Here is a 57,671-nt window from a genome sequence, read left to right as displayed (position 1 = left end):
TCTCGGACATACGAACTCCTCAGAGCGTGTGGGCGATGCTGCGGATAAGGTCCCGCGATTCCGTCTCGTTCATGCAGCGATCGTCCATCCAGGTCAAATGGGCTCGGTATTTGGCGAGTTGGGCCTCCGCGTGGACGAAGTCGGCCCCGTGTGCCGTGTCCACCTGCGCAGTGTCGAGTTGCCTCACCGGCCCCTCGGCGTAGAGCAGTGCGTGGCCCGCGCCGGGAAACACCCCTGCACTGAATGGGATGACGCGCACAGTCACGTTTTCGCGCTCGGAAGCGGCGCACAGGTGGTCGAGCTGCGTATGCATGGCCTTCGTACCGCCGAACTGCATCCGCAGCGCGGCCTCGTGGACGAAGCTCACGTTGGACTTGGCTGTTTCGTCATCGAGCACGCGTTGCCGGCGCATGCGGTGCTGCACCCGCAGTTCGACCTCAAGTCGTGGGAGCGTGGGCAGAACGGCGTCGAAGACGGAGCGTGCGTAGTCCTCCGTCTGCAGCAGCCCCGGCACGTGGACGGCTTGCACGGTGAGAAGGCGCCGGGCGTGCCACTCAAGTTCGGCGATGTCCAGCAGCCCCGAGGGCAGGGCGCCTCGGTACTCCTCCCACCACCCGCGCTCCTGAGTCGCCATCGCGACCAGCGCTTCCACGTAAGCATCGTCTTCGCAAACGTAGTTGCTGGCCAGGGTGCGGACTCGTTCGGCGTTGATCTGCCGGATGCCGGACTCCATGTTGGCGATCCGCGTGCGATCCATGTCCAGCAGGCCGGCTGCGTAGTCCGTGGTTCTGTCTGCGGCGACACGCAGCTTGCGTAGTTCGGCACCAAGGCGCCTCTGGCGCTGCGTTGGTGTGCGTCGGGTCGGCATGGGGTCCCTTCCTGCTGTCGGGCCACAGTCTGCCGTGTCCGCGAATTTTGGTCCAACTCTTAGGGGGTAAATATCTCATCCAAGTGGAGACAAGTGGCTACGCATCCGCTAGCTTTGCGTGACGTGGAAGATACACACCGCAATGCCGGAAGCGCACCGCGCGAGCCTGCCCGTCTGCCTTGGAACGGGTGTGTCCGCGACCAGGGCGGCATGCCACCGGCGACTTCAACCGCACACCACCGCAACGGAGTTCGCTATGCCTGAAATCCCCCGCATCCCCGCCTGCTGGCGGTTCCCCGCCCACCCGTCGTCCGTGCCGCGCGCCCGGCACGCCGTGGCCGAGGCGCTGCCCTACGCGCTGCGGCCCCATCTGCGTGACGAACTCGGCCTGTTGACGTCCGAGCTGGTCACCAACGCCGTGCGGCACGGGGCGCGGGCCGACGAGAGCGATCTCGTCGAGCTCGTCCTGTGGCCCGCCGAGGGACACTACTGGCTCGCCGTTTCCGATCCCGGCACCGGGACGCCCTGCCGTACGGCCACACCCGTCGTGGCGCGCCCGGCAGCCTACGGCGAGTCGGGGCGGGGGCTGCTGCTGGTCGACCAGGTCGCCGCCGCCTGGACCGTCCGGCCGCGCGCGACGCGCGGCACGTCCGTCATCGCCGGTGTGACCGTGCACGGCGGCGGGTGACAGCCGCGCCGGTCCGCCGTACGGGCGGTCCCGGCCCGGCGTTCCGCGCCCACGGTGGCGCCGCCGTGTAGAAGTGGGCCCATGAGCCGTTCCGCGGGACGAGGGAGTAGGTGAGCATGGCCGCTGCCGAGAGCGCTGCCGCGCGTATCTGGTACCAGAGTTTCACCGACCCTGAGGTGGACGCGCCGTACTTCAGCCGGCTGACCAGCCATCTCTCCGGCCTTCTCGGGCCCGGCTACGAGGTCGTGGTCCATGGCTTGCAGCCAGGGGACCGCTATCTGCACCCCTTGAGTGAGCTGCGCTGCAGGGTCCAGGCCGTCCGTAACGCGATCACCGCCGAGCGGGAGGGGTACGCGGCGTTCGTAATCGGCCACTTCCCGGACCCGGGGCTCGCGGAGATCCGCGCCGCTGTGGACATCCCGGTGATCGGTCTCGGCGAGTCCACGATGCTGCACGCCTGCACGCTGGGCCAAAGGATCGGACTGGTGACCATCAGTCCGGTCTTCATCCCCATCCACCAGGAGCAGATCCTGCGGTACGGGCTGCAGCAGCGCGTCGTGGCCGTACGCGCTGTGGAGACGCAGGTCGCCGACTACAACAGGTCGTTCACGGACCGGGAGTCGTATGAACAGGTGAGGGACGACTTCCGCAGGCAGATCGCGCCGCTGCTCGATCTCGGCGTGGACGTGATCGTTCCCGCCGGTGGGTATCCGATGATGCTGTTCTGCCGGGAACCGGGCTTCTCGGTCGAAGGGGCCGTCGTGCTGAACGGCCTGTCCGTGGCCGTACTGGCGGCCGAGACGGCGATCAGGCTGCGGCGGTTGAACGGCACACACGCAAGCCGCACACCCGGGTACACGCTCCCCACCGGCGAGGCGTTGGATGAGTTCCTGGACTGCACCAGCAGCCACCGGTGACGTGCTCTGATCCGGGTCGTCTCGCAGCGGCCCGTCAGCCCTGCTGTCGCGGGACCAGCTCTCCGAGGTCCAGGGCGATCTCGAACGGCACCGGGCGCCGCAGGGACGCTACGGAAGATGCCCGCGAGTACGACCGTGTCGGCTCGTCCAGCTCGTACACGTGGACGACGGGCTCGCCCTCGTCCTCCTCGACACACCAGTAGTGCGGGACGCCGGCCTCGGCGTATTTGCGGAGCTTGACCGTGCGGTCGCGGTGCGCGGACTCGGGGGAGGCGATCTCGATGACGAGAGGCACAGCGTCCGGGGCATACCAGGTGCGGTCCTTGTGGCTTGGCGCCGGTCCCGCTGAGGAGATCGGGCTGCGGCAGGAGTGCTGCGGGCGTGTCACGGGGGTGTACCGGTAGGGTTCGTGCGCAACTGACCGCCGCCCCGTGTGCCTCCATCAACACCGAAGGGTCCGCACCGAGTGGGCCGACGTTCGACCGATGGAGAAGCAATGCGCAGCAGCAAGAGGCTCTCGGCTCTCGCCGTCATCGTCGCGGCCGCCGGGCTGTCCCTGACCGCCTGCGGTCCCGACTCCTCCAGCGCCTCCGGAGCTTCCACCGCGTCCGGTGCCTCCGGCACGCCGCTGTCCGGCGGGTCCGGTGCGACCCCGTCGTCCAGCCCGTCGTCGTCCAGCCCCAACTCGTCGTCCGGCGCGTCCGGCAGCTCGTCCGGCGCGGGGGCGGCACCCGGTGCCGCGAGCGGTCAGGGCAGTGGCTCTTCCGGCAGCGGCGGCGGCAGCGGCAGCAGCGGGTCCGGTGGCGGTGCCGCGTCCGGGAGCATGTGCAGGACCTCCAACCTCACCATCACCGCCCAGCACGGCATATCGGGCGAAGGTATGGAGATCGTCAACCTCAAGAACAGCGGCTCCTCTTCCTGCACGATGCGCGGCTACCCGGGCGTGGACCTGAGGGGCAAGGGCGACACCACGGGCATCAGCGCCACCCGCTACGGCAAGGGCGAACTGCCCACCGTCAAGCTGGCGCCCGGGCAGTCGACCCAATTCGTCCTCTACTACCCGTACAACAACAGCGGAGGCACCGGCTACACCTTCACCACCCTGGTCATCACGCCCCCCAACGAGACCTACTCCAAGACCGTGAGCGCGTCCATCAACGTCCCCGTCGACAACCCCGACCAGGACACCAAGGGTCCCGGCATCGTCGTCCACGCGGTCGGTACGGGGAAGTAGCTCAACGCGAACATGGCGTCCCGCCCTTCATGAGCAGGCGGCGCAACCGGTCTCCCCGGGGCGCTCGGTGATCACCTGCCAGAGATTCGAGCTGCTGTTTCAAGCCATCTTTATGACAGAAAGAGCACAGGTCGTTCACAGATCTTCACAGTTGGCATGGTCGCGTCGTAGCGTGATCCGGCCGCGGTCGCCGACCCGGTGGCGGGCTTGGGGTACGCGGCCATTGGCACTGCCCCTGCCCTGCGTGGGGTGTGGGTGGGGATCCTTTTCATGGTCGAGCGGTTCAGGCGTCGTTGGCGAGGCGCGCCGACGCGTTTGCGCGCGATGGGGTGGGGGGCCGGCCTTGCGGCCGCGATCCTGCTGGTCACAGGTGGGGCGTATGCGCTGCCGAAGCTCGGCACGGCAGCGTCCGGGGCCCAGACACAGGCGAATCTGGATTCTGCTGCCCCAGCCGCCACGAAGCGGCTGTCGTTGTTCGGCAGGAAGTCGGACGGCATCCTCTACGACTATGAGCCGAAGTCCGGCGCGGGGTGGGAACGGGCGGTCAAGCTGGGTGGTGGGTACGGCGAGGCGGACCAGTTCGTGCAAGCGGCCCAGTCGGCCCCCGGTGCGGCGGATCTGTATTTCCGCATGGGTTCCACCCTCTACTACACGGCGGAGCGCGGCAACGACACGAAGGTCATCGGCGGCGGCTGGAACATCTACAACCTGTTGATGTCCCCGGGTGACCTGGGCGGTAGCTCGTACGACGATCTGGTGGGCCGGCACACGGACGGCTCGCTGTGGTTCTACCAGGGCAGCGCGAGCGGCACGTTGGCGACGAAGGTTCGTATCGGCACCTCCGGGTGGAACGGGATGAACGCGCTGACCGGGCGTGGGGACTACACGGGTGACGGGCACAACGACCTGATCGCCCGGTCCACGTCCGGGACGCTCTACATCTATCCCGGTTCCGGCAACGCCGCTTCGGGCAGCGCCTTCCACTCCCGCATCACGGTCGGAACGGGCTGGGACGCGTACAAGCGCTTGGTGTCGACGGGGGATCAGGACGGGGACGGGAAGCCGGATTTGATCGCGGTCGACGCGGCGGGAGCCCTGTGGTTGTTTCCCGGAACCGGTGAGGCATCCGCGCCCTTCGCGGGCCGCGTGAAGATCGGCACCGGCGGCTGGTCCGCGTTCAACGTCCTGTTCTGAACCCCTGGGGCGCTCGCTCCGTCACAGATCGGCTCACACCACTCATGCGTACCCGCGCACTGTCCGGGCGCCGTCGCGCCCTGAGCAGATGGCCCTCCCTGCTGCTCGGCGGCACGGCCCTGCTCGCCACGATCACCACCACGGCGTCCGGTAGCGGGCTCGCCCCGCTCACACCGCGCTTGTCCACGGTCGCCGACGCGCCCACCGTGGACGGCGGCGCCGACGCGCCCTTCGACCTGGACGCGGCGCAGAAGATCCGCGATGCCCAGTGCCTGCTCGGCGCGGTCCTGCGCAAGGGCGGCCCTGCGATGAAGAAGGTCGCCCGCGCGGGCCTGGACGGCACCGACGACCAACTGCTGGCCGCGGCCGCGCCCGACTACTGGGACGGGACGCCGCTGGATGTCGCGTTCGAGAAGGACCGGGCATGGTCCACGGCGAAGGGCGACGAGCTGAGTGGCCGCAACGACGCGTGGCAGGCCTCCCTGGATGTCACGCAGGAGCCCCCGGGCTACACATACACGGGCTTTCGGTGGCCGCCGAGTGATCCGGACCTGTGGGTGCAGACCGGTGTCCGTACCTGGGTGGAGGACCGGTTCTGGCAAGACGAGGACGCGTTCTACGACGACCAGTCCCCCCTGGCGAGCAAGGACTCCGTCGACGCGGTGACGAAGATCGCCACGACGCGCTACTCGGAAAACAAGCCCGAGGACTACGAAGACTGGTCCGCGTGGACCTTCGACATGCAGCTCATGCACCCCATGTACGCGGACGACGCACGCATCTTCCTGGAGAACGGCGGGTTCCCGACCACTGCGCCCGAGCCAGGATCGATGGGGTTCCGGGTGGACGTGGAGAACCTGAAGTCCAGGTTCGCCTCGTGCACGACCACCAACCCACAGGATCCGCACCACGTCCTGACGGACGAGTTGACGGTGGCGGCGCAGGAGTGGCAGGCCGAGATCAAGGGCCAGCGCGATCAGCGCGATGCGATCCTCGCGGCCGAGCAGCAGGCGTCGGCGGACCTCCAGGTCGCCGCGCAGGCGATGACGGAGTCGCTGGGGCAGTCGCTGATCACCTCCCGGCTGACGGACTGGCAGAACTACTTCCTCAAACTGCCCGCCGACGATCTCGACCACCCCACCAAGGCCGAAGCGGACCAGGTCAACACGTGGATAGCGCAGGCGAGGGCGCGCGCTTCCGGCCGCATGTTCGTGGCGTCGCGTGCGGCTCTGGACGCGCGGAAGCAGGCCGACAAGGTCACCGCCGCGCAGAACGCGGCCTACGCCATCGCCGACCAGGCCGGCCTGCCGCGTGGCCGTGGCCTGCTCTACGGGCAGCAGGCCGCCCAGGTCACCAAAGCGTCGGCCGCAGCCGCGCAGGCCGCCTCGCAGGCCACGGACACCGCGGTCCAGGCGACGCGGGCGTCCGCGTCCGACAGCAAGGCACTCAACTCGCTGGCGCAGACGCAGGCGCACGCCACGAAGGCGGAGTTCCGGCGCGAGGCGGCCGAGGAAGCGCAGGCACAGGCCAAGGCCGCGGCGCTGGGTGCGGCCGAGCAGGCGAAGCAGGCCGCGGCGAACGCGACCACGGCGAAGAACGCGCAGGCCAAGGCGGAGGACGCGGAAGCGACCGCGAAGAACGCGGCGGCGGACGCCAAGGCGAAGCGTCAGACGGCGGAGAGCGAGCGGGACACCGCCAAGGCACAGAAGGAACTGGCGGACTCGGAGCGGGCGAAGGCGGCGGACGCCGAGTCGCGCGCCAAGTCGCAGCGCCAGGTCGCGGCGGACAAGCTCGCCGCCGCGCAGAGTGCAGGAGCCACCGCAGCGGCGAGGAAGGACGACGCGGTCGCGGCGGAGAGCAAGGCCGTCGCGGCGCGCGACAAGGCGATCGACGCCGAGAGCGACCGCGACGTGGCCCTGGCCAGAGCGAGCGCGGCCGAGGCAAAGGCAGATGCCGACGAAGGCACCTCCGCAGCCTCCGCATCCCGAGCTGCGGCCACTCAGGCACGGGCCGACGCGGACGCCGCGACCGCTGCGGCCACCAGTGCACGCTCCGCCGCCAACGAGGCGACCACGGCGGCGACGAACGCACGTGCCGCGGCCACCAGGGCTCAGGGCGCGGCCAAGCGCGCTCAGGCCGCCGCCGACGCCGCCAAGGCCGACGTGGCGGTCACAGAGGTCGCCGTCACCAAGGCGCACGCCGCGGCCGCGGAGGCCATCGACGCCTCCGAGACGGCGAAGTGGAACGCCGCCAACGCCAAGGCACTCGCGAGCGAGGCGCAGGCCAAGGCGGCCAAGGCGAAGGTCGACGCGGCCGCCTCGCAGAAGGAGGCCGTCGCCGCCGGGGCGGACGCGGTGCGCACCGCGGGCTACGCGTACGCCACCGCGCAGGCGGCCACCGCCGCGCGCGACTCGGCGGCCCAGGTCGTCAAGCCGGCCAACGACGCAATCGAGTTGGGCGCGCCGTACGCGCAGACGGACGCCTCCGCGGGCCTCGCCGTGCTGACCGGGCAGGCCGCGAAGACGCAGGCACAGAAGCAGCAGGCCGTCGCGCAGGCGAAGTCCGCGCAGGCCAAGCAGGCTGCTGCGGAGGCGAAGGCGCTGGCGGACAAGGCGGGCGCCGACGCGAAGGCAGCCGCCACCGCCGCGGCGTCGGCAGCGGACTGGGCATCGCAAGCCGTGCAGTCATCGCAAGACGCGCAGGCCTCGGCGAAACAGGCGGAGACCGCGGCCGACGCGGCGAAGAAGGCCGAGACGCAGACCGTCGCCTACAACACGGCCGCTGTAGCCGACGCGAATGCCGCACAGGGCGCCGCGACCACCGCAGCCGGCTACGCGGACCAGGCGGACGCCTCCGCGACAGCGGCCGAGACCGACGCGTCCTCGGCACGCGACGCCGCGACCGCGGCGGAGACCGACGCCTCCACCGCACGAGGAGTCGCCGACCAGGCCGAAGCCGACGCCACGACCGCCGAAGCGGCGGCGGCCAACGCCCAGCAAGCCGCGCAGGAAGCACAGGACGCCGCGACGCGGGCCGAACAGGCGGCGGCGAACGACACCCTGAACAAGGGCGGCGCCACCGGCATCGGCCAGATGTTCACCAAACAGAAGATCACGCCGATCGGAAACCCGAAACCGCTCAACGACTGCGTACTCGGCATGGGCAACAGCGGATGTGACGTCACGTTCCGCCTGAACTTCACACTCACCGTGGACTTCTACCTGTGCACCTCCGACTCGGCATCTGACGTGCCCGCCGCCTCATGCCCTGCGGAGTCAATAGTCTTCCTCGGCAGCCAGACGAGCGACGAGACCACTGATATCAAAAAGCACTTCAGCAACTGGGACATCTCCATGATTGTCGACAAGGCCTTTCTCAAGGGGCTTTGGGACGGTCTGACTGAAGATTTCATCAAGTGCTCCAAGGGCAGCCTCAACAACTGCGCATGGGCGGCGTCCTGGTTCATTCCGAACACCACCATAGCTAAGGCTGTTGATCTCGTTCGCTCCCTCGATGTGGCACTGCGTACCGGAGTCGGCGTCGGTGACGCTTACAAGGCCCTTCAAGCACTCCATCTCGACGCCGAAGTGATGGCAAACATCGAGAGAGAAATGCATCGGGTCGAAGAGGGGCTCACAAGCTGCGTAAATAGCTTCCCTGCTGGCACGCAAGTACTCATGGCCGACGGATCGAAAAGGGCAATCAAGGCTCTTGGGCCTGGAGACGAGATTCTGGCCACTGACCCAGCGACTGGACAACAACACGCAGAACCCATCACCGCAGCATTTAACCACCTCGCCGACCATCTGGTAACAGTCACTCTTACCGATGGGGCTCACTTCACCAGTACTCCGGGACACCGCATCTACAGTCCGGGGAGAGGCTGGACATTGGCTGGTGACCTTGCCCCTGGTGAGCGCCTTCGTGCCCCCAATGGTTCACTGCGAATTGTCAGTACAGTGCGAGGAGTCGCGATCACCACGCCTCATCGCGTGTACGACCTGACCGTGGCCAACCTGCACACGTATTATGTACTGGCGGGTCCGGAACCAGTCCTAGTGCACAACGCGGGAATCTGCGGCGTAACCGCCCTGAAGCAAGGCGATTGGCAGCATATCCTTGATCGTCACAGACCGGGTGGAAGCCTGGTCGACGATGCATCCAGTATTTTCACAGGTAAAGAAAAGGTGGTACGTCAGAGGATTGCAGACACTATAAACCGAGGAACCCCGAAACCCAATACACCCGACCCTGTTACAGGCACTCCGCGTCCCGGACAGATATATGAATGGGACTTCGGGGTGACGGTCGGAGTCGCCGGGCCTGTTAATGGAGGAGGGGAGCTCAAGAGCATCCGCGTGATCGTGAATGAGGGAAAGGTTGTCACTGCTTTTCCGTTCTAGTAACCCGCACACAGGGAGAATCGATGCATCTTTCTTTTTCTGTTCCTAGTCAAGAATCTCCGTGGATCAAGACCTGGGAATCCATTCAGCCCCAAAATGCGGCAGAGGTGTCCGAGATGGATCTCCGCTACAAGTATTTTGGCGTTGCTGTTGAGATGTCTGCCGGCGGCGTGGACTTCATCTCGAAAAATAAATACGTGACACTCATGGACCTTGGCCTCTCTTTCCGTGATGTGATCGCCAAGGTTTCAGCTGGACGCGATGCCGCGTTCGGATTCACAGAGAGTGAGGAAGTGATCAGGGTCCGCCACGTCGGCGAATATGTATCCATAAGTTCATCGAATAGTTCGGCTCAAGCTTCAGTTAGTCGAAGTGACTTCGTTGCGCACCTTTCAAGTTTCGTTCGGCGCGCCCGGAATGTATTGCTTCGAGAAGTTCCCGAACTGGGAAATAACCCAGTCCTACAAAGGATGCTGGTCTCTCCGTAGATCAAGGCCATTTAAAGCCCGCATGCAAGGCGCTCAAGGCACTCGACCTTGACGCGGACGTGATGGCCAATATCGACCGAGAGGTCCATCATTACGTCAAGCACGCTGACGAGATGGGATTCGACTCCCAGATTCGCGACTCCCGCAGTCCGTCTCGCGCGGATAGTCGGCGGTACGACTCAGGCCCGCCTGCACGATTGGGAAATGCTGCTTCCGCAGCTTCCCTGACTGTAGTTGTCACGCGCAGGGCCGCCCGGTATCGAGGTTTGGGCGCGCTGTGCGTCGTCCTCGGCGCTCCAGACTCGTGTGGTGTTGTGCCTCCGCGTAAACGGGCCGAGGCGCCGACCCTGATCTGGACGGGCACTCGACGGGATGGGAGCCAAGCTTCACCCAGGGCAATCCCAGCTCATGGCCCCGGGTGACTTTCTATCGAGGTGGAGACGTTGTCGAAAACCCCTTCGCGCCCTGAGGGCATACCTGAGCCCACCGGAGAGCTGCCTGTCACGTTCGAGCGAAAGTTCCGGCCCTGGCGCTATGTCGTCGGCCATTCGCGGTTGTCGATCCGCAGCATCGATCCGAATTCCGCACCCGACCACGTCGAAATCACCTTCTTCGGCGTGCTTGGCGTCAGACTGGCATCCGTCTACCAGACACTGACGATCGCGTTGGCGGACAAGGCTGACGCCGAGGACATGTTCCGGTTCTCGGGACTGAGGGAGTCCCAGTACTCGAGTGCCCTGTGTGTCGCACTGTCCTCGGACAGCGGTACAGGCCACGTGGTCTGTGTGGGATGCAGTGTCTGGCTCCACACGGATAAGCCGGATCACATCGGACGGGGAGGGCCCCGGCACGACTCGATCCTGCTCGCACGCGGTCGGTCGACAGGTCGTTGATAAGGCGATCGCCAACCGGGCAGAAACCATCGACAAGTGGTTGCGGGAGCAAACCACGAGATGGCGTGCAGGAGCACCTACGGGGGCAAAGAATCTCTCTCGGAACGGTGTACTACGCGAAAGAAAGAGAAAAGGCTCCAGTAATGGCGTCTACGTCATGCCCAAATGAGCCTAAAGGAATGCGCGTGGCTACTACGTGCACACCGCATAGTGGCGGTAGGTGAGGAGGTCGACAAGTGGCTGAGCAGTTCACTGGTTTCGACTTTGGCGTCCCATGGGCGCTGAGTTTCTTCCATAAAGATCGGGTGAAAGAGGCTGAAACAGCGAAGATGGGGTGAGGAATCGCTTTTTCGCGGAGGGGAGCGGCTAGGACGTCCTCAGCGTCCGGCGTGATGCGCAGTCCTTTGCGCCATCGACGCCGGTACTGTGAAATGGGCAGTGCGCGAGGATGGCAGCTTGGTCGTCATCCCAAAGATTGTCGGTACGCAGGAAATCGCACATTCCGTCCTTACAGGCGGAGCGCCTGTAAGGGCCGCGGGAGAAGCTGACATTGCGGGATCGGCGAAGGATGGGTATTTCGGGCTGGACAGCAACAACCACAGTGGTCACTTCATGCCCTCGCTGGAGAGCTTGGAGATCGGTAGAGCCGCATTTATCGCGGCAGGGCTACAGTTTTAAGGTGCGAAGTGAAGGAATTGGCATCGCTCGATACCGCGACGCTCTGCCGCGTCTTGGCGGCCCGCAATCCGGCTCCCTCGAGTCTTGGACCCCAGCAATGGCGCGGCGTGGTGGAAATCCTTACTCACCGGCTGACCATCGAGCCCGACGTACCGGACAGGGTGTCCTAGGAGACGTGCTCGTCCGCCTTGGTGTACGCGCTCGATGCATCGGTGGCCGTGGATGACATGGATCGGCGGGAGAGGGCAACGAGGCTGCTGAACCTGTCGGCACTTCTGCTGGAGCGGGTGGAGCCGAAGGACGGGGTCGTCCTTCTCGGTCCCGCTCACCTGCTGGCACTCCTCTTCGAGGAGGTGCCAATCGCCGTCGACGAAGCCCGGGCGCTGGCGTCCCACTGGCGTGACCTGAACATCGCCGAAATCCGAAGGCTGCGCATAGCCCGGAACCTCGCGACGGCGGCGGTCCTCCTGTCCAAAGCGTTGCGCGATAAAAGCGTCGATGCACGCCTTCGGAAGTGGGAGGGCATCCTGCCACTGCTTCCCTGACTGCAGTTGTCACGCTCAGGGACCGGTGTCGAGTTCATTCAGGCGCGCCGTGGTCGTCCTCGGTGCTCCGGGCTGCGCGGTTGGTGATAGTGCCGGACCGGACCTGCCGTGGAGTGTCGGCCGCGCCGTCTCGCTGCTGTTGGCGGCGAGACGGCGCGGCCAGTTGGCTACAGCAGGTGGTCGGCCTTGCCTGCCTTGATGTCGATGATGAGGGCGCGGAGGGCTTCGGTGGTGTCGGTGAGGTAGTGGTCTTCTTGGCCGTTGACGGCTATGTACGCGTTGCCGTCGGCGTCCGTGCCGAATTGGAAGCAGGAGCTTCCTTCGGCGCAGAAGGGGTCTTCCCAGGTGATCTCGGGCATTGGAGGTCTCCTCACAACTGCTGCTCAATCTTGCGGATGAAGTCACGAGAGCTTTCAGGTGACAGCGCCAGCTCTTCCAACAGGTCAAGTTGCGCGCGGTATTTCGCCAACTGGCCCTCGGCGTGCAGGAAGGCAGGGCCGTGGGAGCTGTCCACCTGCACTGTGTCGAGCTGTGGTACGCGCCCTTCGGCATAGACGACGGTCTGCCCGGCGCCCGGGAAGGCGCCGTGTGCGAAGGGAAGCGCGAGCAGTGTGACGTTGTCACGCTCGGAGGCCTGCAGCAGGTGCCGCAGCTGAGTCCTCGCTACATCACGTCCGCCGAACTGCATCCTCAGGGCGGCCTCGTGGACAACGGCCACGTAGGGGATCCCCTCGTCTCCGGTGATGACCTGTTGGCGTTCTGTTCGCAGCGCCAGTCGAAGTGCGACTTCGTGTTCGGGCAATGCGGGGACGGCGCACCGGAAGATCGCCATGGCAAGTTCGGAGGTCTGCAGCAGGCCCGGCACGTGGACGGTGTTCGCACCCCGCAGTCGTACCGCGTCGGCTTCCAGTTCGGAGATGTCGAGCAGCCCTTGGGGCAGACTGCCCCGATAACGCTCCCACCAGCCCGCGTTGGGCTCGGCCAGCTCGGCCAAGGCCTCTACGTACTTCTCGTCGGTGACGTCGCAGTTGCAGGCAAGCGTCTTGAGGCGCTCGCGGCTGATGCCGCGAACCCCCGACTCCATGTTGGAGATCTTGCCTCGGTCAACGCCGAGGAGACCGGCTGCGTACTCGGCGGACAGGCCTGCTGTCGTGCGCATCTTACGAAGTTCGCTGCCCAGGCGCTTCTGACGTTGCGTGAGGACGGTTCTGGGTGGCATATCGGTCCCTCTGTGTCAGGCGACAACGGGCTCTGCGGGCAACCAGTTCACCAGGAAGTGGCTAATCCCGTGAAGGGCGTGGTTAATTTGCCACGTGTCTGCTCTACCGTAAGTACCGAGAACGCTACATACGGCGACGTCGGAAGTGCACCGCGTGGGCGTGCCCGTCTGCCTTGGGGCGGGTGTGTCCGCGACCAGGGCGGCATGCCACCGGCGACCTCAACCGCACGCCACCGCAATGGAGTTCGCCATGCCCGAAATCCCTCGCATCCCCGCCTGCTGGCGGTTCCCCGCCCACCCGTCCTCCGTGCCGCGGGCCCGGCACGCCGTGGCCGAGGCGCTGCCGTACGCGTTGCGGCCCGATCTGCGTGACGAGCTCGGTCTGTTGACGTCCGAGCTGGTCACCAACGCCGTGCGGCACGGGGCGCGGGCCGGCGAGGGCGATCTCGTCGAGCTCGTCCTGTGGCCTGCCGAGGGGCACTACTGGCTCGCCGTCTCCGACCCCGGCACCGGGACGGCGCCCGGCCGTACCGTCACACCCGCCGTCGCGCACCCGGCGGCGTACGGGGAGTCGGGGCGTGGGCTGCTGCTCGTCGACCAGGTCGCCGCCGTCTGGACCGTCCGGCCGCGCGCCACGCGTGGCACGTCCGTCATCGCCGGTGTGACCGTGCACGGCGGCGGGTGAACGGGCTTGCGCCACGCGGGCCCAGCGATGCCGCGCGTCGCGCGGAGCTCGGCAGGAGTGCTGCGGGCGTGTCACGGGGGTGTACCGGTCGGAGTCCGTGCGCAACTGGCCGCCGCCCCGTGCGCCTCCCTCAACACCGAAGGGTCCGCACCACGTGGGCCGACGTTCGACCTACGGAGAAGCAATGCGCAGCAGCAAGAGGCTCTCGGCTCTCGCCCTCATCGTCGCGGCCGCCGGGCTGTCCCTGACCGCCTGCGGCCCCGACTCCTCCAGCGCCTCCGGGGCTTCCGCCGCGTCCGGTGCCTCCGGCACGCCGCTGTCCGATGGCTCCGGTGCGACCCCGTCGTCCAGCCCGTCGTCGTCCGGCTCCGACTCCTCGTCCGGCAGCTCGTCCGGCGCGGAGACGGCAGCCGGTACCGCGAGCGGTCAGGGCAGCGGCGCCTCCGGCGGCGGCGGCGGCAGCGGCAGCGGCAGCGGGGGGAGCATGTGCCTGACCTCCAACCTCACCATCACCGCCCAGCACGGCATATCGGGCGAAGGCATGGAGATCGTCAACCTCAAGAACCGCGGCTCCTCTTCCTGCACGATGCGCGGCTACGCGGGCGTGGACCTCAAGGGCAAGGGCGACACCACCGGCATCAGCGCCACCCGTTACGGCAAGGGCGAACTGCCCACCGTCAAGCTGGCGCCCGGGCAGTCGACCCAGTTCGTCCTCTACTACCCGTACAACAACAGCGGGGGCAGCGGCTACACCTTCACCACCCTGGTCATCACGCCCCCCAACGAGACACACTCCAAGACCGTGAGTGCGTCCATCAACGTCCCTGTCGACAACCCCGACCAGGACACCAAGGGTCCCGGCATCGTCGTCCACGCGGTCGGTACGGGGAAGTAGCCGGTACGGGGCCGCCCACCCTTGACGCACGCGCGGGCGGCCCCAGTCCCGCCCTTCAGGACAGGACGAGCTCCGGGTTGTACATGTCCAGCCAGATCGACAGGTCCAGTGCACGCTCCAGGCCGTTCCTGGCGAACTGGCCCGCGCCCTGCACGTCCTCGTTCGCCGCGCGTTCCACCGCCGCGCGGTCCAGCAGGTCGAAGACCCGGTGCGAGGGCTTGGCCAGCAGGTCCTTCACGTGGTGCTGGAGCGCCAGGGCGTACTTCGGGTCCTGCGTCGACGGGTACGGGCTCTTGACCCTGTCGTACACCGAGCGCGGCAGCACGTCCGCCGTCGCCTCGCGCAGCAGGCTCTTCTCGCGGCCGTCGAACGACTTGAGCGACCACGGCGTGTTGTAGACGTACTCCACCAGGCGGTGGTCGCAGAACGGGACGCGCACCTCAAGGCCGACGGCCATGCTCATCCGGTCCTTGCGGTCGAGCAGGACGCGCACGAACCGGGTCAGGTGCAGGTAGCAGATCACCCGCATCCGGTACTCGAAGTCGCTCTCCCCTGCCAGCCGTTCGATGTCCGTCACGGCGGACGCGTAGCTGTCGCCCACGTACGATCCGAGGTCGATCGGCGCCGTCACCTCGGGGCGCAGGATGCCGAGGGGGCCGCCGCCGCCCCCGGGGGCGCCGTGTCCTGCGCGTGCGGCGCGCATGCGGGCGAACTCCGCGTGCCAGGGGAACATCCCGCCCTTGCGCGCCTCCTCGTCGAAGAACTGCCGGTAGCCGCCGAAGACCTCGTCGGCCGACTCGCCGCTCAGCGCGACCGTCGAGTGCTGCCTGATCGCCTTGAACAGCGAGTAGAGCGACGAGTCCATGTCGCCGAGCCCGACCGGCATGTCACGCGCGCGGATGACGCGCGCCCGCACCTCCGGGTCGGCGAGGGTGTGGGAGTCGAGGACGATGTCCTTGTGGTTCGTGCGGGACTCGCGCGCCACGTCGTGGACGAACGGCGCGTCCGGGGTCGGCCGGAAGTCGTCGGCGACGAAGTTCTCCGTCTGCCCGACGAAGTCGACGGCGAAGCTGTTCACCGACTCGCCGCCGGCCGCCGCGAGCTGCCGCGCGGCCAGCGCCGTCAGCGCCGACGAGTCGAGGCCGCCGGAGAGCAGCACGCAGCGCGGCACGTCCGCGACGAGCTGGCGGCGCACGATGTCCTCAAGCAACTCCCGCACGTGCGCGATGCTCGCGTCGCGGTCGTCCGTGTGCGGACGGGTCCGCAGCGACCAGTACGTGTGCGTGCGCAGCCCGCCCCGGTCGACGGTGACGATCGTGCCGGGCTCCACCTCGCGCATGCCGTCCCAGATCGCGTGCCCCGGCGTCTTCACGAACGCGAAGACCTCGCGGAAGCCGTCGAGCGTGACGCGGCGCGCGGCGAGCGGGTTGGCGAGAATCGCCTTCGGCTCGGAGCCGAACAGCACGCCGTCGGCGGTGGGGTAGTAGTAGAACGGCTTGATCCCCATCCGGTCCCGGATCATGACGAGCCGCTCGGTGCGCTGGTCCCAGATGGCGAAGGCGTACATGCCGTTGAGCCGCTCGGCGACGGCCTCGCCCCACTCCAGGTAGCCGTGCAGCACGACCTCGGTGTCCGAGTCGGTGGTGAACCGGTGGCCGCGTGAGGCCAGTTCCTCGCGCAGTTCGGTGAAGTTGTAGGTCTCGCCCGAGTACACCATCGCGAGGGTGCCGTCGGGGGTGTCCAGGGTCATGGGCTGCCGCCCGCCGGGCAGGTCGATGATCGCCAGCCTGCGGTGGCCGAGTGCCGCGGGGCCCGAGGTCCAGGTGCCGGAGTCGTCGGGGCCGCGGCAGGACATCGTCTCGGTCATCGCGTCGACGGTGCCGGCGGACGCCGGGTCGCGCAGGTCACGGTCGTAGGAGAGCCATCCCGTAATGCCGCACATGGGTACTTCCGCTCTGTGTGGGGGGTCTGTCGGGAAGGGCCGTGCCTGTGCGGGCACGGCCGGGGGAGACGGCTGTCTGTGTATGCGCCATCTATCTCCCGGTCTATCTCCTGCGAGCGCTCTCGCGCAAGATCGCCAATGCGAACGACGACGGGATTTGGACGAGCGCCGTGCGCGGGCTCGCCCTACGCGCGCGTCCGGGGCTTCGCCACCCAGCCAGTGGCCAGGCACAGGCCCGTGGACCGCTGGACGGCGGCGAAGCCGAACGGGCGGTCGAGCGTCGCCGTGACCCGCGTCGGCCGCTCTCCGCGGGACACGATCGCCGCCGCCCGCATCCCGATCGCCGTCACCGCGGCCGCCTTGAAGCCCACCGGGCCGAACTCCGCCATCGCCGCCTGCGCTGCCGACTGGATCGACAGCTCGAACGCGCCGATGCCGGGGAAGTGGCCGCGCCCACCGCCCGTGGCCGCCGCCAGGCCGAACACGTCCGGCGTGCGCAGCAGGTCGTGGTCGGCGGTGAGGCGGAACGGCGGCGTTCGCAGCGACAGCATCCGCGAGGCCGGGAACGCGCCCTCGAACTCGTCCTTCGCGAGGCCCGGCGCCACGTCGTCCCCGTACGGGAGCTCCTCGGCGGGCGTCGCCCCGCGACGGCCCGTCAGGACGTCGGTCCACGCGCCGATGACCTCGCCGGGGCCCATGCCGGGGCCGCCGAGCAGGAGGTGGACGTCGATGCCGCCCCGGCCCTCGACCCGCACGATCGTGACCGGCCCGGCCGGTGCCTGCGCCACGGCCGCCGTGTCGATGCCCGCCGTCCTGCGCGTCAGCATCCGCAGGCCGGCCCCTGCCCACGGGCCCCTGGCGGGGTTGTGCGTGTCGTAGTCCTGGAACGGGTGCGTCCACTCCGTCGTCAGCGAGAGCGCGCTCGCGAGAACGAGCAGGGTCGACGCGTCGAACTCGACCGGCATCCGGTCGATCAGGCCGCCGGTCTGCCGCGACGCCCACGCGTCGAGCGCCGCGCGGTCGGCCCCGGCGTCGCCCGACAGCAGGGCGTGGCAGCCCTCGGGCAGCGTCGCGAGCCACGCCGCGTCGAGGGGGAGCGTGCGCCGCGTCCAGAGCCCCAGCGCGGCGTTCAGGCCGTCCGCCGCGGGCAGTTCGGCGAGCAGCGAACGTGCCGCCGCCGCGGCGTCCTGGGGCGGCGCGCCGAGTACGCCCTCCAGCTCGCGCCGTGCGGGGCCGTCGGCCACCTCCGCGAGCAGCGCGAGCAGCGGCCAGACTCCCACCGCTGAGAACACGGTGTCGTGCTCGGCGTCCAGCCGCGCCGCCCAGCGGGCGGTGAGGGACGCGACGCCCTCCGCCGCGATGCCGTCCGCCGCGACGCCCTCCGCCGCGACGCCCTCCGCCGCGACGCCGTCCGCCGCGAGGCCTCGCGCCGTGTGGCCACGCGCGTGCGGATCCTGGCGTTCCCGATGGCCCTCTTCGTGCGGCAACCGTCTCCCCTTCCGCCGCCGGGACGTTCATTCTGGCCCCGGGGGATTTCATGCGCGCCCGGCCAGCAATGCATCACTTCGGGTGAAACCATGGCCCATGCTTGCGGCTCTCGATCACGGGTTGCCACTCTGTAGCTGACTGTCAACTCTGAGGGAGGGCACGTGGCGTTCGGTGAGCAGCCGGCCTATCTGCGCGTCGCGGGCGATCTCCGGCAGAAGATCGTCGACGGGGTACTGCCGCCGCACACCCGGCTCCCCTCGCAGGCACGCATCCGCTCCGAGTACGGCGTCTCCGACACGGTCGCCCTGGAGGCGCGCAAGGTCCTGATGGCGGAAGGACTGGTCGAGGGACGCTCGGGGTCCGGCACGTACGTGCGCGAGCGGCCGGTGCCGCGCCTCATCGCGCGCTCCGGCTACCTGCCCGCGGGCGGCGCGAGCCCCTTCAGGCAGGAGCAGGCGGACGAGAGCGCGCACGGCACCTGGGAGTCGCACAGCGAGCAGGAGGACGCCTCGCCCGAGGTCGCGGCCAGGCTGCGGATCGCCGCGGGCGACCGGGTGATGCGCACGCGCTACGTGTTCAGGGACGGCGGCGAGCCGATGATGCTGTCCACCTCGTGGGAGCCGCTCGCCGTGACCGGGCGCACGCCCGTCATGCTGCCCGAGGAGGGCCCGCTCGGCGGGTGCGGGGTGGTCGAGCGCATGGCCGCGATCGACGTCGTCGTCGACAACGTCCACGAGGAGGTCGGCGCGCGCCCGGGCCTCGCGGAGGAACTGCTCGCGCTCGGCGGGGTTCCGGGGCATGTGGTGATGGTCCTTGAGCGCACGTACTACGCGTCCGGGCGGCCGGTCGAGACGGCGGACGTGGTCGTGCCGGCGGACCGGTTCAGGATCGCCTACCACCTGGCCGTGAAGTAGCCCGCCGGGGCAGCCGGGGCAGCCGGGGCAGCCGGGGTAGCCGGAGCGGCCGGAGCGGGACGGGTACGCGGCAGTGCCCCACGGCGCACGGGGGCGCACCAGGGGGTGTGCCGAGGGGCGCGTACGAGGCTCACGCGCCCGCGCTTTTCGGCGGATTGTTGGCCGGAAGTTGCCTCTTCGTGTAACACCGCCTCCGGTGCGTAAGGCCCGGGCGTACGCTCTGGCATATGCGCACAGGGGTTTTTCGGGGAGACGCGACAGGCGCAGGGGCGAGACGGCCGGGGGTGCGGCCGTGACCGAAGGGGGGACGGCGCTGCCCTGGCAGGTGGTGCGCGAGGACGGCAACGGCAACCGCTACCGCGTCGCCTGGTACGCCACGCGGGACGAGGCGCAGCGCCTGGCGGAGAGCCTGGACGGCCGCGAGGAGGGGACGCTGTACTGCGTCGAGCACGCGGGGGACGCGGGCCGGGCGCAGCACGCGGGCCACGCTCATCACGCGGAGCGGGTGGAGCAGGGCGCGCCGTAGGTACCGGCGCGTCGGCTTGTAGGCTCCCGCGCATGACGGAGCGGGAGACCGGGGCCCGGGTCGTCGTCGCGGGCGCCGTGCACGACGACGGCCGGCTGCTCGCGGCGCGCCGCAGCGCGCCCCCTGAGCTGGCCGGCCGCTGGGAGCTGCCCGGCGGCAAGGTGGAGCCGGGCGAGAGCGCCGAGGCAGCGCTGGTGCGGGAGTTGCGCGAGGAGCTGGGAATCGAGGCGGCGCCCGTCGCGCGCGTGCCCGGTGCATGGCCGCTCGGGCGGGGCTACGAGCTGCGGGTCTGGACGGCGCGGGTGGTGTCGGGCACGGCGCGCCCGCTGCAGGACCATGACGCGCTGCGCTGGGTCACGGCGGCCGAGGCGGTCGCGGACGTCGACTGGCTGGACGCGGACCGCCCCGCCGTCCTCGCGGCGCTCGACACCCTTGGGCCCGTACTCGCCCGCGAAGACGGCACGCGCGCGTGAGCGTTCACCTGGGCCGGTTCGGCACTGCCGCACCGGCGGGCAACATGCGTCTCCGGCAAACCCGATGCCTGTTCGAGCCCCCGTGCGCCCCCTTCGGCCATCACACGCGCCCCTGCCCGACCGTGTCCTGCGGCGTATGGGACGGCCGTTCGGGCATAACGCATATCAGGGATGTGGCGACTTCTCGGCGCTGTCGGTACGGTGCTCGTTCCGTCCCGCGCGACTTCAGGCGGTAGTTTACGGCTAATTTCGGGTATGGGCAGAATGATCCCCGAAACGATCGAGACAGCGGGGGGCGTCAGGTGCTGTGGGAAGTGGTCGGGTTGATCGACACCGAGGACGAGTCCGCCGAGTGGATCCTGCCCTCCGAGCCCGGTGCCGTGCGCGTCGCCCGCCATGACGTGCGGGACACCTTGCGCGCCTGGCGGCTCTCGCCGAGCGTGGAGGATGCGGCCATGCTGCTGGTCAGCGAGCTGGTCACCAACTCGCTGACGTACGCGCCGGGACCCATCGGCATGCGCCTGGAGATCCGTGCGCTCTCCGACCGCGAGAGCGTTCTGCTGGTGGAGGTCTCCGACCAGGTGCCGGGCGCCCCCGTGGTGCAGCGCGCGCCGGGGCCCGAGGACGAACGCGGCCGCGGCTTGCAGCTCGTGGCCAGTTCCGCCCGTCGCTGGGGCACGAGGCGCGGTAAGACAGGTAAGACCGTGTGGTTCGAGCTGCCTCTCCATGGTTAGAAGTCACAAGGGACGACGGTCGCGGCGGGTTTTCGAGCAGGTCCGGAGAGAACGAGACCTTGCTGTGATCGTGAACGCCGTGTCAGTCAGGCCCGTGGTGCTGGATACTGCGGGGCATGGCCGGTCCGGTGCGTGAGCTGGAGGGGACGGTCGCGTGAGCGAGACACCAGAGGCGCCAGAGGCGACGGGCGACGACGTCGTGTGGCAGAGCAGCCCGCAGGGCTCCCTCTACGACTATGTCAAGGTGGCGTCCTTCTCGATCGGGCCCGACGGCCTCATCGACCAGTGGAGCAGCCGCGCGGCCGAGCTGTTCGGGCTCTCGGCCCGCGATGTCAGGGGCAAGGACCCGCTGGGGGTCTTCGTACCGCCGGAGTTCCGTGCCAAGGGCTACCGCAAACTCAGCGAGATCCTCGACGGCAACGAGTGGACGGGGCTCGTCCCGTACCTGCTGCCGCCGGGAGCGGACACGGGCGAGGACCCGAGCGGCGACGCCACCGGGGACGCGGGCGGGGGCCCCCGCAGGGACGGCGGGCGGCGCGGCCACGGGCTGGCCGAGGTCTATGTGATGCCCAGTGAGACCGACCAGGGTGAGCGCGGCGCCGTCTGCATCGTCGTGGACGTGCGCGCACTGCGCCGGATCGAGACCGACCTCGCCTCGTCGCAGGCGATATTCGGCCAATCTCCGTTCGGCTTCATTCTCTTCAGCACGAACCTGACGGTGCGACGTGTCAACGAGCGCTTCGCCACCGTCTTCGGCGGCAGCGCGAGCGACCACCGTGGCAGGTCGGCGTCCGACTACCTCTCCACCGGCGAGGCCGACCGGCTCGACGCGGCCCTGCGCCGCGTGCTCGACACGGGCGACCCGGTCGTCGAGTTCAAGCTGAACGGCGTCACCCCGTGCGGCGGCGAGCGCAGGCACTGGTCGCTCAACCTGTACCGGGTCGGCGTGGGCGTCGGCTCGGGCCGCACGCTGGGCGTCGCCGCCGTCGCCACGGATGTCACGCAGCGCCACATCGCCGCCCACGAGGCCGCCAGCACCCGCCGCAACCTCGCCCTGCTCAACGAGGCGAGCGCGCGCATCGGCAACTCGCTCGACCTGGAGACCACCGCGCGCGAGCTGCTCGGCGTGGCCGTGCCCAACTTCTGCGACCTCGCCTCCGTCGACCTGTACCAGTCCCTGCTGACGGGCGAGGAGGCGCCGCCCGGCCGGTGGGCCGCCTCGGCGGACGAGTCCGGCGGCGGCACGGCGCGGCTGCGGCGCGTCGCCTTCGCGAGCGCCGTCTCCGACGGGCCGCTCTCGGGCCCCGGCGACCCGCACGACGGGTACGTCTCGCCCGAGGTGGGAGCCGTGCACCGGTTCCCGTTCGGCTCGCACAGCGCCGTCGCCCTGCGCAGCGCGCAGGTGCAGTCGATACCGGGCGGCCAGGGCAGCCTCCTGCAGTCCACGCTCGCCGTGCCGATGGTCGCGCACGACACGGTCGTCGGGCTCGTCCAGTTCGCGCGGGCCAAGGGCAGCGAGCCGTTCGGCGACCGGGACCGCGCGCTCGCCGTCGAGCTCGCGGCACGCGCCGCCGTCTGCATCGACAACGCGCGCCTGTACCGGCGCGAGCACGAGCGCGCCCTGATCCTCCAGCGCAGCCTGCTGCCGCCCGGCGACCCCGAGGCCGCGGGCCTCGACATCGCCTGCCGCTACCTGCCGGGCAACGCGGCGACGGAGGTCGGCGGCGACTGGTTCGACGTCATCGAACTGCCGGGCCACAGAACCGCCCTCGTCGTGGGCGACGTGATGGGCCGCGGCCTGCGCGCCGCCGTCGCCATGGGCGAATTGCGCACGGCCGTGCGAACGCTCGCGCTGCTCGACCTGGAGCCCGCAGAGGTGCTCGGCGCCCTCGACGAGATCGCGAGCGGCCTCGGCACGCCCAACGGGGCGCAGCAGGCATCACGCGTGGCGCACAAGGCGAGGGACGCCGACCTCGCCGAGGTCTACCTCGCCACGTGCGTCTACGCCGTCTACGACCCGGTCACCCGGCGCTGCACGTTCGCCAACGCCGGCCATCCGCCGCCCGTGCTCGTCGAGCCCGGTGAGAAGGCGCTGCTGCTCGACGTGCCGCCCGGCGTGCCCCTCGGGGTGGGCGGCGAGCCGTTCGAGCAGGTCGAGGTGGAGCTGTCGGAGAACTCCCTGCTCGCGCTGTACACCGACGGCCTCGTCGAGTCGCGCGACCAGACGCTGGAGGAGGGCCTCGGCGCCTTCCGCGCCTCGCTCGCGCACGCGGAACGCCCGCTTGAGGACGTCGCCGACCATGTCCTGTCGACGCTGGAGACGAGCCACGGCCAGGACGACATCGCCCTGCTGATGGCGCGTATCCAGGGGCTGCCCGCGGACGCGGTCGGGGACTGGCGCATGCCCCGCGAGCCGCGCTCGGTCGGCAGGGCACGCGAGTACGCGCGCGCCCAGCTCATCGCCTGGGACCTCGAACCGCTGGTGGACACGGTCGAGTTGCTCGTGAGCGAGCTCGTCACGAACGCGATGCGGTACGGCGAGGGCGAGATCAGACTCCGCCTGCTGCGCGACCGCACCCTCGTGTGCGAGGTGTGGGACGCGGGCCTCGTCCAGCCGCGCCGCCGCCGCGCGCGCGACACCGACGAGGGCGGCCGCGGCCTGCAACTGGTCGGCATGCTCAGCTCCGCCTGGGGCTCGCGCAGGACGCCGCGCGGCAAGACGGTCTGGTTCGAGCTTGCCCTGCCGGGCAGCGCGAGCGCCGCGGAGCCGACCGTCGAGCAGCTGCTCTCCATGTTCTGACGTATGTCCGGGTGGCGCATGTCCTGATGGCGCATGTCCTGATACCGAAACGGTTGCCGGCGGCCCCGCAGGTCACGGCGTCCTCCCTCGTACCCTGATCCCTCCGCGGCCGGGGGGCCGCGCCTGGGGAGGGGTTCGCGTTGTCCGAGCGTGCGCGTGACGGGTCGGGGCCGGTGCCGGGGCCGTCGGAGGGGCGGCGCGGCCGCGCCTGGTGGACGTGGGCCCGGCGGGGGCCGCGCGCCGGATGGCCGAGGCGGATCGCGATCGCCGTCGCCCTGATCGTCGTCGTGCCCGTGCTCGCGGCCGCCGTCGCCCTGCGCGTCGCGTACACGGGCGACATCGAGGACGGCACCCGCACCCGCGGCATGGACGCCGTGTGGATGGGGCACGCCTGGGTCGACGGCCGCAAGGACGACGCCGACCTGGCCGCGTTCGCCCGCCGCGTCAAGTCCACCGGCATCAAGGACCTGTACGTGCACGCCGGCCCGCTGGAGCACGACGGAACCCTGCCCGAGGGGCGCTACCCCGCCGCCGCGCGGCTGATCGCGGCCGTCCACCGCACCATGCCGGGCGTCCGCGTGGACGCGTGGCTCGGCGACGTGCTCGCCACCGAGTCGCCCGAAGGCCTGCGGCTGGCCGGCGCGGCGACCCGCGACGCCGTGGTCGCCTCCGCACGGCAGGTGCTCGACGCCGGGTTCGACGGCGTCCACTTCGACCTGGAGCCGCTGCACTCGGGCGACCAGGACTTCCTGCACCTGCTCGACCGCCTGCACGCGCTGACCGGGGCAAGGGGCGTGCCGCTCTCGGTGGCCGCCGCCCAGATCGACCCGCTGCCGTCGCTGCACGCGGCGGCAGGCGCGCTGACCGGGCACCCCAAGTGGTGGTCGCAGGCCTACTTCGGGCAGGTCGCGCGCCGTGTCGACCAGGTCGCGGTCATGTCGTACGACACCGCGATGCCGCTCGAGTCGCTGTACGGCGGGTACGTCGCGCAGCAGACCGCGCTCGCGCTGGCGGCCACGCCCAGGACAACGGAACTGCTCATGGGGCTGCCCTTCTACCGCGAGGAGGACATGAGCCACCACGGATACGCGGAGACGCCCGCGGCCGCCATCCACGGCGTGCGGCTCGCGCTCGGCAGGAACGACGTGCACCGCAAGCGGTTCGGCGTGGGGCTGTACGTCGACTTCGCGGCCACGGACAGCGACTGGGCCGCGTACCGCAAGGGCTGGGGCGCGGCTCAGGACTGAAGCGGAACTGAAGCGGGACTGCGGTGGCCCAGCGGGAGTGACGCAGGGAACGACAGGAAAACTTGCAAGGTTGCCTGTCGTTTTCCTACCCTGGACGCATGCCCGAACGCCCGCAGGACCCCACGCCCGAGGAGGTCGCGGCCGACGTCGCCACGATGGCCGGCCTGCTCTCCCGGCGCCTGAGGTCGACGGCGCCCGGCACGGGCCTCACCCCCTCGCAGCGCTCCGTGCTGGTGCGCCTGGCCGACGACGGTCCTGCCACGACGGCCGCACTCGCGCGCGCCGAGCACGTCAGGCCGCAGTCGATGCGGCTGACCCTGGGCGCGCTGGAGGAGCACGGCCTGGTCCGGCGGAGCCCGGACCCCGCCGACGGCAGGCAGTCCGTCGTGTCCGTCACGGACCACGGGCGCACCGTACTCGCGGGCGTGCGCGCCGCGAAGCAGACCTGGCTGTCAAAGGTGATCGCCGAAGAACTCGACGCGGAAGAGCGCCGCACGCTCGCCGAGGCCGCGCGCCTCCTGCGGCGGCTGACCGAGAAGTGAGCACTTCGCACGTGAGCACCACCGGCACGGAGAAGGCGGCCAGGCCGGCGGAGGCGGACAAGGTGTCGAAGGGTTTTCCCGGGCGCCTGACACTGCCCCTGCTGATGGGTTCGCTGCTCAATCCGCTGAACACCACCATGATCTCCACCGCGCTGGTGTCGATCGGGCACGACTTCGGCGTCGGCGCGGCCGACACGGCGTGGCTGATCTCCGTCCTCTACCTCGCGAGCGCCGTGGCCCAGCCCGTGCTCGGCAAGCTCGCCGACTCGCTCGGACCGCGCCGCGTCTTCCTCGGCGGCCTGCTCGTCGTCCTCGCCTCCGGCCTCGTCGGCACGCTCGCGCCGTCGTTCCTGTGGCTGCTCGTGTCCCGTCTGCTGCTCGGCATCGGCACCTCGGCCGCCTACCCGGCCGCCATGTCCGTGCTGCGCGACGAGGGGCGCAGGGTCGGCCGGACGCCGCCGCGTCCCGTGCTCGCCCGGCTGTCGTTCGCGGGGCTCGGCAGCGCGGCCGTCGGCCCCACGCTCGGCGGTGTGCTCGTCGGGTTCTTCGGCTGGCGCGCCATCTTCGCCGTCAACCTGCCCGTCGCGCTGGCCGCGTTCGTCCTCGCGCTGTTCTTCGTGCCGAAGGACGTCACGGGCGCCGCGCGCGCCGAGGCGCGGGCCGCCGACCCCGCCGCGGCCGCGCAGAGCTCCGTGTGGCGCTCCGTCGACCCGCTGGGCATCGGCCTGTTCACGACGGCGCTGACCCTCCTCGCGTTCTTCCTGCTCGACCTCGGCCACCCGATCTGGTGGCTCCTCGCGCCGTTCGCCGCCGTCTCGCTGGTCCTCGCGCGCTGGCAGCTGCGCGCGAGGCAGCCCTTCATCGACCTCAGGACGCTCGCGCGCAACGGCGCGCTCACCCGCACGTACCTCAGGCACGGCATCAGCTACCTGCTGATCTACTGCGTGATGTACGGGTTCACCCAGTGGCTCGAGGACGGGCGCGGCTTCACGGCCGCCACGACCGGCCTGGTGATGCTGCCCATGTCCCTTACGGCGCTGGTCTGCTCGCTGCTCGGGGCGCGTACGAAGGGCATACGCGGCCCGCTCGCCCTGGCCGCCGTCCTGCTCCTCGGCGGCGCGAGCCTGCTGGTCTTCGTCGGGAGCGGCACGCCGCTGATCCTGCTGCTCGTGGCGGGCGCGTGCTTCGGCATACCGCAGGGCCTCATCGGCACCAGCAACCAGGCGGCCGTCCAGTCGTACTCGCCGCCCGGCAGCATCGGCTCCGCGGCCGGGCTGCAGCGCACCGCGCAGTACATCGGCGCCATCGCCGCTTCCAGCCTGATCGCCCTCGCCTACGGCCGGCAGGCCGGCGACGGCGGTCTGCACCTCATGGCCGCCGTGTCGGCCTGCCTCGGGGTGCTCCTGATCGTCGTGACCCTCACCGACCGGGCGCTGCGCGGCGGCGCCCGCACGTGAGGGACGCGCACGTACCCCCACATCGCCTGCCCACCATTGTTCAAGGAGAAGAGCGCCATGACCGCCACCACACTCGACCCGAAGACCGCCCTGGTCGTCGTCGACCTGCAGAAGGGCATCGTCTCGCTGCCCACCGTCCACAGCGCCGACGACGTCGTCGAGCGTTCCGCCCGCCTGGCCGCGGCCTTCCGCGCCAAGGGCCTGCCGGTCGTGCTCGTGCGCGTTACCGGCGGCGCGCCGGGACGCACCGAGAACGCGTCCTCCGGCGGCCGTCCGCCGGCCGACTGGGCCGACCTCGCCGAGGGGCTCGGCAGGCAGGACGGCGACATCGTCGTCACCAAGCAGGTCTGGGGCGCGTTCCACGGCACCGACCTGGACCTCCAGCTGCGCCGCCACGGAGTCACGCAGGTCGTGCTGACCGGCATCGCCACCAGCATCGGCGTCGAGAACACCGCGCGCTCCGCGTACGAGCACGGCTACAACGTGACCGTCGCGACGGACGCCGTCACGGACATGGACGCGGAGACGCACCGCAACGCCGTGGAGCGGATCTTCCCGCGCCTCGGCGAGACGGACACCACCGACGCGATCATCAAGCTCCTCGGCTGAGCGTCGCGCTGCCGCGCAAGGCCGGGTTTTGGGCCCGCGCCCACCGGGGCGCGGGCCCTGGCCGCGACCGGCCCCATAGGGCCTCCGCCCTGCGCGCCACCACCCGTGGCTCCTGCCGCACGCTCGCGGCAGTGTCGCCGCCGGCCGCGCCCGGGCGGGCCGGGGCCCCGCTGTAACCGCGCTGTCGCCTGTAAGTGCGTGGCGCGGGTGGTGGTAGCGCCGTAGGCAGCCCGTTGGGGCGCGGCCCCCGGCTCGTGGCGCGGGCCCGGCGCGTCAGGCGCCGGGGCCGGAACCGGCCCCGCGGCGGCGGATTTTGGAGCCGAGCCAGACCAGCGGGTCGTACTTGCGGTCGGCCGCACGCTCCTTGAGCGGGATCAGGGCGTTGTCGGTGATCTTGATGCCCTCCGGGCAGACGTCCGTGCAGCACTTGGTGATGTTGCAGTAGCCGAGCCCGTGCTCCTCCTGCGCCGTGCGACTGCGGTCGAGTCCCGCCCGGCCCGCCGCGTCCAGCGGGTGCATGTCCAGCTCCGCCACCCGCATCAGGAAGCGCGGCCCGGCGAACGCGGTCTTGTTCTCCTCGTGGTCGCGTACGACGTGGCAGGTGTTCTGGCACAGGTAGCACTCGATGCACTTGCGGAACTCCTGCGACCGGTCCACGTCGGCCTGGGCCATCCGGTACTCGCCCGCCGCGACCCCCGGGGGCGGCACGAAGCCGGGCACCTCGCGGGCCTTCTCGTAGTTGAACGACACGTCCGTGACCAGGTCGCGCAGGACGGGGAACGCCCGCAGCGGCGTCACCGTGAGCGTCTCGTCGCGAGCGAAGTCCGTCATGCGCGTCATGCACATCAGCCGCGGCCTGCCGTTGACCTCCGCGCTGCACGACCCGCACTTGCCCGCCTTGCAGTTCCAGCGGACGGCGAGGTCCGGCGCCTGGGTGGCCTGGATGCGGTGGATGATGTCGAGGACCACCTCGCCGTCGTTCACCTCGACGCGGAAGTCGTGCAGGCCGCCGCCGTCCGCGTCGCCGCGCCAGACCCGGAAGCGGGCCTCGTACGAGGTGGCGGACGCGGCCGCTCCCGTGCTCGTGCTCACTCGTGGAACTCCTCTTCGGCGAGGTACTTGACCAGCTCCTCCTTCTCGAACAGGGCGAGCAGGTCGGGACGGACCGGCGGCGTCTCCCGCCGGGTCAGCGCGATCTGGCCGCGCTCCTGATCGGCGGCCGCGAGCGTGCCCGCCGGATCGGCGAGCGCGCAGTGCAGGTTGACGCGGCGCCAGGCCGCCTCCATCGACGGCCAGTCCTCGCGGGTGTGCCCGCCCCTGCTCTCCGTGCGCTCCAGCGCGGCACGCGCCACGCACTCCCCGACGAGCAGCATGTTGCGCAGGTCGAGCGCGAGGTGCCAGCCGGGGTTGAACCGGCGGTTCCCCGCCACCCCTGCGCGGCGCGCCCTCGCCCGCAGCTCGCCCAGTCTGACCAGGGCCTCCTCCATCTCCTCCGCGCGCCTGATGATGCCGACGAGGTCGTTCATCGTCTGCTGGAGCTCCTGGTGGAGCGTGTAGGGGCTCTCCGCCGGCGGGGTGCCCGCCCCCGGCTCGTCCGGCACGGGCACAGGCACGGGCACGGGTGCGGGCGCGGATGCGGGCCCCGTGCCGTCCTCCGCGCTGAAGGGCCGCAGCGCCTCGGCGGCCGCCTCGTCCACCTGGACGTCGTCGACGGCGGGGCGCGCCGTGAGCGAGCCGGCGTACGCGGCGGCGTGCGCCCCGGCCCTGCGGCCGAACACCAGCAGGTCGGACAGGGAGTTGCCGCCGAGCCTGTTGGAGCCGTGCATACCGCCGGCGACCTCGCCCGCCGCGAAGAGGCCGGGCACGCCGAGCGCCGCCGCCGAGTCCGAGTCGACGGCCACCCCGCCCATCACGTAGTGGCACGTCGGCCCGACCTCCATGGCCTCCGCCGTGATGTCGACGTCCGCCAGCTCCTTGAACTGGTGGTACATCGAGGGCAGCCTGCGCTTGATCACCTCGGGCGACATCCGCGTCGACACGTCGAGGAACACGCCGCCGTGCGGCGATCCGCGCCCCGCCTTCACCTCCGAGTTGATGGCGCGGGCGACCTCGTCGCGCGGCAGCAGCTCAGGCGGCCTGCGGTTGGTGTCGGGGTCGTCGTACCAGCGGTCGCCCTCCTCCTCGGACTCCGCGTACTGCTCCTTGAAGACGTCGGGGACGTAGTCGAACATGAACCGCTTGCCCTCGGTGTTGCGCAGGACCCCGCCGTCGCCCCTGACGGACTCGGTGACCAGCAGGCCCTTCACGGACGGCGGCCAGATCATGCCGGTCGGGTGGAACTGCACGAACTCCATGTTGATCAGCGGCGCCCCGGCGAGCAGCGCCAGCGCGTGGCCGTCGCCCGTGTACTCCCACGAGTTCGAGGTGACCTTGAACGACTTGCCGATGCCGCCCGTCGCGAGGACGACGGACGGAGCTTCGAGCACGAAGAAGTCACCGGAGTCGCGCGCGTAGCAGAAGGCGCCCGACACCCGGTCGCCGTCCTTGAGCACGCGGGTGGCCGTGCACTCCTGGAAGACCCGCAGGCGCGACTCGTACGCGCCGGTCTCCCGGAAGTCCTCCTGCTGCAGCGCGACGATCTTCTGCTGGAGCGTGCGGATCAGTTCCAGGCCCGTTCGGTCGCCGACGTGCGCGAGGCGCGGAAACTGGTGGCCGCCGAAGTTGCGCTGGGAGATGCGGCCGTCGGGCGTGCGGTCGAACAGAGCCCCCCACGTCTCCAGCTCCCACACCCGCTCGGGCGCCTCCTTGGCGTGCAGCTCCGCCATCCGCCACTGGTTGAGGAACTTGCCGCCGCGCATGGTGTCGCGGAAGTGGACCTGCCAGTTGTCTCCTGCGTTCACGTTCCCCATGGAAGCGGCGATGCCGCCCTCGGCCATCACCGTGTGGGCCTTGCCGAACAGCGACTTGCAGATCACGGCCGTACGGGCGCCGCTCTCGCGCGCGGCGATCGCGGCCCGCAGACCGGCGCCGCCCGCGCCGACGACCACGACGTCCCACCGCGAGCGTTCCGGTTGTGTCATGTCTGGTGGCTCTCCTGTAGGGGGCTTTCGTCTAGAAGAAACGCGGGTCGTCGAAGACGCCGGACGCGACGAGGTAGACGTAGAAGTCGGCGGCCGCCACGCTCACCAGCGACGCCCAGGCGAGCTGCGCGTGGCGCGCGTTCAGCTTCCCCACCCAGCCCCACAGCCGGTAGCGGACGGGGTGCTTGGAGAAGTGCCTCAGCCGGCCTCCGATCAGATGGCGGCACGAGTGGCAGGAGAGGGTGTACGCCCAGATCAGCGCGATGTTGGCGACGAAGACCAGCGAGCCGAGTCCCATGTGGCCCCAGACTCCGTCCGCGTCGCGGAAGGAGAGCACGGTGTCGTACGTGAGGACGCCGGCGACCAGCAGCGCGAAGTAGAAGAAGTACCGGTGGACGTTCTGCAGGATCAGCGGCAGGCGCGTCTCGCCCGTGTACTTCGCGTGCGGCTCGGCGACGGCGCACGCGGGCGGCGAGGCCCAGAAGCCCCTGTAGTAGGCCTTGCGGTAGTAGTAGCAGGTCAGCCGGAAGCCGAGCGGGAAGATCAGCACGAGCAGTGCGGGGGACAGGCCCCACCAGCTGCCGAACACGTCCCAGTCGGCGCCGCCCTTCATGGGCACGCAGTCGTGCGCGACGCAGGGCGAGTAGAACGGCGACACGTAGGGCGCCGCGTAGTAGTCGCCGTTGGCGAACGCGCGCCACACGGAGTACGCGACGAAGGCGAGCAGGCCGGCCGCCGTCCCCGCGGGCTGGAGCCACCAGCGGTCGGTGCGCAGGTGGCGGGCGGCGACCGCGGCGCGGCCGGGGGAGCGGACGCCCGTGAGTGCGAAGGCGCCCGTGCCGCGGACCGGCGGGGAGGGGGCGCGAGGGGGTTCTGTGCCGGTGGCCAAGGGGTCTCCCGGATAGGGGTTCCTACGGAGCGTGCCTGTCGCGCAGGCCGAGGCCCTCGTCGTCCGAGTCCGTCCACAGGGCGCTGTCGTACGGGGTGTCGGGGATGGTGACCAGGTCGACGCGGCCGGCCGGCTCGTGCCCGAGTCGGTCCTCGGGAAGCTGCGCGAGGCTCTGCTCCAGGCGTCCGACCGTGCGGACCAGGTCGTCGAGGCAGCGGCGCACCGCCGTCAGTTCTTCCTGCAGGGACATGTCGTTCCCTCACTTCCGCGGTCGCGGGGGCACGAAGACCTCCCGGGGCGCGGGCCCCGGCGGCTTCCTGTGCGTGTCTGAGAGTGTTCCGCGTCACATGCGTCTTGGGAAGGGCGCGTGCGCGAATGGGCCGCACGAGTGGCGTTGCCGGGGCGCGCCGCCGTGTCTCCCGCCGGGGCCCGGTACCGGCCACTTCAGTGGAGCGACATAGGTGTGATCATCTCTAAATTCCACAAAACAGGATGAAGAGGTACAAGTCATGTCCCAGGTCGGCGCCCCACGAGGGAGGACATGCTCCGGGAGGACGTGTTCCCGGACGTTCCGTTCCGTCGCGCTCCTCACCACAGGTGTCCTCGCCCTGCCCTTGCTGTCCGCCTGCGGCTCGGACAACAAGAACGGCGACCCCGCGGCCGCCGACATCGCGCCGGCCTCCCGCGACTCGCTCGCGCAGGGCGGCACCATGAAGTGGGCCGTCGACACGGTGCCCGCGACGCTCAACGCCTTCCAGGCGGACGCCGACGCCACCACCAGCCGCATCGCGGCAGCGGTGCTGCCCTCGATGTTCACGCTGGACGAGCACGGCACGCCGAAGCTGAACAGCGACTACGTCGAGTCCGCGAAGATCGTCGACCGCGAGCCCAAGCAGGTCGTGGAGTACAAGCTCAACCAGGCCGCCGTGTGGAGCAACGGGCGCGAGATCGGCGCGCCCGACTTCGTGGCCCAGTGGCACGCGCTGCGGGGCAAGAACTCGGCGTTCTGGACCGCGCGCAACGCCGGCTACAACCGGATCGAGAAGATCCAGCGCGGCAGGAACGACCTCGACGTCAAGGTCACCTTCAGCAACCCCTACGCGGACTGGCGTGCGCTGTTCACGCCGCTGTACCCGAAGGAGGTGATGGGCACGCCGAGCGCCTTCAACGACGACGCGCGCGCGTCGCTGAAGACCACGGCCGGGCCCTTCCGGGTCAAGTCCGTCGACCGCAAGAAGAAGATCACCACTCTCGTCCGCAACCCGCACTGGTGGGGGCAGCCCGCCAAGCTGAACGCGATCCAGCTGCGCGCCGTGCCCATGGGCAAGCGCGCCGCCGCGCTCGCCTCGGGCGACCTGGACGTCGCAGCTGTCGACACCGCCACGGCGCGCCGCGTCTCCTCCGCCTCCGGCTCCTCAGGACCCGCCGGGGTGCCCGTCCAGGGCGCGAAGGGACCCGAGGGCCGCAAGGCGCACAAGCCCACCGCCGAGGAGAAGGCGCAGGCGGCGCGGCGCGCGGCCGCGGACAAGGCCGCCACCAAGGCGCAGGCCGCGAAGCTCAAGGGCAAGGACCTCGCGGAGTTCAAGGACGAGCAGAAGGCGCTGAAGGCCTTCTCCGTCCGCAAGTCGCTGCAGCCCGCCTACACGCAGCTCGCCATGAACGGCGAGACCGGGCCGCTCTCGGACGACCGCGTGCGGCGCGCGGTCGCGCGGGCCCTCAACCGGCAAAAGCTCGCCGACGTCGTGCTCAAGCCGCTCGGCCTCCCGTCGAAGACGCTCGGCAGCCACCTCGCGGTGTCGGGCCAGCCGGCCTACGCGGACGCCAGCGACGCGCTGGGCAAGCAGGACACGCACCAGGCGCGCGCGCTGCTCGCGGACGCCGGCTGGACGCCCGAGGGACTGCGCGCGACGCCCAAGGACGCCACCAAGGCGGGCAGCGAGGGCCACGCGACCGACGCGGGAGGGAAGAAGTCCGAGGGCCCGAAGGCGGACAAGCAGGGGTCGGCGGGCTCGAAGACGCACGCGAGCGCGTCGGCGCACGCGTCCGCGAGCCCGTCGAAGTCCGCGAAGCCCTCGAAGTCGGCGAGCCCGTCGAAGTCCGCCAAGGGCAGGCACGGGGACTCCTCGGACGACAAGCCCATGGAGCAGCAGCCGGGCGGCATGGCCGGCGCCTACGCCCCGGCAGGTTCCGCCGCGCCCTCGGCCTCGCGGGGCGAGGCGGGCAAGGCGGGGCCGCTCGGCAAGGCGGGCAAGCCGCTGACACTCCGCTTCGTCCTCCCCTCGGGCCAGGACTCCGAGCAGCTGCGCAAGGTGGGCAAGAGCATCACCGGCATGCTCGCCAAGATCGGCATCAAGACCGAGCTGACGAAGGTGCCGGACGCCGGCTTCTTCAAGGACTACATCGCCTCGGGCGCGTACGACCTGGCCCTGTACTCGTGGCCCGCGACCGCCTACCCGGCGACCGACGGCCGGCCGATCTACGCCAAGCCGCAGCCGGCGTCCGACGGGTCGCTGATGGTCGAGCAGAACTACACCCGCGTCGGCACCGACCGCATCGACCAGCTGTTCGACCAGGCGGTGGGTGAGCTGGACCAGGGCAAGGAGGACGCCCTCCTCAAGAAGGCCGACGCGCGTATCTGGGCCGCCGCCGGCTCCATCCCGCTCTACCAGCGGCCCCAGCTCGTCGCCGCGAGGAACGACGTGCGCAACGTGGGCGCCTTCGGCTTCCGTACGCCCCGGTACCAGGACATCGGGTTCACGTCGCTCAAGGGCCACTCGGGCCCTGAGGCCAAGGCGTCCGCGTCGGCCTCCGCGTCGGCCAAGGCGTCCAAGGACACGGGCTCGTCCGGCGACGGCTCCGGTGACGACTCGGGCGACTCGGGCGACGACTCCTGAGCCTCTGAGCCGTCCCCGACGCGCGGAGACCCGCACGATCACGCAAAACCGCTTGCCCGCCGCACGTGCGGCGGGCAAGCTCATGTCCGAGTCCCGACCCGAGCTCAGCCGTCCGAGTCCCGCGCCCCCAGCGCCGGACGCCGCCGAGTGGCTGGGCACTGCCCGGCGTCAGGCCGCCTCCCCGCGTGAGGCCAGGCGCCGTCCCGAGAAGCTGTGGCCTCGCCCAGCGCGGGATCGGACGAGGGTGCCGGCGCTGGGGCTACCTCCCGGCCGAAGGCCGGGGGACTGCGGCGGGCCCCGGGTGCCACGGCCCCGTACCATGGACGCAGCCGTGCGTGACCGCCGGCGGGCGGACGGGCCAGACCGACAGCCGCCTCATCCCACGATCGAGAGAAGCGCCAGTCAGCATGCCCACGCGCCACGACATCCGCAACGTCGCCATCGTCGCCCACGTCGACCATGGCAAGACCACTCTGGTCGACGCCATGCTGAAGCAGGCCGGCGCCTTCGCCGCGCACGCCGCCGAGCATCTCGACGAGCGGATGATGGACACCAACGACCTGGAGCGTGAGAAGGGCATCACGATCCTGTCGAAGAACACCGCGGTCAAGTACCACCCGAAGGACGGTGGCGACGCCGTCACCATCAACATCATCGACACCCCCGGCCACGCCGACTTCGGCGGCGAGGTCGAGCGCGGCCTTTCCATGGTCGACGCGGTGGTGCTGCTGGTCGACGCCTCCGAGGGCCCGCTCCCGCAGACCCGCTTCGTGCTGCGCAAGGCGCTGACGGCGAAGCTGCCGGTGATTCTCTGCATCAACAAGACGGACCGCCCCGACGCGCGCATCGAGGAGGTCGTCGACGAGACGTACGACCTCTTCCTCGACCTGGACGCCGACGAGGAGCAGATCGAGTTCCCGATCGTCTACGCGTGCGCCCGTGACGGCGTCGCCTCGCTGACCAAGCCCGAGAACGGCACGGTCCCCGCCGACAGCAACAGCCTGGAGCCGTTCTTCTCCACGCTGCTCTCGCACGTCCCCGCACCCGAGTACGACGCGGACGCGCCGCTCCAGGCCCACGTCACCAACCTCGACGCGGACAACTTCCTCGGCCGCATCGCGCTGCTGCGCGTCGAGCAGGGCGAGCTGAAGAAGGGCCAGACCGTCGCCTGGATCAAGCGCGACGGCAGCGTGTCGAGCGTGCGCATCACCGAGCTGATGATGACCGAGGCGCTGACCCGCAAGCCGGCCGAGAAGGCGGGCCCAGGCGACATCTGCGCGGTCGCGGGCATTCCGGAGATCATGATCGGTGAGACGCTCGCCGACCCGGAGAACCCGATCCCGCTGCCGCTGATCACGGTCGACGAGCCCGCCATCTCCATGACCATCGGCACCAACACCTCGCCCCTGGTGGGCAAGGGCGGCAAGGGCCACAAGGTCACCGCCCGGCTCGTCAAGGACCGCCTGGAGCGCGAGCTCGTCGGCAACGTGTCGCTGCGCGTCCTGCCCACCGAGCGCCCCGACACCTGGGAGGTCCAGGGCCGCGGCGAACTGGCGCTCGCCATCCTCGTCGAGACGATGCGCCGTGAGGGCTTCGAGCTGACGGTCGGCAAGCCCGAGGTCGTCACCAAGGAGATCGACGGCAAGGTCCACGAGCCCGTCGAGCGCATGACGATCGACTCGCCCGAGGAGCACCTCGGCGCCATCACGCAGCTGATGGCCGCACGCAAGGGCCGCATGGAGACCATGACGAACCACGGCTCCGGCTGGGTGCGCATGGAGTGGCTGGTGCCCGCACGCGGACTCATCGGCTTCCGCACGGAGTTCCTGACGCAGACGCGCGGCACGGGCATCGCGCACTCCATCTTCGAGGGCCACGAGCCCTGGTTCGGCGAGCTGCGCACCCGCAACAACGGCTCCCTGGTCGCGGACCGCGCCGGCGTCGTGACGGCCTTCGCGATGACGAACCTGCAGGAGCGCGGCGTGCTGTTCGTGTCGCCGACGACCGAGGTCTACGAGGGCATGATCGTCGGCGAGAACTCGCGCTCCGACGACATGGACGTCAACATCACCAAGGAGAAGAAGCTCACCAACATGCGCTCCTCCACGGCCGACGTGACGGAGTCGCTGGTGCCGCCGAGGCTGCTGTCGCTCGAGCAGTCCCTGGAGTTCTGCCGCGACGACGAGTGCATCGAGGTCACCCCGGAGACCGTCCGGATCCGCAAGGTCGTGCTCGACCAGAAGACGCGGGGCCGCGCGGCCGCGCGCTCCAAGCACTCCTGACCGGGCGCCCGAACCGGCCCGTCCCCGCAGCGCCTGCCGCGGGGACGGGCCGTTTTCTATATCTTGATCAAGCCTTCGAGCAACTCATTTTCATGCGACGTGCGTCCGCATACCGGACGTCGCACTCCGGAACATACGGTAACGGTCCGTTTCGCGGGTGTCTGTCTGGCCTGGCTTTGTCCGGATTTCGGGCGGGGGGCACAGGCTGATGTTGTCAAAACGAGACCCTTTAAGTGTGGTTTACGGCCCGGACGTACTTAATAGTTGGCTCCATTGAGCTCGGGTCAATGGGTCATGCGCTGTGGGGGGCGACGACTCACGAGCACACTGAGGGCAAGCATCTCACGCGTCGGCACCGCTGGGTCAGCGCGCGTAGAAACCGCCCTCCTCGCAAGTGACAAGTGGACTCATGAGGAGGACCCCATGCGCGGTGCCATAAGCACCACACGGGTCGTGCGCGCGATGGTGATCCCCACGGGGGAAGGGCGATCGTGACAAGTCCAGTGCAGACCGAGGACACCTCGGTCCCCGGCGGAAACGGCCCGGACGCCCTCACCAAGGACGGGGCACAGGAGACGAAGACCCAGGAGGGCCTGTCTCCCGGCCAGCTGATGTGGCGGCGTTTCAGGCGCGACCGCACCGGGATCATATCGGCGTGCATCGTGATCTTCTTCTTCGCGATCGCGCTGCTCGCCCCGTTGATCAGCAAGGTGTACGGCAAGGACCCGTACACGCTGTACGGGCAGAACAGCCTCAATCTGCTCAACGAGTTCAACATGCCCGCCGGCTCGTTCGGCGGCGCGTCCGGCAGCTACTGGTTCGGCATCGAGCCCAACCTCGGCCGTGACGTCTTCACGCAGCTGCTGTACGGCATGCGCACGTCGATCTTCACCGCACTCGGCGCCACGGTGCTCATCGTGGTCGTCGGCGTCCTGATCGGCCTGGTGGGCGGCTACTTCGGCGGAGCCATCGACTACTGGCTCGGCCGGTTCACCGACCTCATGCTGGGCTTCCCCTCCCAGCTCTTCATGATCGCCTCCATGCCGGTCATCACCGCCGCCTTCGTCGCCCCGGACGAGAACACCCCGACGTGGCTGCGGGCCGGCGCGATCATCCTGGTCGTCGGCGGCCTCGGCTGGATGGGCATCGCCCGTCTGATGAGGGCGGCCACCCTCACCATGCGCGAGCGCGAGTTCGTCGAGGCGGCGAAGATCTCCGGCGCCTCACCGTGGCGGATCATCCGCAAGGAGCTGCTGCCGAACCTCTGGTCGCCGATCCTGGTCCAGGCGACGCTGCAGCTGCCGAACACCGTGCTGAACGTGGCGTTCCTGTCCTTCGTCGGCGTCGGCTTCGTCGAGCCGACCCCGGACTGGGGGCGCATGTTCGCCAACGGAGCGGACTACATCCAGCTTGACCCGTGGTACATGCTCTACCCCGGTGTCGCGATGGTCATCTTCGTGGTGGCCTTCAACCTCCTCGGCGACTCGGTCCGAGACGCTTTCGACCCGAAGTCCGGGCGCTGACACATCCGTCGGCTCCCCGCTGAGGGGACCTGCCGCACCAGGTACGCGGATTCAGGCCGTGTACAGGCAGTACCGCCCGATCACTACTGAAGATAGGTACTCACCACCATGAGGATCTTTGGCTCGCGCAGAACGCAGGCCGCGGTCATAGCCGTCGCCGCCGGCTCGCTGGCGCTCACCGCGTGTGGGGGCGGCAGCGACAACGGCAGCAAGGGTCAGCCCAAGACGCAGACCCAGAAGGACGCCAAGAAGATGAGCGAGCCGGTGAAGTTCGGCGACGCGGCGGCCTCCACAGGACCCGCCCCCGCCGTGCCCGGCGCGCACAGCGGCGGCACCATGCAGGTCTACCAGAAGAGCGACTTCTCGCACCTGGACCCGGGCCAGACCTACGTCAGCGACGGCAAGGTCCTCGACGACCTGCTCCAGCGCGGCCTGACGCAGTACTCCCAGGACGCCAACGGCAACCTGACCGTCGTCGGCGACCTCGCCACCGACTCGGGCAAGGAGTCCGACGGCGGCAAGACCTGGACGTACACGCTGAAGGACGGCATCAAGGACCAGAACGGCAACGCGATCACGTCCGCCGTCATCCGCCACTCCATCGAGCGCCTGTACGCGTCCTTCGAGACGGACGGTCCGACGTACATCCAGCAGTGGCTGTCCGGCGCCGGCAGCTCCTACCGCAAGGCGCTGCCGAAGGGCGGCTACGACGGCAAGCACCTGCCCGACTCGGTGCTCGCCACGCCCGACGCCAAGACCGTCGTCTTCCACTTCAAGACGCCCGAGCCGGACCTGCCGCAGGCGCTCACCATGCCCGGCTACTCCGCCGTGCCGATCAAGGGCGACACGAAGCAGAAGTACGACCAGATGCCGCTGTCGACCGGTCCCTACAAGATCGCCGACTTCAAGCCCGGCAAGTCGATGACGCTGGTCAAGAACCCGCAGTGGGACCCGAAGACCGACTCGGTCCGCCACCAGTACGTGGACGGGTTCGACATCAACCTCAACGTGCAGAACGAGGACCAGACCAAGGCGATCCTCGCCGACCGCGGCAACGACAAGAACGCCATGATGTGGACGGGCGCCGTCGCGACGACCGAGGTCCCGAAGGTCACGGCCGACAAGGCCGCCATGAAGCGCACGATCCAGGGCTACCAGCCCTACGTGTGGCAGATGAACTTCAACATGAACCGCATCAAGGACAAGCGGATCCGTGACGCCATCGCGTACGCGATGCCGAGCGCCCAGATGTACAAGCTCGACGGCGGCGCCTACGGCGGCGAGGTCGCGACCGGCCTGCTGGCCCCGACCCTGCCCGGCTTCGACCCGACCTTCGACCCCTTCGGCAAGAAGAAGAAGCCGAACGGCGACATCCCGAAGGCCAAGAAGCTCATCAAGGAAGCGCACGCGGTCGGCAAGAAGGTCGTCTACGCGTACGCCAACACGCAGATCCGCCAGCAGCAGTCGGTGGTCATCACCAACATGCTGAAGGAGATCGGCCTCGACCCGGTGACGAAGGAGATCGACAACGCCACCTGGTACGAGCAGATGGGCAAGATCAAGAACGGCATGGACCTGTACATGACCGGCTGGGGCCAGGACTGGCCGTCGGCCTCCACGGTCATCCCGCCGTCGTACGACGGGACCAACCTGCAGGACGGGTCGTCCGACTACTCGCACATCAACGACCCGAAGGTCAACGCGGCCATTCACAAGGCCGAGAAGATCACGGACCCGACGAAGGCCAACGCCGCCTGGAAGGCGATCCACGAGGACATCGTCAAGCGGATCAACCCGGCCGCCCCGGTGTACTTCACGAAGACCTTCCAGATCTTCGGCTCCAACGTCGGCGGACTGCGCTACTCGAACGACCTGAACGAGGTCGACGTGAAGCAGGTCTTCCTGAAGAAGTAACCCTTCTTTCAGGAAGCACCAGCCCGTAAGCCCGGTCCCGATGGTGCGCACCCGGCGGAGTGCGCACCATCGGGGTGCCGGACGCCCGTTCCGACCCGTCACCGCAGCCGCCGTCCTGAGAGCAGCGACCAGCCATGCTTCAATTCCTCATTCGCCGGACGTTCGGCGCCTTCCTGATCCTCGTATTGATCAGTGCGATCACATACTTCATGTTCTTCGCCATCCCGCAGGACCCCGCCCTGCTGGCCTGCGGCAAGAACTGCACGCCTGACGCGCTGGCGGTCGTCCACAAGAACCTGGGTCTCGACCAGCCGGTACCCGTCCAGTACTGGCACTACGTGGTCGGCATCGTGATGGGCCGCGACATCCAGGGAGGCCACTGCGCTGCGCCCTGCCTCGGCGTCTCCTTCGCCAACGGCCGCAACGTCTGGTCCACCATCCTGGACCGCTTCCCGCTGACGCTCTCCCTGATGGTCGGCGGCGCCATCGTCTTCCTGATCGTCGGCCTCGGCGCCGGCATGCTCGCGGCCTACAAGAAGGGTTCGCTGACCGACAAGATCTTCAGTGGCGGCTCGCTGGTGCTCAGCTCGCTGCAGATCTACTTCCTCGGTCCGCTGGTGATGCTCGCGCTGGTCTTCTCCACCGGCTGGCTGGCGAAACCGTCGTACACGCCGATCACCGAGAACCCCGTCGCATGGTTCAGCGGCCTCATCATCCCGTGGGCCGTCATGTCCACGATCTTCACCGCGCAGTACACCCGCATGTCGCGCTCCTCGATGATCGAGCAGCTCCAGGAGGAGCACGTCAGAGCGGCCCGCGCGAAGGGCATGTCCGCCCCGTACGTCTTCTTCCGGTACGCGTGGCGCGGTTCGCTGATCCCGATCGTCACCATCCTCGGCATCGACATCGGCGCCCTGCTCGGCGGCGGCATCGTCACCGAGATCACCTTCAACCTCGCGGGTGTCGGCAGGCTCGCCCGTGACTCGGTGATCCAGAAGGACCTGCCCACGACCCTGGGTGTGATGCTGTTCAGCTCCGCCTTCATCCTGCTGTGCAACATCATCGTGGACGCGTGCTACGCCTTCATCGATCCGCGCGTACGGCTGTCCTAGGAGTATCGACAGTGACCACACTCACCAAGCCCGAGGACGCCCCGGCGCCGACCGCTTCCGAGTCCTTCCTCTCGGTCCGCGACCTCAACGTGCGCTTCTCCACCGAGGGGGGCATCGTCAAGGCCGTCAACGGGCTCTCCTTCGACCTGGAGCGCGGCAAGACGCTCGGCATCGTGGGCGAGTCCGGCTCCGGCAAGTCGGTGACCAACCTCTCCATCCTCGGCCTGCACGCGCCCGAGACCACCACGGTCGAGGGCGAGATCTGGGTCGACGGCCAGGACGTCACCGACCTGTCGCGCAAGGAGCTCGAGAACCTGCGCGGCAACAAGATCTCGATGATCTTCCAGGACGCGCTGACCGCGCTCTCGCCGTACTACACGGTGGGCCGGCAGATCGGCGAGCCCTTCCGCAAGCACACGGGCGCCTCGAAGAGCGAGGCCCGCCAGCGGGCCATCGAGATGCTCGGCAAGGTCGGCATCCCCGACCCCAAGAACCGGGTCGACGACTACCCGCACCAGTTCTCCGGCGGTATGCGCCAGCGCGCGATGATCGCCATGTCTCTGATGTGCAACCCGTCGCTGCTGATCGCGGACGAGCCCACCACGGCGCTCGACGTGACGGTCCAGGCGCAGATCCTCGACCTGCTCAAGGACCTCCAGCAGGAGTTCGGCTCCGCGATCATCCTGATCACGCACGACCTCGGCGTCGTCGCCAACACAGCCGACGACATCCTGGTGATGTACGCGGGACGCGCCGTGGAGCGCGGCACCACGCGCGAGGTCCTCAAGTCGCCGCAACACCCGTACACGTGGGGCCTGCTCTCCTCCATGCCGGGTCTCTCGGGCGACGTGGACGAACCACTGCGGCCGATCCCGGGCACCCCGCCCAGCCTGCTCAACCCGCCGTCCGGCTGCCCGTTCCATCCCCGGTGCGAGTTCGTCGACCTGGTCGAGGGCAGCGCGTGCTCGACCGAGCGGCCGGCGCTGCCCGCAGGACGGGGTTCCGCCTGCCACCTGACGGCGGAACAGAAACGGCAAGTGTTCATCGAGAAGATTCAGCCCCGGCTGGGCTGACGTACCGGCGACTGGGGCTATCACCATGAGCGAGAACAAGACGACCACGGCTGTCGGCGACAGCGCCACGGCGGTGAAGGACCGCCCGCTGCTCGCGGTCGAGGGACTGACCAAGCACTTCCCGATCTACGGGGGGTTCCCCTTCAAGCGGCAGGTCGGCGCCGTCCAGGCCGTCGACGGCGTGACGCTGGACGTCTTCCCCGGCGAGAGCCTCGGCCTCGTCGGCGAGTCCGGCTGCGGCAAGTCGACCACGGGCCGGATGCTCACCCGGCTCCTGGAGCCGACCGGCGGATCGATCACGTACGAGGGTCGCGACATCACGCACGCGAACCGCAGGGAACTGGCGCCGATCAGGTCCGAGATCCAGATGATCTTCCAGGACCCGTACGCCTCCCTCAACCCGCGCCAGACCGTCGGCAAGATCATCTCAGGACCGATGGAGATCAACGGCATCAACCCGCCCGGCGGCCGGGAGGCCCGGGTGCGGGAGCTGCTTGAGACGGTCGGCCTCAACCCCGAGCACTACAACCGCTTCCCGCACGAGTTCTCCGGCGGCCAGCGGCAGCGTGTCGGGGTGGCGAGGGCGCTCGCCCTCGAACCGAAGCTGATCATCGCGGACGAGCCCGTGTCGGCCCTGGACGTCTCCATCCAGGCGCAGGTCGTCAACCTGCTCCAGGAGCTCCAGCGTGAGCGCGGCATCGCGTTCGTCTTCATCGCCCACGACCTGTCCATCGTGCGGCACTTCTCGCAGCGCGTCGCGGTGATGTACCTGGGCAAGCTGGTCGAGATCGCCGACCGCGACACGCTCTACAGCGGCCCCCGCCACCCGTACACGCACGCCCTGCTGTCCGCGGTGCCGGAGACCGACATCGACGTGCAGAAGCGCGAGCGCATCCGCCTGGTGGGCGACGTGCCGTCGCCGATCATGCCGCCGTCCGGCTGCCGGTTCCGCACCCGCTGCTGGAAGGCGCAGGACAAGTGCGCCACGGAGGAGCCGCCGCTGGTGCAGCTCAGCGGCAACAAGCCGGGCCACCTGACCGCCTGCCACTTCCCCGAGGACCCGACCATCGAGGCCGGCGCCCGCAAGGAGGACGTGGTGATGGACCCGGCGCTGCGGTCGCTGGAGAAGGACGTCAAGAAGGCCTGACGCCCGCGTTCACGACGAACGGCCCCGCTCCCCGCCCGGGGGGCGGGGCCGTTCGCCGTCCGGGTTGCGGGGGTGTCGCCACGGGGTCGCGTGCCCCTCGCCGCCGGGTGGGAGGGACGGCTGGCGCTGCGTCGGGGCGTGCCGGGCCGTCGCCGACGACGGCTCCTGCGCCGGGTCCAGGGGCTGTGGCCCCGCTGCCGGATGCGCACAGCCCGGTCCTCCCCGAGCCCCGGGGGGCGGGGCCGTTCGCCGTCCGCGCTGCGGGGCATACCCGTCGAGCCGCGTGCCCCTGGCCGCCGGGGCGGCCGCTCCGGGGGATCAGTGGGCGTGCGCCACGCGCCGGCGGGGGAGTGCAGGCCGCACGCCGTCCAGACGCGGGGGCATGTGCCTCCGCGTCTGCTGACGGCCGGGCCGCTGGCGCCTCCGGCGGGCGGGAGCGGGGAGTTGGCGCGCGCCGCATCCTCTGTGTCCGGCGCCTGGCGCCGGGCAGGCGGACGCGGACGCCCTTCCGGGCGTGCGTCCCCCGCGTCCCGCGTCCTGGGCGTGTCGTCGGCCCACGGCATCGACCGGAGCGGGCAGGGGGCCCGAGGCGCCCGGCAGGGGCACGGGCGCGGGGTCAGAGCCAGCCCTTTTCCCTGGCCGTGCGGACCGCCTCCGCCCTGTTGCGCACCGCCAGTTTCTGGATCGCCGTCGACAAGTAGTTGCGCACCGTGCCCTGCGACAGGTGCAGCGTCCGTGCCAGTTCCGCGTTCGTGGAGCCGTCCGACGCCGCGGCCAGGACCTCGCGCTCACGGCTTGTCAGCGGGTTCGCGCCCTCCGCCAGGGCGGCGGCCGCCAGTACCGGGTCGATGACGTGCTCGCCCCGCAGGACCCGGCGCACCGCGCCGGCCAGTTCGGCCGCCGGGGCGTCCTTCACCAGGAACGCCGCCGCGCCCGCCTCCATCGCGCGGCGCAGGTACCCCGGCCTGCCGAACGTCGTCAGCACCACCACGCGCACCGACGGCAGCGCGGCCGCCAGTTCGGCCGCCGCGTCGATGCCCGTCATCCCGGGCATCTCGATGTCCAGCAGGGCCACGTCGACCGCGTGCTCCCGGGCCGCCGCCACCACCTCGTCGCCCCTGGCGACCTGCGCCACGACCGTCATGTCCGGTTCGAGGCCGAGCAGCGCCGCGAGCGCCTCACGGACCATGGACTGGTCCTCCGCAAGGAGGATCCGGATCTGCGCGCTCATGCACCGGATCCTGTCAGACCCGCCCCACGCTGCGGATCCGGCGGATCCAGCGGCGCGCGCATCGTCAGCGTCACCCCGGAGCGCGACGAGCGCACGTCCAGCGTGCCGCCGACCTTGTCGAGCCGCTCGCCGAGCCCCGTCAGGCCGTTGCCGGCCGGCGCCGAGCCGAGGCCATGGCCGTCGTCCTCGACCGTCAGCTGCAGGAAGAGGCCCTCCAGCGTCTGGCGCGGCGCGAGACGGATCTCGCAGGACCCGGCCCCGCTGTGCCGCACGATGTTGGTCACCGCCTCCCGCAGCGACCACGCCAGCGCCGCCTCCGACTCCGTGCCGAGCACGCCCGGCAGTTCGGCCGGCGCCTCCACGGGCATACGCGTCTCGACCCCCGCCACCGCGAGCGTGGTGCACGCGCCGGCGAGCTCGCCGGACAGGGTGAGCCTGCGGTAGCCGCTGACCGCCTCGCGCACGTCCGTCAGCGCCTGGCGGCTGACCCGTTCGATGTCCGCGACCTGTTCGCCCGCCCGGTCGGGGTGGTCGGGCAGCATCCGCCCGGCCAGCTCGCTCTTGAGCGTGATGAGCGACAGGGAGTGGCCCAGCAGATCGTGCAGGTCGCGGGCCATGCGCAGGCGCTCCTCGTTGGCGGCCAGCGCCGCGACCGTGACCCGCGCCTCGCGCAGTTCGACTGTCGTGCGGACGAGTTGCCGCACGCCCGACATCGCGAACCCGCCCAGCAGCGCCGGCGTGATCAGCCAGGGCGTGAGCCCGTCGTCGTAGCCGTGCGGCAGAGCCACGAGCAGCAGCACGGCGACGGTGGCCGGGATCGCCACCGCCGCCTGCCGCAGCGGCAGCACCGCCCCCGCCGACACCGATACGTACACGAAGAGGACCAGCCACGGCGAACCCATGGTCAACGACAGGCAGACCGCGAGGGCGAGCACCCCCGCCAGCAGGCAGTCGAGAGTGTGGGAGCCGAGCACCCTGCTCGTGTACCGGAAGACCAGTAGCAGGTAGACGGCCACGAACGCGGCGAGGCCCAGCGCGCCGAGCGCCGTGGCCCACGGGCCGTGTCCGCCCCCGTAGAGGTCGCCCAGCGGCGGGGCGAGGTAGGCGAGCCAGATGCCGATCCACATCAGCTTGACCACCGCCTGGCGGCGGTTCTCCGGCGGCCGCCCGAGCCCCACGCCGGGGCCGCCGCCGGGCTGCTCGCCCCCCGCTGTCCTCGTCCTCACGCCTTCCTGGTGTCCTTCCGGTAGAGCCACGCGGCACCCGCGGCGAAGACGAGGAAGTAGCCCGCGACGATGGCCACGTCCTTGCCGTGCGGCGCGCCGCCCAGCTCGATCGCCTGCCCGAGGCCCGCATAGGCGTGGGTGGGCAGCCAGGCGGTGATGTCCTGCAGCCACTGAGGGTACGAGGTGGTCGGCAGCCACAGCCCGCCGAGGATCGACAGGCCGAAGTAGATGATCATCGTGATGGGGCGCACGGCGTCGCCGCTCGCCATGTACCCGATCGCCACGCCGAGCGCCGCGAAGCACAGGCTGCCGGCCCAGATCACGCCCGTGAGCGCGAGCCACTGCCACGGTGCCAGATGGACGTGCTTGATCGCCACGGCCACCAGGAACACGATGATGATGGACGGCAGGGACACCACGGCCGCGCCCGCGATCTTCGCGAGCACGTAGCCGCGCCCCGGCAGCGCCGTCAGCCGCAGCTGCCGCACCCAGCCCTTCTCCCGCTCCTTCGCGATACGCTCGCTGTTGCCCATGAGGACCGCGGTCAGCGCGCCGAAGGACGCCATGGCCACCATGTAGAACGCGCCCATGGTGAGCCCGCCGGTGCCCGAGACCACGGTGTTGCCCTGCGGGCCGGCGATCACGAGGAAGAGGCCCGCGGGATAGATCACCGAGAAGAACATGAACTTCTTGTTCCGCAGAGTGCGGGTGATCTCCAGCTTGATGAGGGTGTTCACGACGTCCTGGCCTCCTCGGCCTCGGTGATGGCCACGAAGGCCTGTTCGAGGCCGAGCCCCGAGACCTCCAGGTTCCGGGGGTAGCAGCCGAGACCGTACAGGGCGTGCACGGTCGCGTCGGCGTTGTGCGACTGGATGCGCACCGTGGTGCCGGAGAGCGACAGGGAGGCGAGGAAGGGCAGTCCGCGCAGCGCCTCCTCGTCGATCTCGCCCTCCAGGTCGAACGCGATGCGCCGGGCGCCCGCCTTCGCCTTGATCTCGGCCGCCGTGCCGTCCGCGAGCAGCCGCCCCTTGTGCAGCACCAGCACCCGGTCGGCGATCGCGTCGGCCTCCTCCAGGTAGTGCGTCGCGAACAGGACCGTACGGCCCTGGCCCGCCTGCTCCCGCATCGTCGACCAGAAGGCCTGGCGCGCCGTCACGTCCATGCCCGTCGTGGGCTCGTCCAGCACGATCAGGTCGGCCGCGCCCGCCGTCGCGAGCGCGAACCGCACGCGCTGCTCCTGGCCGCCGGAGAGCTTGTCGACCATGCGGTCGGCTATCCGGTCGATGCCGGCCCGGTTCATCACCTCGTCCACCGGGTACGGCTTCGGGTGCAGGTCGCAGGCGAGCTTGACGATCTCGCGGACCCGCACGCCCTCCATCAGGCCGCCTGATTGCAGCATCGCGCCGACGTGCCCCGCGGCGATGGCGCCCTGCGGGCTCTTCCCGAACACGCTGATGCGGCCGGAGTCGGGCGTGCGCAGCCCGAGCAGCAGGTCGAGCGTGGAGGACTTGCCCGCGCCGTTGGGGCCGAGCAGGGCCACCGTCTCGCCGGGGTGCAGGTCAAGGGTGAGGCCGTCCACGGCGCGCACCTGGCCGTACGCCTTCGACACGTCGGCGAAGGACGCCACCGCGGTCGCAGGGGGAGCTGTCGTCTTCATGGCTCCCATCCTGCCGAGGCGGTGGCGCGCGGCGGCAGTGCCGAATGTGGGAAACCCGGCATGACGGATGTCATGCCGGGTTCGTGACACGGGCGCCGCGAGCGGCACGCGGCCGGACGCGTCAGCCGGTCAGCCCCTTCGTCGGCGAGCCGATCTCGCGGGTGCGCTCCGCGGGCGTCTTGCCCCGCAGCGCCACCCGCAGCTGGTCGGCCACGTCCTGCGGGGTGACCGCCGTCGAGGAGCCGTCGGCGCGCTTGACCTTGACGCCGTCGAACGCGGAACCGTACGCGTTCTTCAGCGCCTTGAGGTCGTAGCTGTCCACCAGCTTCCCGTCGACCGCCTTCATCGAGAGGATCTTGGGCAGGGAGATCCCGCCGAACTGGATCGAGGCGCCGTTCGACGCCTTGATGGTGACGAGGTCGGACATCGCGGGCTTCGCGAAGTCCTTCATCGCCTGCTGGATGTCGGCCTGGCTGATCGTCGGCTGCTGCTCCACCGTCGGCAGGGTCACCGACACCGGACTGCCCGTCTCGACCTGGTTGCGGTACGCGTCCCGCACGGACTGCTTGGCACGCGCCACGTCCAGGCCCTTGCCCGCCTTACCGGCCACGGCGACGGGCTTTCCGGTGTCGAACGTGATGGTGCCCTCGCGCTCGGAGCCCAGGGAGCCCGCGATGCCGCTCAGGGCGGCCGTCAGCTTCTCGTCGTCCACCGGCATCACCGGGTCGATGGGACGCTGCCTGCCGAACAGCGAGCCCACCACGTCGACCGGGTTGTAGTCGGGTCCCGCGGCGGCCTGGACCGTGGCCTGGTCGTCCAGCGTCAGGCCCGCGTTCTCCGGCGACAGCGTGCTGCTCCTGCCGTCGACGGTCAGCTTCAGCGGCAGAGTCGCGCGCTTGCCGAGCTGCTTCTCCAGCGTGTCCACGGCCTGGTCCTTCGTGGAGCCGCCGATGTCGACGCCGAGCACGGTGGTGCCCTTCGGCACGTCGGTGTGGCTCATGACGAGACCCGCGCCGTACAGGCCGCCGGCGACCACGAGCAGCGCCACCACGCCGAGAACCGGCTTCGAGCGGCCCTTCTTCTTGGCGGCGGGTTTCGCGGGAGCCGCCGGCGCGGACGCCGCCTCGGGCCGTCCGGCCGCCGTGGGGCCGCCGGGGCCCGGGCCGCCGGGTCCCGGGCCCTGGCCGGGCGCGGGGCGGTCGTCGAGACGGGGCGTCAGGTCGGGGCGCGGGCGCGGGCCCTGGCCGCCCTGCGTGCCCGAGCCGGGGAACGGCGCCGTGCGCTGATCGGACGGCCTGATGGGGGCGCCGCTGCTGAGCGTGGACCCCGACACGTGGCCTGCGGCCGGAGCGCCGGGCTCGGGCGCGAGCTGCTGGGGCGTCAGGATGGCCGTGTCGTCCGAGAGGCGCGGCGGCGCGTCGCCCTGACGGGCCGTGGCGCTCGGCGCGGGGCCTTCGGGGTTTGTGTGGGTGGCGGTGGCGTGGTCTGCGCCGGGGTGCTGTCCGGTGAAGTCCGGGATCTCGGGCGAGCCGAACGGCGGGGTGTGGCCGGGGCCCGCCGGCATGGCGCCGAGCGTGGAACCACCGCTCGCGGGGCCTTCGGGGCTTGTGTGGGTCGCGGTGGGGTGGTCCGCGGCGGGGTGCTGTCCGGTGAAGTCCGGGATCTCGGGCGAGCCGAACGGCGGGGTGTGGCCGGGGCCCGCCGGCATGGCGCCGAGCGTGGAACCGCCGGTCGCGGGACCCGCGGTGGGGCCGTTCGGCCGGTCGTCCGGGCCGGGACCCGCGGTACCGGGGACGCCGAAGGGCGGGGTGCCGGGGCCGCCCGTGTGCGAGGCGCCGTCCTGGTACGGGTCCGGGCTGCCGAGGTCGCCGAACGGGGACGTGTCCTGCCCGGCGCCCGCCTCGCCCGCGCCCGGTACGGAACCGGCCGCGGTGACGGCGGCGCCCGCGCCCATCGTGTGGCCCGTGGACATCGGCTTGCGTGGCGCGAACCAGTCGCTCGTCGGCTTCTTCTCCGGCTGCGGCGCGGGCTCCTCGGCCGGGTCCTGCGCGGCCGAGGCCGCTGGATCGCCCGGCGCCGGCGTCGACCCCGTACGCTCGCCGCCGGCGTCGCTCTGGGCGAGCGCGGCGATGCCGCGCCCGTCCGTGGCCTCGCCGTCCGTCACCGGCGTGCGGACGACGACGGGCGGGATCGGCCGCGATCCGGGGATGTTGATGCGGATGCGCGTGGTCAGCGTGGTCTCGGTTCTGGGCTCGTCCTGCCGGGGACCGGCCGCCGAGCCGGCCTCGTCCGTGGCGTCCTGCTGACCCGGCGCCTGGCGCGATCCGTACGGCGGTGCCTCCGTCGGGTACGGCGAACCGCCGCGCCCGTGGGGCCCGGAGGGCGAACTCTCAGTTTCACGACTCAAAGCAGGTTCTCCCGGTTGGCTCCGCCGATGTTCGTACGGCTGGTGCACAGTTGTTCAGGTTCCCGTACCGGAAGCCGGGGGGACGGCCGGAGCGCGCACCACCATACTGGCCTCGGCCGACGTGTACCCGGCGACTGCGGGAAGCCACCCGTCCGGTGCGGCGGCCGCGAACCGGGTTCACCGGCCGACTGCCGTGCTCAGCCGCCCTTGGGCCCCGGCCGGGCGGCGGGACCGGCGGGGCGCGAGACAGTGGCGCAGATCACAGCGATCACCATCCCGCCGAGCAGGTACACGAGCGGACCGATACCGGCGGCGAACACACCGTCACCCTCGGGGCGGCCCATGCTCAGCAGAATAACGGACACCACCCAGCCCACGACCGCCGAGCCGAGCCCCAACTGGCTGCCGGTGGCGTGCCGTCCGCCCAGGAAGACCGCCGCCGTCGCCAGCAGCGCGAGCACGAGGCCCCCGGGGAACAGGCCGCCCTGGACCAGCGAGCCCGCCGTGCCGACCGCGGCGCCGAGCACCAGCAGGCCGATGTACGCCGCCACCCGGCCGGGCCCGGGCCGCTGCGCAGGTGCGGCGCCCGGCCGCGTCGTCCCGCTCACGCGGCCGCCCCCTCGTCCTCGGCCCCCGCGCGCTGCACGCCGGAGAACAGGTCGCTCTCCCGCTCGCCGGGCCGCGCCCCCGCCTTGCCGCGCACCAGCTCGTAGTACTCGGTCGTGAACAGCGGCTGGCCCAGATCGTTGGAGAGGGCGAAGAACGGGCCGTCCACCGCGATCTGGGTCGCATGTGCCCGCATCGCGGCCGTCTTGCGCTGCGCGTGCGCGGAGCCGTCGATCGCCGCCGTGACCTTCGCGTCCTCCACCACGCCCGGTACGTCCGCCACGTCGGCGACGCCGGGGAAGGGGGTGCCGGTGGCGCGCAGCCGGGCGAATCCGGCCTCCGCCGCCGAGCGCGGCACGCGGTTCCAGTACACCTTCGCGATGGTGTGGGCCGGACCCAGGTCCTGGCGGTAACCCGCGTCGGCGGCGAGCTCGGCCGCGCGCATCGCGACCCGGTGGGCCTGGATGTGGTCGGGGTGCCCGTACCCGCCGTTGTCGTCGTACGTGACGAGGACCTGCGGGCGGACCGACCGCACGATCTCCACCAGGTACGGTGCCGCCGCGTCGACCTCCGCGTGCCAGAACGCGTTCTCCCGGTGGTTCTGCGGGAGGCCCATCATGCCCGAGTCGCGGAAGCGTCCAGGGCCGCCGAGGAAGCGGTGGTCGGTGACGCCCAGCGCCTCCATCGCGGCGGCCAGTTCGCCGATCCTGTGCGCGCCGAGCGTGTCGTCCCGGTCGGCCGCGAGGTGTGCGAGCCCGGGCGGGATGACCTCTCCCTCCTCGCCGAGGGTGCAGGTCACCAGCGTCACGCCGGCGCCCTCGGCCGCGTACTTGGCCATGGTGGCGCCGTTGTTGATCGTTTCGTCGTCCGGATGCGCGTGCACGAGCAGCAGCCGGCGGTCGGACGGGTCGGTCATGGCACCAGACTACGAGCAGCCACCGACAGCGCCCCCGGGGCGGTGGCCGTAAGCGGCGGTCAGAACTTGATGTTCCCGATCATGCCCGCGACGCTCGACGTCAGCGAGGTGATCGTCGGCGCAACCGACGAACTCGCGAGGAAGAAGCCGGCCAGCGCGCAGACGATCGCGTGTCCGGCCTTCAGCCCCGACTTGCGGATCATCATGACGACGATGATCACGAGCAGCACCGCCAGCGAGATCGAGAGCACCACGGTGGTTCACCTCCACGGGGCGTTGGTCGAGACCTGGTCGGTGGAAAGCGCGGGCAGCATGTGCCCGGCGGGTGTTTCCTACCCACCCACCGCTACGGATCATAACTATCCGTACCAACGCATCGATCGGAGCACGGCAGCACGACGGGGGCGCACGCCTGTCGCACAGGGGCGCTAGATTCGCGGTCATGACCACGACGGACCAGCTTTCCTTCCCGCGTCAGCACGCGGTGACCCAGAGGTTCACGCTCGGCGCCCCGCGCGCGTTCGCGGTCTCGCCCGACGGGGCGCGGGTGGCCTTCCTGCGGTCCTCAGGAGGCACCGACCGGGTGAACCGGCTGTGGGTGCTCGACCTGGCGGCGCCGGGCGGCCCGCGCGAGCGGATCGCCGCGGACCCGGCCGCGCTGCTCGGCGGCGCGCCGGAGCACCTGTCCGCGCAGGAGCGCGCCCGGCGCGAGCGGACCAGGGAGGGCTCGGCCGGGATCGTCGGCTACGCGGTCGACGCGGCCGCCGAGACGGCCGTCTTCGCCCTGTCGGGCCGCCTGTTCACCGCGTCCCTCACGGAGCCCCTGGTGCGTGAGCTCGACGCCCCGGGACCGGTCATCGACCCCCGGCTCTCCCCCGACGGCAGCCGCGTCGCCTACGTGACGCGCGGGGCGCTGCGCGTGGCCGGGGCGGACGGCTCGGGCGACCGGGAGATCGCGTCGCCCGAGAAGGACGAGGTCGCCTACGGGGTTGCCGAGTTCGTCGCGGCCGAGGAGATGGAGCGCACGCGCGGCTTCTGGTGGTCCCCAGAGTCGGACCGGCTGCTCGTCGCGCGCGTGGACACCGCGAAGGTCCGCAGGTGGTGGATCTCCGACCCGGCACACCCCGACCAGCCGCCCGCCTCCGTGCCGTACCCGGCCGCGGGCACGCCCATCGCGGACGTGACGCTCTTCCTCATGGGCCTGGCGGGCGAGCGCACCGAGGTGGTGTGGGACAGGGCGCGCTTTCCGTACCTCGCGCGCGTGCACTGGTCGCAGTCGGGCGCGCCGCTGCTGCTCGTCCAGTCGAGGGACCAGAAGCACCACCGGTACCTGGCGGTCAACACCGCCTCGGGCGAGACCCGCCTCGTGCACGAGGACGAGGACGCGCGCTGGCTCGAACTGCACGACGGCGTGCCGGCCTGGGCGCCGGACGGCAGGCTCGTGCGCATCGCGGACGAGGGCGGCGCGCGCGTCCTGGTCGTGGGGGACAGGGCGCTGACGGGCGGGCAGTTGCACGTACGCGCCGTGCTCGACATCGACGTGCGCGACATCCTCGTCTCGGCCTCCGCGGGGCCGGAGGCCGAGGACCCCGAGACCGGCGAGGTGCACGTCTACCGCGTCAACGAACTCGGCGTCCGGCGCGTCTCGGAGGGTCCCGGCCTGCACACGGCCGTACGCGGCGGGCAGTCCACGCTCCTGCGGACGGCGGGACCGGGACCCGAGGGCCCCGCGGTGGCCGTCGTGCGGGAGGGCAGGCCGCCCGTGGAGGTCGTCTCGTACGCGCAGGAACCGGTGCTCACCGGGCGCTTCCGGCTGGTCGAGGCGGGGGAGCGGCGCATCCCCACCGCCGTGCTGCTGCCCACCGGCTACGACGCGTCGCAGGGCAGCCTGCCGGTACTCCTCGACCCCTACGGCTTCCCGCACGCCCAGCGTGCGGTCGCCTCGCACCACGCGCACCTGACCTCCCAGTGGTTCGCGGACCAGGGGTTCGCCGTGATCAGGCCGGACGGCCGGGGCACGCCGGGCCGCAGCCCCGAGTGGGAGAAGTCCATCAAGGACGAGATGGCGGCGGTCATCCTGGAGGACCAGGTGGCCGCGCTCCAGGCGCTGGCCGAGGACTTCCCGCTCGACCTCGGCAGGGTCGCCGTGCGCGGCTGGTCGGGCGGCGGCTTCCTCTCGGCGCTCGCCGTGCTGCGCAGGCCCGACGTCTTCCACGCAGCCGTCGTCGGCGCGCCGGTCACCGACCTGCGGCTCTACGACTCGCACTACCAGGAGCGCTACCTCGGCGACCCGAACGAGAACCCGGAGGTGTACGCGCGCAACTCGCTGATCACCGACAAGGGCCTGTCGCTCGCCGCGGAACCCGCGCGCCCCATGATGATCATCCACGGCCTCGCGGACGACAACGTCGTGGTCGCGCACTCGCTGCGGCTGTCCACGGCACTGCTGGAAGCGGGCAGGCCGCACGAGGTGCTCCCGCTGACGGGCGCGACGCACATGACGCCGCAGGAGGAAATCGCGGAGAACCTGCTGCTGTTGCAGCTCGACTTCCTCAAGCGCTCGCTGGGCCTGGCCTGAGCGGGTGCCTGTGGTTGCGCCGGCGCCCGCCTCTACGATGCGGGCATGATCCGCGCAGTGGTCTTCGACGTTGGTGAGTGCCTCGTGGACGAGACGAGGGAGTACGGCACCTGGGCCGACTGGCTCGGTGTCCCCCGACACACCTTCCACGCCATGTTCGGCGCCGTCATCGCCCAGGGCCGCGACTACCGCGAGGTGTTCCAGGAGTTCCGGCCAGGCTTCGACCTCTACGCCGAGCGCGACAAGCGGGCCGCTGCCGGTCAGCCCGAGCACTTCGGCGAAGAGGACCTCTACCGGGATGTCCGCGACGCCTTGCGAACTCTGCGCGCGGACGGGTTGTGGCTTGCCATCGCCGGCAACCAGACCGTCCGCGCCGGGCGCATCCTGCGGGAACTGTTCACCCAGGACGTCGACCTGATCGGCACCTCGGACGACTGGGGCGCGTCGAAGCCCGACGCCGCGTTCTTCGAGCGCGTCGCCGCGGCTGTCCCCGCCGAGCCGGGCGAGATCCTCTACGTCGGTGACCGCGTCGACAACGACCTCGCACCTGCCACCGCGGCGGGAATGCGCACCGCGTTGGTACGCCGTGGCCCGTGGGCCACGATCCAGTGGGACAACGAAGACGCGAGGAGGCTCCCCACTTTCCGGGTGGAGAGCCTCCTCGAACTGTCTCCACGGGTCGGGTGGTTCAACGAGCGAGGGCGCTGACGGTCGTCTGCCAGCCGTACAGCCGGTCGTCCAGATCACGTACACAACGGTTCTGTTGATGCGGCACCAGAGCTCGGCGCACGGCGCGCACCCGGTCCATCCCGACCGCATACCAGGTGCGCTCCAACTGATCCAGCGCTCGCGCGGCGTACGCGCAGGCCTCGTCCGGGTGTCCGGCCGCAGCCTCTACGGCGGCGAGGTCTCCGAGCAGTACGCTTGCCTGCTTCTCCTCCGCCGGGTCGAGCGCTTCGAGCGCGCCCGCCAGGGCCTCACGGGCCTGTGGCAGATGCCCGGCCTTGAGCTGCACGTTGCCTTTGAACGCTGCCAAGCGGACGGGGTTGAACCAGTCGAACCACTCCGGGGGCCGCTGCTCGTCGCCGCGGGCGAGGATGTCTTCAGCATGCCCGATCAGGTTCAACGCCGTGCGCGGGCGGTCGCTGCGGACCTCGCATTCCGCTTCGACGGCGTCCAGCCACGCGAGGAACACGGCAGTGGCCTGGCCGCGACGGGCGTAGGTTCGCGCGGCCACCATGCGTTCCGCGGCGGCCTCATGGTCTCCGGCCCAGCCGGGTACGAACGCCGTGTGTGCGAGAACGGCCGCCCCGAGGAGATGGTCGTCGGCCTGTCCTGCGGCTTGCAGCGCTCGTAGCCAGGTGGCGTCAGCGGCGCCGGGCTCGTAGAGATCGAAGAACTCGATCCGACCGACGAGCAGCAAGGTCTCTGCCAGGCCGGCGGCGATCTGCACTCTGGTCTGCCCTGCGGTCTCGGTGAGCAGGGTGCGGCCGAGACTGGCGTGCGCGGCGGCGGTCGGGTGGAGGGTGGACGGTGCGACGGACCAGTACAGGCGACGGTGCGCTCGGATGACAGCGCCGTAATCGGCGGCTACTGTCGCTGGCTGCATCCTGGCGGGGGCCTGCGCGGGAACTGCGGCGAGTCCGACGGCTGCCACGGTTGCGGGCGTGCGGGGCCCGATAGCCGGAACCGTGGCAGGGGGAAGAAAGCCCAGGGCGTGGAGCTCCTGCCCGAGGACACGGACCAGGGCCTGCTGCAACTCGGCCTGGGGCCAAGGCGGGGAGTCGGACTCCCAGCGACGAACTTGCCGGACGCCGACCCCGAGTGCGTCGGCGAGGGCCTGTTGTGATGCGTATCCGGCGGCTACGCGGGCTGCCTTGAGCTGATGGTTGCCTGCGGGGCGTGCCATGGTCACCTCCTGAGTCGCTATCAGTGTTCCCTGAAAGTCCTTGCGTATGCCGATCTGTGCGCGAATGTGTGACAGAAGGCCCTGTTTTCCCTCCTGATGAGTCCTCTGGAAGTCCTCGAATGCTCTCGTATTCAGGGCCAAAGTTGAGGCCTTGACTCGACAGCCGATCAAGGGAGCTGAGGTATGGACCTCACGGCAGACCACTCGTCCTTGGATTCACCGTCTCTGACGACCGAGCAACGCCGCGGTGGTGCCTGCGCCTACTGCGACATGCCCGTGTCCACGGGGAGTGCCGTCGACCTCGGTGTGCGTCTCGACATCGATGGAATCCGGATCTTTCCCCGTGCCCACCGCGGCTGCCTCCCTGGCGGTGCGTCATGACTGCCTGCTTCGGCTGGTGCCACTGGCACGAAGGGTCCGCCGACAGCCTCAAGCTGGTCGGCGTCAGCGAACCCAGCGGCTATGGGGAGTACGCCTGTTCCTCGTGCCGTGACCTGCATGGCTTGAAGCCCGTCGACGAGCTGTCCTTGGACGAGTTCGTGCGCCGGAATGGCGGCGGCCGGGTGAGTGAGCGGCGACGCATGCAGTGCTTCAAAGGCGGATACGGACACGACTTCCCCATCGAGGACGAGCACGGCGCCTACTGTGAGGAGCACGGTGTGGAAGTCGTCTGGCGCCGCAGCCACCCTGCCGAACGGCCTCCCCTTCCGGAGCGGTAATACGTCGCGACGTGCGGAGCGGCCGTGACGTAGGCGATGGGCGACTGCGTCCTTGCGCCGCAACCGCGTCCGAGTACCTCGCAACGCTGACCCGGTCGGTGTAGCCCCGAACTCGCAACTCCCGCCGACCGGGGTGCCGCGCAGTGCATCACCACAGGTCCTTCACGTACGGGCGTACAACCGTGGCCAAACCGTGGAGATGATCACAGTTCAGTTGGGTGCCTTGTCCGGTTCGATGAGATTTACCTGATGGCTTGTCATGTACTCGGCGTTATAGGAAGGTGCGGCGGCATCGGACACGAGCCGCAGGTCGAGAAGGGAAAGATCTTGTCTGGTAGATCCAGAAGAAAGTCCATCCTTCGCCGAATAACCGTCGGCGTCGCAACGCTCCTGTTCCTGGGGTCCGGGGTGGCCACCGCGACAGCAGCCGACGGCGGTGGGTTTGACCGCAACCAGAATCCGTACGCCGCGCCGTCGACCCGGCCCGCCGCCGGGCCCGCGATGAAATCACTGGCCGCAGCGTCGCGGCCGGTGTCGGGCAAGAACCCCTCGGCCGGACCTGGCAAGAAGGACGCCTCAGGCGTCTGGCAGGTCAGCACGCCCGAGGTCAAGCTGAGCAACACCGTGACCGACGCGGATGGCAGCACGGCCAACCTCACCTTCGAGGTGTGGACCGCCGACTCGTCGGGGAACCCCAAGACCCAGGTGGCCATCAGCGACAACCAATACGGCGTCCTGGTATCCGACTTCGTCAAGTCCGGTTCCACTGCCTCCGTGACCGTGGGGGCCGGACGGCTGAAGCCGAACGGCGACTACGTCTTCCACACGTCTGCCTACGCCAAGGACAGCGGCCTGTACGAGACGTCGTGGTCGCCCTGGGCGCGCTTCCACGTCAGCATGCCCGTTGACCTGACGCTGCCCAACCCCAACACCTCGGCGCCGAATCCGGACCAGTCAGCTCAGCCGTATACCAACCTCGACTATTCAGCGGAATTGGTTGAGCTGATGCCCTGGTAGCAGAAAGGTGCCGCTGAGCTGCAAGGATGCGACTGTCGAGGAAGCATCGGGT

50 protein-coding genes (1 of these 50 running past the window's edge) are annotated in these 57,671 nt (G+C 70.2%); 30 read left to right on the top strand and 20 right to left on the bottom strand.

The window, feature by feature from the left end; translation table 11 throughout:
* Together IH48_RS0113035 and IH48_RS0113030 are read right to left on the bottom strand one after the other, a co-directional pair.
* A protein-coding gene (locus tag IH48_RS0113035; RefSeq protein ID WP_030903214.1) for a hypothetical protein crosses the window boundary here: on the bottom strand, window positions 1–10 show its beginning. Its footprint begins 182 nt before the window's first position; the window shows 10 of its 192 coding nt (coding positions 1–10); its start codon is at window positions 8–10; its stop codon lies off the left edge, out of view.
* Window positions 11–19: 9 nt separating this feature from the next.
* Complete coding sequence (locus tag IH48_RS0113030) at window positions 20–868, bottom strand: helix-turn-helix domain-containing protein (protein WP_030903212.1); 849 nt, start codon at window positions 866–868, stop codon at window positions 20–22.
* 256 nt (window positions 869–1,124) lie between these two features.
* Here IH48_RS0113030 and IH48_RS0113025 point away from each other — a divergent pair, with 256 nt between their 5' ends.
* Entirely contained in the window at window positions 1,125–1,556 is a 432-nt protein-coding gene (locus tag IH48_RS0113025) for an ATP-binding protein (protein WP_030903210.1), read from the top strand.
* A 116-nt stretch (window positions 1,557–1,672) separates the two neighbouring features.
* Complete coding sequence (locus IH48_RS0113020; RefSeq protein ID WP_037841871.1) at window positions 1,673–2,473, top strand: aspartate/glutamate racemase family protein; 801 nt, start codon at window positions 1,673–1,675, stop codon at window positions 2,471–2,473.
* Window positions 2,474–2,507: 34 nt separating this feature from the next.
* Here IH48_RS0113020 and IH48_RS34970 read toward each other — a convergent pair whose 3' ends face one another.
* Complete coding sequence (locus IH48_RS34970) at window positions 2,508–2,861, bottom strand: Uma2 family endonuclease (RefSeq protein ID WP_324604302.1); 354 nt, start codon at window positions 2,859–2,861, stop codon at window positions 2,508–2,510.
* A 108-nt stretch (window positions 2,862–2,969) separates the two neighbouring features.
* Here IH48_RS34970 and IH48_RS0113010 point away from each other — a divergent pair, with 108 nt between their 5' ends.
* The 6 genes from IH48_RS0113010 to IH48_RS0112995 all read left to right on the top strand — a co-directional run bounded on the left by IH48_RS0113010 (window position 2,970) and on the right by IH48_RS0112995 (window position 11,908).
* Complete coding sequence (locus IH48_RS0113010) at window positions 2,970–3,707, top strand: DUF4232 domain-containing protein (RefSeq protein WP_030903206.1); 738 nt, start codon at window positions 2,970–2,972, stop codon at window positions 3,705–3,707.
* A 324-nt stretch (window positions 3,708–4,031) separates the two neighbouring features.
* A complete protein-coding gene (locus tag IH48_RS0113005) occupies window positions 4,032–4,901 on the top strand; it encodes an FG-GAP repeat domain-containing protein (protein WP_078849690.1) in 870 nt (289 codons plus the stop codon).
* Between the two features lie 44 nt (window positions 4,902–4,945).
* Window positions 4,946–9,304, top strand: a complete 4,359-nt coding sequence (locus IH48_RS37365; protein ID WP_037841869.1) for a Hint domain-containing protein — start codon at window positions 4,946–4,948, stop codon at window positions 9,302–9,304.
* A gap of 23 nt (window positions 9,305–9,327) precedes the next feature.
* Complete coding sequence (locus IH48_RS36230; RefSeq protein WP_158710288.1) at window positions 9,328–9,792, top strand: hypothetical protein; 465 nt, start codon at window positions 9,328–9,330, stop codon at window positions 9,790–9,792.
* A gap of 434 nt (window positions 9,793–10,226) precedes the next feature.
* Window positions 10,227–10,685, top strand: coding sequence for a hypothetical protein (locus IH48_RS36225; protein ID WP_158710287.1), 459 nt, complete (start codon window positions 10,227–10,229; stop codon window positions 10,683–10,685).
* 869 nt (window positions 10,686–11,554) lie between these two features.
* Complete coding sequence (locus tag IH48_RS0112995; RefSeq protein WP_030903199.1) at window positions 11,555–11,908, top strand: hypothetical protein; 354 nt, start codon at window positions 11,555–11,557, stop codon at window positions 11,906–11,908.
* Between the two features lie 167 nt (window positions 11,909–12,075).
* Here IH48_RS0112995 and IH48_RS0112990 read toward each other — a convergent pair whose 3' ends face one another.
* Window positions 12,076–12,267, bottom strand: coding sequence for a hypothetical protein (locus tag IH48_RS0112990; protein WP_030903197.1), 192 nt, complete (start codon window positions 12,265–12,267; stop codon window positions 12,076–12,078).
* Window positions 12,268–12,278: 11 nt separating this feature from the next.
* Window positions 12,279–13,127, bottom strand: coding sequence for a helix-turn-helix domain-containing protein (locus IH48_RS0112985; RefSeq protein ID WP_030903194.1), 849 nt, complete (start codon window positions 13,125–13,127; stop codon window positions 12,279–12,281).
* Window positions 13,128–13,377: 250 nt separating this feature from the next.
* On the opposite strand from IH48_RS0112985, the gene IH48_RS0112980 reads away from it, so the two are divergent.
* Together IH48_RS0112980 and IH48_RS0112975 are read left to right on the top strand one after the other, a co-directional pair.
* Window positions 13,378–13,812 (top strand): ATP-binding protein, encoded by a 435-nt coding sequence (locus IH48_RS0112980; protein WP_030903192.1) that lies wholly within the window; start codon window positions 13,378–13,380, stop codon window positions 13,810–13,812.
* 184 nt (window positions 13,813–13,996) lie between these two features.
* Window positions 13,997–14,707 carry a DUF4232 domain-containing protein gene (locus IH48_RS0112975; protein WP_030903190.1) on the top strand — a complete coding sequence of 237 codons (711 nt, stop codon included), beginning with the start codon at window positions 13,997–13,999 and terminating at the stop codon, window positions 14,705–14,707.
* 55 nt (window positions 14,708–14,762) lie between these two features.
* On the opposite strand, the gene asnB is transcribed toward IH48_RS0112975, so the two are convergent.
* Window positions 14,763–16,649: an asparagine synthase (glutamine-hydrolyzing) gene (asnB, locus tag IH48_RS0112970; protein ID WP_030903186.1), complete on the bottom strand. Its 1,887-nt coding sequence runs from the start codon at window positions 16,647–16,649 to the stop codon at window positions 14,763–14,765.
* A 185-nt stretch (window positions 16,650–16,834) separates the two neighbouring features.
* The gene (locus IH48_RS0112965; RefSeq protein WP_234434236.1) at window positions 16,835–18,136 is read right to left on the bottom strand and encodes a serpin family protein; all 1,302 of its coding nucleotides are present in this window, start codon (window positions 18,134–18,136) and stop codon (window positions 16,835–16,837) included.
* A gap of 162 nt (window positions 18,137–18,298) precedes the next feature.
* Here IH48_RS0112965 and IH48_RS0112960 point away from each other — a divergent pair, with 162 nt between their 5' ends.
* The 9 genes from IH48_RS0112960 (at window position 18,299) to IH48_RS0112920 (ending at window position 27,439) form a co-directional block, all read left to right on the top strand.
* Window positions 18,299–19,051, top strand: a complete 753-nt coding sequence (locus tag IH48_RS0112960) for a GntR family transcriptional regulator (protein WP_030903181.1) — start codon at window positions 18,299–18,301, stop codon at window positions 19,049–19,051.
* Between the two features lie 292 nt (window positions 19,052–19,343).
* Window positions 19,344–19,577 carry a hypothetical protein gene (locus IH48_RS0112955; protein WP_037841862.1) on the top strand — a complete coding sequence of 78 codons (234 nt, stop codon included), beginning with the start codon at window positions 19,344–19,346 and terminating at the stop codon, window positions 19,575–19,577.
* Window positions 19,578–19,609: 32 nt separating this feature from the next.
* Window positions 19,610–20,050 (top strand): (deoxy)nucleoside triphosphate pyrophosphohydrolase, encoded by a 441-nt coding sequence (locus IH48_RS0112950; RefSeq protein ID WP_030903176.1) that lies wholly within the window; start codon window positions 19,610–19,612, stop codon window positions 20,048–20,050.
* 314 nt (window positions 20,051–20,364) lie between these two features.
* Window positions 20,365–20,784 (top strand): ATP-binding protein, encoded by a 420-nt coding sequence (locus IH48_RS0112945; protein WP_030903174.1) that lies wholly within the window; start codon window positions 20,365–20,367, stop codon window positions 20,782–20,784.
* Between the two features lie 199 nt (window positions 20,785–20,983).
* Window positions 20,984–23,584: a SpoIIE family protein phosphatase gene (locus IH48_RS0112940; RefSeq protein WP_030903172.1), complete on the top strand. Its 2,601-nt coding sequence runs from the start codon at window positions 20,984–20,986 to the stop codon at window positions 23,582–23,584.
* A gap of 173 nt (window positions 23,585–23,757) precedes the next feature.
* Window positions 23,758–24,831, top strand: a complete 1,074-nt coding sequence (locus tag IH48_RS0112935) for a hypothetical protein (RefSeq protein WP_420705491.1) — start codon at window positions 23,758–23,760, stop codon at window positions 24,829–24,831.
* Between the two features lie 98 nt (window positions 24,832–24,929).
* Window positions 24,930–25,373 carry a MarR family winged helix-turn-helix transcriptional regulator gene (locus tag IH48_RS0112930; RefSeq protein WP_030903168.1) on the top strand — a complete coding sequence of 148 codons (444 nt, stop codon included), beginning with the start codon at window positions 24,930–24,932 and terminating at the stop codon, window positions 25,371–25,373.
* 104 nt (window positions 25,374–25,477) lie between these two features.
* Window positions 25,478–26,830 (top strand): MFS transporter, encoded by a 1,353-nt coding sequence (locus tag IH48_RS0112925; protein WP_078849759.1) that lies wholly within the window; start codon window positions 25,478–25,480, stop codon window positions 26,828–26,830.
* A gap of 57 nt (window positions 26,831–26,887) precedes the next feature.
* Window positions 26,888–27,439, top strand: coding sequence for an isochorismatase family protein (locus IH48_RS0112920; RefSeq protein WP_030903162.1), 552 nt, complete (start codon window positions 26,888–26,890; stop codon window positions 27,437–27,439).
* Window positions 27,440–27,712: 273 nt separating this feature from the next.
* Here the strand turns inward: IH48_RS0112920 and IH48_RS0112915 are convergent, their stop codons facing one another.
* The 4 genes from IH48_RS0112915 to IH48_RS0112900 are packed head-to-tail and all read right to left on the bottom strand — an operon-like array spanning window position 27,713 to window position 31,658.
* The gene (locus IH48_RS0112915) at window positions 27,713–28,531 is read right to left on the bottom strand and encodes a succinate dehydrogenase/fumarate reductase iron-sulfur subunit (RefSeq protein ID WP_030903160.1); all 819 of its coding nucleotides are present in this window, start codon (window positions 28,529–28,531) and stop codon (window positions 27,713–27,715) included.
* A complete protein-coding gene (locus tag IH48_RS0112910; protein ID WP_030903159.1) occupies window positions 28,528–30,519 on the bottom strand; it encodes a fumarate reductase/succinate dehydrogenase flavoprotein subunit in 1,992 nt (663 codons plus the stop codon). Before IH48_RS0112910 ends, IH48_RS0112915 begins: the two co-directional genes overlap by 4 nt.
* A gap of 31 nt (window positions 30,520–30,550) precedes the next feature.
* A complete protein-coding gene (locus tag IH48_RS0112905) occupies window positions 30,551–31,408 on the bottom strand; it encodes a hypothetical protein (protein WP_030903158.1) in 858 nt (285 codons plus the stop codon).
* Window positions 31,409–31,430: 22 nt separating this feature from the next.
* The gene (locus IH48_RS0112900) at window positions 31,431–31,658 is read right to left on the bottom strand and encodes a hypothetical protein (protein ID WP_030903157.1); all 228 of its coding nucleotides are present in this window, start codon (window positions 31,656–31,658) and stop codon (window positions 31,431–31,433) included.
* A gap of 259 nt (window positions 31,659–31,917) precedes the next feature.
* Here IH48_RS0112900 and IH48_RS0112895 point away from each other — a divergent pair, with 259 nt between their 5' ends.
* From IH48_RS0112895 to IH48_RS0112865, 7 genes are all read left to right on the top strand, one after another.
* The gene (locus IH48_RS0112895) at window positions 31,918–34,302 is read left to right on the top strand and encodes an ABC transporter family substrate-binding protein (protein ID WP_051839686.1); all 2,385 of its coding nucleotides are present in this window, start codon (window positions 31,918–31,920) and stop codon (window positions 34,300–34,302) included.
* 407 nt (window positions 34,303–34,709) lie between these two features.
* Complete coding sequence (gene typA, locus IH48_RS0112890) at window positions 34,710–36,584, top strand: translational GTPase TypA (RefSeq protein ID WP_030903155.1); 1,875 nt, start codon at window positions 34,710–34,712, stop codon at window positions 36,582–36,584.
* A gap of 491 nt (window positions 36,585–37,075) precedes the next feature.
* Window positions 37,076–38,107, top strand: coding sequence for an ABC transporter permease (locus IH48_RS0112885; protein WP_030903154.1), 1,032 nt, complete (start codon window positions 37,076–37,078; stop codon window positions 38,105–38,107).
* A gap of 108 nt (window positions 38,108–38,215) precedes the next feature.
* A complete protein-coding gene (locus tag IH48_RS0112880) occupies window positions 38,216–40,021 on the top strand; it encodes an ABC transporter substrate-binding protein (protein WP_030903152.1) in 1,806 nt (601 codons plus the stop codon).
* 134 nt (window positions 40,022–40,155) lie between these two features.
* Window positions 40,156–41,133 (top strand): ABC transporter permease, encoded by a 978-nt coding sequence (locus tag IH48_RS0112875; protein ID WP_030903151.1) that lies wholly within the window; start codon window positions 40,156–40,158, stop codon window positions 41,131–41,133.
* Between the two features lie 11 nt (window positions 41,134–41,144).
* The gene (locus tag IH48_RS0112870) at window positions 41,145–42,206 is read left to right on the top strand and encodes an ABC transporter ATP-binding protein (RefSeq protein WP_030903150.1); all 1,062 of its coding nucleotides are present in this window, start codon (window positions 41,145–41,147) and stop codon (window positions 42,204–42,206) included.
* Window positions 42,207–42,231: 25 nt separating this feature from the next.
* Complete coding sequence (locus IH48_RS0112865) at window positions 42,232–43,353, top strand: ABC transporter ATP-binding protein (RefSeq protein ID WP_030903149.1); 1,122 nt, start codon at window positions 42,232–42,234, stop codon at window positions 43,351–43,353.
* A 616-nt stretch (window positions 43,354–43,969) separates the two neighbouring features.
* Here IH48_RS0112865 and IH48_RS0112860 read toward each other — a convergent pair.
* From IH48_RS0112860 to IH48_RS0112825, 8 genes are all read right to left on the bottom strand, one after another.
* On the bottom strand, window positions 43,970–44,584 hold the full coding sequence (locus tag IH48_RS0112860) for a response regulator transcription factor (protein WP_030903148.1): 615 nt from the start codon (window positions 44,582–44,584) through the stop codon (window positions 43,970–43,972).
* Entirely contained in the window at window positions 44,581–45,711 is a 1,131-nt protein-coding gene (locus tag IH48_RS0112855; RefSeq protein ID WP_078849757.1) for a sensor histidine kinase, read from the bottom strand. The genes IH48_RS0112860 and IH48_RS0112855 overlap by 4 nt, the downstream gene beginning before the upstream one ends.
* 95 nt (window positions 45,712–45,806) lie before the next feature.
* The gene (locus tag IH48_RS0112850) at window positions 45,807–46,547 is read right to left on the bottom strand and encodes an ABC transporter permease (protein ID WP_030903143.1); all 741 of its coding nucleotides are present in this window, start codon (window positions 46,545–46,547) and stop codon (window positions 45,807–45,809) included.
* Window positions 46,544–47,467: an ATP-binding cassette domain-containing protein gene (locus IH48_RS0112845; RefSeq protein ID WP_030903141.1), complete on the bottom strand. Its 924-nt coding sequence runs from the start codon at window positions 47,465–47,467 to the stop codon at window positions 46,544–46,546. The genes IH48_RS0112850 and IH48_RS0112845 overlap by 4 nt, the downstream gene beginning before the upstream one ends.
* A 121-nt stretch (window positions 47,468–47,588) precedes the next feature.
* Window positions 47,589–49,874 (bottom strand): hypothetical protein, encoded by a 2,286-nt coding sequence (locus IH48_RS0112840; protein WP_030903140.1) that lies wholly within the window; start codon window positions 49,872–49,874, stop codon window positions 47,589–47,591.
* A 197-nt stretch (window positions 49,875–50,071) separates the two neighbouring features.
* Window positions 50,072–50,482 (bottom strand): DUF6113 family protein, encoded by a 411-nt coding sequence (locus IH48_RS0112835; protein WP_030903139.1) that lies wholly within the window; start codon window positions 50,480–50,482, stop codon window positions 50,072–50,074.
* Window positions 50,479–51,396 (bottom strand): N-acetyl-1-D-myo-inositol-2-amino-2-deoxy-alpha-D-glucopyranoside deacetylase, encoded by a 918-nt coding sequence (mshB, locus tag IH48_RS0112830; protein WP_030903138.1) that lies wholly within the window; start codon window positions 51,394–51,396, stop codon window positions 50,479–50,481. Before mshB ends, IH48_RS0112835 begins: the two co-directional genes overlap by 4 nt.
* A gap of 59 nt (window positions 51,397–51,455) precedes the next feature.
* Entirely contained in the window at window positions 51,456–51,650 is a 195-nt protein-coding gene (locus tag IH48_RS0112825) for a hypothetical protein (RefSeq protein ID WP_030903137.1), read from the bottom strand.
* 188 nt (window positions 51,651–51,838) lie between these two features.
* On the opposite strand from IH48_RS0112825, the gene IH48_RS0112820 reads away from it, so the two are divergent.
* Entirely contained in the window at window positions 51,839–53,974 is a 2,136-nt protein-coding gene (locus tag IH48_RS0112820; RefSeq protein WP_030903136.1) for a S9 family peptidase, read from the top strand.
* Window positions 53,975–54,019: 45 nt separating this feature from the next.
* Window positions 54,020–54,682, top strand: coding sequence for an HAD family hydrolase (locus tag IH48_RS0112815; protein ID WP_030903135.1), 663 nt, complete (start codon window positions 54,020–54,022; stop codon window positions 54,680–54,682).
* On the opposite strand, the gene IH48_RS0112810 is transcribed toward IH48_RS0112815, so the two are convergent.
* Window positions 54,663–55,883 carry a helix-turn-helix domain-containing protein gene (locus tag IH48_RS0112810; RefSeq protein WP_030903134.1) on the bottom strand — a complete coding sequence of 407 codons (1,221 nt, stop codon included), beginning with the start codon at window positions 55,881–55,883 and terminating at the stop codon, window positions 54,663–54,665. The two genes, IH48_RS0112815 and IH48_RS0112810, sit on opposite strands and share 20 nt — an antisense overlap.
* A gap of 377 nt (window positions 55,884–56,260) precedes the next feature.
* Here IH48_RS0112810 and IH48_RS33215 point away from each other — a divergent pair, with 377 nt between their 5' ends.
* On the top strand, window positions 56,261–56,602 hold the full coding sequence (locus IH48_RS33215; RefSeq protein WP_037841860.1) for a hypothetical protein: 342 nt from the start codon (window positions 56,261–56,263) through the stop codon (window positions 56,600–56,602).
* Window positions 56,603–57,010: 408 nt separating this feature from the next.
* On the top strand, window positions 57,011–57,619 hold the full coding sequence (locus IH48_RS0112800; RefSeq protein WP_158710284.1) for a hypothetical protein: 609 nt from the start codon (window positions 57,011–57,013) through the stop codon (window positions 57,617–57,619).
* Window positions 57,620–57,671 lie beyond the last annotated feature (52 nt).

This window comes from Streptomyces sp. NRRL F-5126, from assembly GCF_000721265.1.
Taxonomy (GTDB): domain Bacteria; phylum Actinomycetota; class Actinomycetes; order Streptomycetales; family Streptomycetaceae; genus Streptomyces.
Note: the sequence above shows the minus strand (reverse complement) of the source record. Positions and strands in the feature narration are given on the sequence as shown.

Excerpts from the sequence above, each read along its gene's own strand:
- IH48_RS0113005 (WP_078849690.1), top strand. The coding sequence starts at position 4,032 with ATGGGGTGGGGGGCCGGCCTTGCGGCCGCGATCCTGCTGGTCACAGGT.
- IH48_RS37365 (WP_037841869.1), top strand. The coding sequence starts at position 4,946 with ATGCGTACCCGCGCACTGTCCGGGCGCCGTCGCGCCCTGAGCAGATGG.
- IH48_RS0112875 (WP_030903151.1), top strand. The coding sequence starts at position 40,156 with ATGCTTCAATTCCTCATTCGCCGGACGTTCGGCGCCTTCCTGATCCTC.
- IH48_RS0112810 (WP_030903134.1), bottom strand. The coding sequence starts at position 55,883 with ATGGCACGCCCCGCAGGCAACCATCAGCTCAAGGCAGCCCGCGTAGCC.
- IH48_RS0113025 (WP_030903210.1), top strand. The coding sequence starts at position 1,125 with ATGCCTGAAATCCCCCGCATCCCCGCCTGCTGGCGGTTCCCCGCCCAC.
- IH48_RS0112930 (WP_030903168.1), top strand. The coding sequence starts at position 24,930 with ATGCCCGAACGCCCGCAGGACCCCACGCCCGAGGAGGTCGCGGCCGAC.
- IH48_RS0112880 (WP_030903152.1), top strand. The coding sequence starts at position 38,216 with ATGAGGATCTTTGGCTCGCGCAGAACGCAGGCCGCGGTCATAGCCGTC.
- IH48_RS0113020 (WP_037841871.1), top strand. The coding sequence starts at position 1,673 with ATGGCCGCTGCCGAGAGCGCTGCCGCGCGTATCTGGTACCAGAGTTTC.
- IH48_RS0112900 (WP_030903157.1), bottom strand. The coding sequence starts at position 31,658 with ATGTCCCTGCAGGAAGAACTGACGGCGGTGCGCCGCTGCCTCGACGAC.
- IH48_RS0113030 (WP_030903212.1), bottom strand. The coding sequence starts at position 868 with ATGCCGACCCGACGCACACCAACGCAGCGCCAGAGGCGCCTTGGTGCC.
- IH48_RS0112860 (WP_030903148.1), bottom strand. The coding sequence starts at position 44,584 with ATGAGCGCGCAGATCCGGATCCTCCTTGCGGAGGACCAGTCCATGGTC.
- IH48_RS0112845 (WP_030903141.1), bottom strand. The coding sequence starts at position 47,467 with ATGAAGACGACAGCTCCCCCTGCGACCGCGGTGGCGTCCTTCGCCGAC.
- IH48_RS0112920 (WP_030903162.1), top strand. The coding sequence starts at position 26,888 with ATGACCGCCACCACACTCGACCCGAAGACCGCCCTGGTCGTCGTCGAC.
- IH48_RS0112950 (WP_030903176.1), top strand. The coding sequence starts at position 19,610 with ATGACGGAGCGGGAGACCGGGGCCCGGGTCGTCGTCGCGGGCGCCGTG.
- IH48_RS0112925 (WP_078849759.1), top strand. The coding sequence starts at position 25,478 with ATGGGTTCGCTGCTCAATCCGCTGAACACCACCATGATCTCCACCGCG.
- IH48_RS0112820 (WP_030903136.1), top strand. The coding sequence starts at position 51,839 with ATGACCACGACGGACCAGCTTTCCTTCCCGCGTCAGCACGCGGTGACC.
- IH48_RS0112990 (WP_030903197.1), bottom strand. The coding sequence starts at position 12,267 with ATGCCCGAGATCACCTGGGAAGACCCCTTCTGCGCCGAAGGAAGCTCC.
- IH48_RS0112865 (WP_030903149.1), top strand. The coding sequence starts at position 42,232 with ATGAGCGAGAACAAGACGACCACGGCTGTCGGCGACAGCGCCACGGCG.
- IH48_RS0112910 (WP_030903159.1), bottom strand. The coding sequence starts at position 30,519 with ATGACACAACCGGAACGCTCGCGGTGGGACGTCGTGGTCGTCGGCGCG.
- IH48_RS33215 (WP_037841860.1), top strand. The coding sequence starts at position 56,261 with ATGACTGCCTGCTTCGGCTGGTGCCACTGGCACGAAGGGTCCGCCGAC.
- IH48_RS0112895 (WP_051839686.1), top strand. The coding sequence starts at position 31,918 with ATGTCCCAGGTCGGCGCCCCACGAGGGAGGACATGCTCCGGGAGGACG.
- IH48_RS0112815 (WP_030903135.1), top strand. The coding sequence starts at position 54,020 with ATGATCCGCGCAGTGGTCTTCGACGTTGGTGAGTGCCTCGTGGACGAG.
- asnB (WP_030903186.1), bottom strand. The coding sequence starts at position 16,649 with ATGTGCGGCATTACGGGATGGCTCTCCTACGACCGTGACCTGCGCGAC.
- IH48_RS0112855 (WP_078849757.1), bottom strand. The coding sequence starts at position 45,711 with ATGTGGATCGGCATCTGGCTCGCCTACCTCGCCCCGCCGCTGGGCGAC.
- IH48_RS0112985 (WP_030903194.1), bottom strand. The coding sequence starts at position 13,127 with ATGCCACCCAGAACCGTCCTCACGCAACGTCAGAAGCGCCTGGGCAGC.
- IH48_RS0113010 (WP_030903206.1), top strand. The coding sequence starts at position 2,970 with ATGCGCAGCAGCAAGAGGCTCTCGGCTCTCGCCGTCATCGTCGCGGCC.
- IH48_RS36230 (WP_158710288.1), top strand. The coding sequence starts at position 9,328 with ATGCATCTTTCTTTTTCTGTTCCTAGTCAAGAATCTCCGTGGATCAAG.
- IH48_RS0112975 (WP_030903190.1), top strand. The coding sequence starts at position 13,997 with ATGCGCAGCAGCAAGAGGCTCTCGGCTCTCGCCCTCATCGTCGCGGCC.
- typA (WP_030903155.1), top strand. The coding sequence starts at position 34,710 with ATGCCCACGCGCCACGACATCCGCAACGTCGCCATCGTCGCCCACGTC.
- mshB (WP_030903138.1), bottom strand. The coding sequence starts at position 51,396 with ATGACCGACCCGTCCGACCGCCGGCTGCTGCTCGTGCACGCGCATCCG.
- IH48_RS0112980 (WP_030903192.1), top strand. The coding sequence starts at position 13,378 with ATGCCCGAAATCCCTCGCATCCCCGCCTGCTGGCGGTTCCCCGCCCAC.